This window comes from Bacillus sp. FSL R5-0593, from assembly GCF_038603755.1.
GTDB classification, from domain to species: domain Bacteria; phylum Bacillota; class Bacilli; order Bacillales; family Bacillaceae; genus Bacillus; species Bacillus velezensis.
In genome coordinates this window covers 1,939,578-1,994,924 of the sequence record NZ_CP152011.1, presented here as the reverse complement: position 1 = coordinate 1,994,924, position 55,347 = coordinate 1,939,578, and the positions used below count along the sequence as shown (strand labels likewise).

Sequence of the window (55,347 nt, the reverse complement as noted above, 5' to 3'; positions counted from 1 at the left end):
TCCCCCGTGCACATTTGCAAATTCATTAATTGCAAAGCTTACACGGTTCGAATCCATGATTTTAATGGCATAAGCAGATGTGGTATTTCCCCCTTTATTATTTGTAACTCTCACATCTTTTGAGTTTCGCACTTGAACTTGTATACAATCGCTGTTTTCAATATGATTATTCGAAATAAAAACATCTTCTGCTTCATGTGTTGCAATCGGACAAGCCGCGATGTTTTCAAGTATATTGTTCATTACATCAATCCCTTTACCTCTTACACAAATGCCTATTTCAAACCCTCTTACAGTGTTACCGCTGATTTGCACTCTATTTCCTGACTCCGTGCTTGAAACACCCACCGAGTCAATTCCATATTTCTTGGATTTTCCCTTATTAATAATCTTGTTGTCCTTAACACTGACATCAGTGCTGTATCCAAAAGAGATAACATTGTCACTAAAGTTTCCTTCTAAGTTTACTTCACCGCTTGTGTGAGCTGTAACGGATCCACGCCCATTATTTTTAAACCTGCAGTTTCGTACAGTTAATTTGTATGGGTGATCATACTTAATTCCGTTTTCTCCAAAACCCTCTAAATCAATTCCTAATTGTGGCCCAATGGTATCTCCCCCAGCTTCCTCTATATCACAGTCGTCTACAAGAAGACCTTCACAACCATTGGTAGCTAGATTATTTCTTCTCCCTCTTAAAAGAGTACACTTTCGAACGGTTACATTCTTTGAAGGCGTATACGCTCCTGAAGTGTTCATCATCCCATCGGCTGCTATCCAAATGTTATCTCCAATACAGTCAGAGACTTGCACATTTTCAATTAACACATTACTGCTGCCATGAATATGAATTCCGTATCCCCATTCATGTGTCCTTTTAATTGAAGTTACTTTTGAATAATCATGCTCGTATCGATCCCCTATAATTTGACCACCACGAATCGTTACATTGCTCGCTTGGCCAATATAAAAACAGGAGTAGCCTTGAGAATCATTAGGCAACACTTTAAAAACAGCCTCTGGATGAAGTATTAACTCAATATTCGAAGGAACATTAATACCTCCACCGAATTCAGGCAACCGCCTTGACGTATTCACTGCATCAATTAGGTAGATACCTTTTGGAACATGTACTTCATAGAATGATTTTGAGCTTGCGTATTCTAAAGCTCGGTTTAATCCTTCTGTTGTTTCTATTGCATTTGACCCTTTATCATCAATTCCCCAATCCAGAGCATCAACAAAATAGTATAAGGGCTGCTCCATGTTCATGTTGTCAAACCCTTCCCTTCTGCATTTTCATTGAGAAATCGTGACAGAGTGTCAATGAAGTTATAAAAGGTCTCATTTCTTGTTCCTGAACGCCCTTTGAGAGAAAAGGTGTTAAACATTGATTTTCGCAGTCCAGTACTCAATTCAAGTTGAATGCTCTTTCCTGTTTTATTTTTATTGGCAACATTGTTCGGGCTGCTACCAGATAGCCTCGTACCCTCATCAAGAAGCTCTGCAGAGTAACCGGCATTATTTAATGTGCTTGTTATCGCTTCAGCTTTGTCCCGATCTGTGCCTCCAACTAAAACATGTTGGTCATTACTTGCATAACCGTGAAGTGACAATGTGAACTCATGTTCCTTCAACATTTCAAGTGCTTGTGGTTCATCAAAATTCGTACTGGTTAAATGTAAATCAAATGCTCCTGGTGTCTTTAAAGCTTCAAAAAGATATGTAGAGTATGTTTCGCTTAATTCCTTTGCAAGCTCGCTTGTTCCTCCTTCTATGCCACCTCCATGGGGAGCAAGAATTAATACATCAGTGTCTTGCTCTTTTGAGAACACGCTAAAATTTAACGGTGATTCATTCCCTTTAAGCTCTTCAAAGTTCCGATACTTGTCCGCTGCTAAAATACTCACTGGATTCAGGAATGAAACCAGAGCTGTCACCAAGACTGGAAAAGTCTTCTTAACTGTGCTATACTTTAAAAGCTTCGTAGCGATACGGCGCATGCAGAGTTGGGGACGCGTCCCAATGCTAACCCACTCTGCCTCTTCTATCTTTTTTAACAAATCCTCTATTCTGTTTTTAATCTTCAATTAAATAAACACTCCTTTTAATTTTTATTCTTATAAACTTCAGATAACTGAAATAAATTACATCTCAATCACCTCCTTTTAAGTTAAAAATCACTTTTGACGTACGCTATCTCAAAAATTCGTTTTAAATTTATTGCATACTCCATCATAATATTTAAAATATTGCTGATGATTAGCTTTTTCCAATAAAGTTATAAACTCATCTCCATGTTGTTTTCTCGCTGAGGAATGTCTTAGGTCGGCAATGTTTATTTCTTGTGTTTTCACACTATGAATAAACTGTTTTACTTGATTGATCAATCTTTTGGGAACTGTTCCGTCCTCAATCATTAATTCAAGCTCTATCAAAGTACGATTTGTTCTATCTATATTGCTTCACTCCATTCCTCTGTAAAATATCGTTTTTATTTAGACTCCAAAAGCTCTGGATTTTGATAGACTGTTCCGAGAAATTCAGAATCTGCCCCGCAATCGCCAAGAGACTCATAATGACCGTTAGTATATTCTCCGTAAAATGCGGCTAAATCATTGTCGTAAACAACCTTAAATATTCTCCCCAAAGCGTCTTTTCGAATGTCTCCCTCCCAAATCTCCTGCCCGGCCTCACTTTTGTCCTTTAATCCGGTGTATTGCAAATAAATTAGATGGTGCAACGTTTTAAAATTAGGTTCGTCTTCTGTGATGTCTGTAGCAACAATACCGCTTCCACCAAACTCAAAAACAATGTCATCTTCTTCGCCTAAATAAAGCATTCTGTCTTTGACATCGTCCCATGCCCGAAACTTGATTTCCCTCATTCTTCCGCCTCCATTTTCAATTTAAATTCATTTTATAAAATCTCTGATTTTTTTATCTTCATCGAAGCTATCCGCTCGCCGATTACCACACACTTATTTTATTTTTATCGATTAAATTAATTATGTAAGTCTCATACATGTCATCCCAAAAAGGATCTGTTCTTGCTATGTATTTCTTTGCTCTTCCATTCTCCACAATCTTAAAGGTTTGCCCCTTTTCGATATCCGTGAACTTCTTCTTTGTCCATATCCCTCTGATCAACACTTCAACTTCTTTAACTTCAACTGTTTGCTGCTGCATCACATTCCTCCTTTTTGATTTTCATGCATCAAGCCTGTACAATATTCAAAAACCCTAAAGGATGATGAACATGTGTGGCAGGTTCACTTTATTTTCTGAGTTTGACGACATCATCGAACAGTTCAATATAGACCAATTTTTGTCTGAAGACGAATACAACCCAAGCTATAATGTCGCTCCATCACAAAACATCCTGGCAATCATTAATGATGGATCAAATAACCGTCTGGGTAAGCTAAGATGGGGTCTTATCCCTCCTTGGGCTAAAGATGAAAAGATTGGCTATAAAATGATTAATGCTCGTGCTGAAACATTGGCCGAGAAACCCAGCTTTCGAAAGCCACTCGTAAGCAAACGTTGTATCATCCCAGCTGACAGTTTTTATGAATGGAAGCGTCTTGATCCAAAGACTAAGATTCCTATGCGTATTAAGCTCAAATCCTCCAATCTCTTTGCTTTTGCCGGCTTATATGAAAAGTGGAACACGTCAGAAGGCAATCCGTTGTATACTTGCACAATCATCACAACAAAGCCTAATGAGCTTATGGAAGACATCCATGATCGGATGCCAGTTATCCTTACTGATGAGAACAAAAAGGAATGGCTTAACCCCAAAAACACCGATACTGATTATCTTCAAAGCTTGCTGCTGCCATATGACGCTGATGACATGGAGGCTTATCAAGTTTCATCTTTAGTGAATTCACCTAAAAACAACTCACCGGAACTGATTCAATCCCATTAAGTACCACAGTCATTTTGCTTTATATATCACCTTCGCTTAGCTATTATTTCTAAGTAGGAGGTGATATTTTGTTTGTATCGCCAATGCTTTTGCATTCAATCAAAGAGCCATTTGATGACGATGGTTATATTACCGAGCTGAAGTTTGATGGAATTAGACTGATCCTCTCCAAGTTTAATGATCAGATAAAGCTTTACACTCGTCACAACAATGAAGTAACAAGCAAGTTCCCAGAACTGTTGGATCTCGATATCCCCAACGGAACTGTTATAGATGGTGAAATCATTGTTGCTACCCCAGGAGGCGCTCCAGATTTCGAAGCTGTGATGGAACGCTTTATGTCTAAGAAATCAGCCCATAAGGTGGTTTACTGTGTATTCGATGTAATTTATATTGATGGGCATTCAATCGCTAATAAGCCTCTTACTGAACGTAAAAACATGCTTTTAAATCTTAACCTTGACCACGATAATGTATTTGTTATTGAAGGCCTACAAGGAAACGGATTAGCTTACTTTAATCTAGCCAAAGAAAAGCATCTTGAGGGAATCGTACTAAAGAAAGCTAACTCCCCTTATGAAATCAATAAACGTTCTCATAGCTGGCTGAAAGTGATTAACTACGATTACACAGATGTGCTTATCACCGGCTACACCAAGGAGGATATAAAGTTCCTTCTCTCTTATCCTGATGGTACTGCAGCTGGATTTATGGAATTCATGCCGAAAGCAGAACGAAGTAAGTTCCACTCTATGAAACATATAAAGTCTGAATCTGATGAATATGTATTTGTAGAACCGATATTATGTAAGGTTAAACACAGATTTAAGACTAAGCATGGCAAACTCCGCATACCTTCCTTTGAATCCTGGAGAGTCTAATCTCTCCGTTACATAATTTCTTAATGCAAAGCTAATTAATTTTGATGAAAATTTAGTACATGAATCAATTAGTTTTAACTTGCCCATTCATCAAAACTATAGGGGTAATCAACACTTTCAATGAAACCGATCTCCTTCGCCTTCTGACGGATTTTCATACATCCTTCATAGCTGTAAGCCCATATTTCTTTATAATCCCTCAGTTCACCGTATTTCCCTGTTATGATGAATTTTCTGAAGCTGTTGACCAGCTGCCACATGTTGCCCCCATGCGAAAAACCGTTTGGACTACCGTATCCCATTTCATATGGGTAAACGTCATCCCCTGTGTAATCATCAACGAAGAACAGTTTTTTCTTAAATCTGAAATACGCTATGCGATCCTTTGACTTGCGGTAGAATGTACGATGATCAATGCTTGCGATAAGCTTGATCAAATCGTTTATGTCGTTCATTCGTTTCAATTGCTCTTCTGATGCCATCTGCACTCTTCCCCTCTTTCTATAAAATAACTATTTTATGCAGTTTCTTTCTTTAAAGTCACCTTGTACTTTACAGCCATATCTTTAACAATCGCTAAGAAAATCTCTGTAAGCTTTGCATCTTCATCAATGATATCCATAAAGTTTGCTTTTTCTACTTTTGTTTTAGACGCTCCCTCTTTTTTCATGTTATTTCTTTTATTATCAAGTCTTCTTTGTAGATTACATTTCCCTCGGTTTTCTAAGGTTTTGTAACTCTCAGACCATATTACTGAGTGACTTAATCCACTTTCTTTTGCAATTAATCTAATAATTTTATTGATTTCTTTCCTCCAATTCGACGGATTCAATCCGATCAAATCAAAGATCCTCTTTTGCTCTTTTTCAATAACAGTTATTCGTTTTTCTTGTTGTACCATATTATTAACTGTTGCAGCTAAAACCTCTAACTCTGTTTTTGGTTGCGTTAATTCCTTTTCCATTCGATTAAACGCTTTTACATATTGAGCTGAAAAGATAATACCTTTCTCACCAATCATTTTATTGGCAACCATTTCACAGCCCATTTTGGTCAGAAAGTAATGAGACTTGCTTCTATTTAAAGGATCTTTGTATGTACTTTCAATAAAGAAATCGTTAAATCCAAGGTTGGATTTAACCAATGGTTCTTTATAATTTTTAATATCTCTCATAAGATGGAAATGTTCTCTTCCGATCATTACAGCAACTTCACGGCTATCCACTAAAAGTTGTCCATCCTGTTCGATTACAGTTAAATTATTGATCAAATAAAATCCCTCCATTTATATTACTTTCTTTAAAAACTATCTTTTATTTAGACTTGTTCAGCTCTCTCCAACATTTCTAAAAAGGATTGTGCCTCTTTTAGTTTGGTACTGTAGTCTTCAATCTCTTTCTTTGTATTGGCCAATTTATCAAAACCCACTTGCCATTCATCGTTACGAATTCTGATGAAAGATTTAATCTTAATACCATCAAACCAAACATCTAATATTAGTCTGTTGCCTGATGTGTCATTAATTTTGCTAAAGGCAACTTCTTTATTGACACCCGCGTAAAGCACCTTTTTAATTGGCTCATTGCTATAGTATTCTGTTTCCTTTGTTACTACATATGTATTCATTTTGCCACTCCTTGTAGATTGTAATGACTGTCTTTAATTGAATCCCAATCAAACGTTTCAAGTATGTTAAGTAACCGCTCAACTTTTGGCGCTCTCCAAGCTGTCATTGCGTAAGTATGAGCTTCTGAAGTGTAGTGATGCCTATTTAATTTTATATGAGTCTTCGCTTCTGCTTTGGTCAAAAACATTGTATCCGGCCGTACAATATGAACCTTTCGTTCTGGAATTAATTCTGCTTCTTCATCAATGTATTTTTGAATCCACTCAATAGGATCGTCAAAGTCGCCCTTTTTCAACTCAGCTAAAGCTTCCTTAGAGAGCTCACTATCTTCTTTTAAATCTTCTAAATAATCATCTAAAACATATGCTTCTGCAATATATGGCAGGTATACAGAATACCGTTCTGCGTTTTCTTCCCGAACTTCGACCCATTCATAATCGCCAACTGTCCAGAAACGTGGTGCAGCTTGACAGTCGCTGTCTTGATTTTTCAACTCTTGCTGAAGTTCTTTTAAAAACTGAATATCTTGATTCATTCGCTTCCTCCTATCTGTTTAAAATCACGATTTCATTTAGACTAAACCTTTTTCTTGCTGTCATGCGTTCACTTTTGGGTAAAATACTAATCTGTTAATATTAGTAACTCATCAACTTTATAATTGTATTCACCGTATTCACCCGAGCTCCATTTAACTCCCACAGAACTTCGATTTGTCGTCCACAATATAATTCCCATCTCTCCATCTTCATGCCACCTTACTTCCTTCCCTTTCTGATAACCAAGCATGTTTCCACCCCTTTCTTGAGAAAGCATTTTAATTTAACTTTAATGTGTATTGCCTTGAGAAAATCCCCTTTAATTGGTAAACTCATACCTAACTTACATACGAGTGGGTGATTCCTTGAATAAAACAATCGGTATTACTGGATTAATCATCAGCATAGTAGTACAATCATTTTCGGCCGATGATTCGCTATCCCACAAGATTGCTACGGGTTTTTTATTTGTATCAATAATGATTTATAATTTTGAACACGCTAAAGATTATTCTAAAAAGTCACTTGTAATTTTAGGAGTTTCCTTTATTATTTTTATGCTAGGGATTTATAAAATCCTCTCTATTACCAGCGATTACTTTGAAAAGCTTAATGTGAATTTTGGATACATCCTCTTATTTGAAATAGCATTGATTATTGCATTAGTGTCGATTGCAGTAAACGTAATGAAGTACATTGCGAACCGGTTAAGGAAAACACCTGATGGTAAAGAGCTTTGACTCTTTGCCTTTTTTAAGCTAAATACTTCTTCTTATGTGGTCTTCTATGTACAAAATCAAAGGCAATATCAACCTTTGCCTGTTCCTTCTCCTCAGCTACTCGTTCCGTAACAACAATCAGTTGTCCATTTTCCTGGTGTTCAATGCTATGGACTGAATATCCTTTAGCAGCGTAATATTCACCAATAATCTCATCAACGTGGTTGCTAAGCAGATTCCTCTTTATCACCCTTGTAACCTCCACTTATTTTATTTTTATTCTTTAAATATCTATATGTATTCCATCCGCAGCCGTCAAATACACTTATGTCCGCTCCAAGATGCCATCTAAACCAAACTAAATTAAACCAGGCTGTATCAATTACGTATTTGATGTAGCCTATCCTTTTGTCCTCCGTTCTGAATCTTGTCGTTCTGCTTTAAAACGATTTAGCCATTCTTTAATCTTTAGTAATCTTTCGGATGAGAAGTTTTTGTTTGATGAGTTGTACCACTCTTCAAATGCAAAGTCGTGCTTTGAGCTATTGCAAGATTTGCAAGCAGGTATGCAGTTGCTTATATCATTAGCCCCGTTGTGATCTACATGCTCTTTATGAAAATCACTTTGTATATAGGTTCCTTTGAATAATATCTTATGGTCTTCAATTTTCAGCCCGCAATAAGCACACTTGTTGTTAAAATAGTCTTTGCACTTTTGCCACTGTACATCTGTAATGTTATGTTTCTTGTAAGCATCTCTTTGTAAACGGTAGTTTTTTAATTTTAGCTTGTTCTTTTCTTGCCAGATTTGTTGTGTTTTTTTCTTTTTCAAACTTGAGTTGTATTTCTTTTTGGCCTTTTTCATCCCTGGAAGAAGATTTCTTTCCCTCATTCGTACAAGCTGTTTGTCATAATTCTTCAACATGCTTTCTTTAGCCTTTTTTAATACACAAGCTTTACAATATGAATGAAGTCCATCCTTATTTTTCTTCACAGAGTAAAAATTCTCTTCAGTTGCCGGTAACCAGCTTTTACAACTTATACAATTCTTGTGATAATATCCGTTTATTATTTTATGCTTTTTACTATCAATTAATTTTTCACCTATATTAATTGCCCCCTGCTCTTTAGTCTATCTGTTAAAAACATAATCATCAGTTAATTCCCTCTTGAACCGATAAAACTGTTTTATTTGATTTAGGTCAATTCCAACCCAGCAATTATCTACTATCCACCCTTTTGGTTCTAATTCACTTACGAAATGCTTCTTAGCTTCAATATCATCAGAATATATGTACAACCTTTCTTCATTCTTTATAAGTTCTTTCTTCTATTAGTTTCAGAAAAGCTCACCTCTCGTTTCCGTTAAAACAGTCTTTTTATCATTCTTTATCACTTAGATATTCTAAATACCTAAGATGTTCAAAGAGTTCTTCATCTCTATATGCTTGAATTGCATCTTCGAGTTTAAACGAGTGTTTTATTTTTCTGCTTGTGGCTTCAGTAAATAACCTAGTGATTTTACCTTCATCTAGATAACTATGATAGCCACCACCATTACAAAGAAATCGAAGTATATTCTTTAAATACCGATCAGATATCTGATCAACTGTGTAGGTATTATAATTTTTATCTATCCAGTCGTATTCATTTCTCATATTTTTGGTTATCCCAGTCCTCCTTGATTAAAACTTCAATTTTACCATCTCCTAAAATGGTTTTACACCACTCGTTTATATCTGTTGAAATCTGATCAATTTCAAACAACTTATCCTTTAGCATTTCTTCACCGTCTGCTCCATTAAAGCTTGCCAATCGTTCAAGTTCCTTTGAATAGTGCTTAATCTTTTCAATGCTTAATTCTAAATCCAAGGAACCCTTTTTAAATTCAACCTCACCCATGTACTCCATTGTTGAACGAGTCCCGCATATTCCACAAAACGCTCTCTGTCTCTTATAAAATTTATCAATAATAGTGGTATGGCCGCAGCCAGTTCTGCAAATGTACTTGTAATGTGTCAAAAAATCTCTTCCTTTCTATTCAATGAAATTTTACTTTTATCTAAACTGCTGTCTCCAAGGGACGTTACCCACAACACTGTGATCAAGCATTCCTTCGCAACTTTTACACAGAGTTGATTTAGTTATCGTCATATGGAACGAGTCCCACTTACCACAACAATGACACGTCTTTTCAAAGGCTGCTGTCTCCTTTTGTTTTCCTCTTTCAGAACCATTGCCAGTTAACAATAAGCTGCTACTACTATAAAGGTCGTTCTGTCTTACTTCTGCTTCTACACTCCATGGGTATATTCGCTTCTTTAAGTACCTTTGCAATAATGACTTGCTTTGGTTTCTTCCGATGTTCATGAACTCTCTATTTTCAGTAAGGTCAACTGTTCTTTTCATCACTTCGTCCTTTTGAACAGTTTTTTAAACCAATTTTTCTTTTCGTTAACCACTGCAAATCCGGGATTATTCATCCTAAACCCATTTGCTATCTTTTCCATGTTGTTTAACTGTATCTTCAATTGCTCAATATCTTGGGGTGTATTGATGGTCATCGCAATTTTGGATTCTTTTGCTTCCTGTACTTCGGAAATCATCTTATCTAAAGTGAGATCACAATATTCATCTTCCCAGTCGCCTATGAAATAAAAACGTTCAATCAGAGTACCGCTCGACTCATCTTGAAAAGTACCGAATAAAATTGGATCCTTATCTCTTCGTTCTTTTTCGATTTGCCTTTCAATCTTCCCCGTATAATCTGTAAACACCACGTAAAAACGATCCAATTTGTCTTTCACTTTGTTGAATTTAATGATTACTTCATCAGGGATTTCACGTTCGTAATTTTCAAGCTCAATAATTTTGACTGTATCTTTTGCAATGTTATCTATGTATTCTTCAATGTCGTCTCGATAAACAAATGTATCAATGCCAAGCTTTACAATCTCTCGTTCTTTTTCAATTGATTCTAAGTGGAATATCAGTTTCTTTGCAGCTTTAATTTGATTGGTTTGCTTATACTTATTGAGTAACACCAAGCAATTGTCGTAATATCTTTGAAGTTCTTTGTCTGTAACCTTATTTTTCTTTGATTTAATCATGTCAAAATATTGATTTGGTTGTAACACTTCCATATTTTCACTCCTTTACTTAATCTAATTCCCTCATGTCCTCCCGCTGCTCTATATAACTTTTAAAATGTTCCCAATCTCTATCAATTTCCTTAACATTTCTAGCAATATAGTGCTCTGCAATTTCTGGATCAACCAGCTTTTGAAGAGAAAGTTGGTACATAAGCTCAATTTTTGTTACTGTTTCTAAAAATGATCGAGAGCAACTTTTAGCACTATTTAATCGATATTGACTCATTCCATGTTTTGATTCCATGCTGCTCCTCCTTAATTTATACTTTTACAATGATCAGCATAAACAGTGGCTTTTTTACCATCACCATAGATTACATGGTAAGCACTATACGTATAAGGGTGCCAGTACGGACGTTCATATGCACCGACAACAGTTGCTTCCCCAATCATATCTTGTGAATATGCTCGATTTTCTCGACAAGAGTAAACTAATACTTTAAACGGTTTATCAACCGGCTTAATATTTTCGATAAACTCTCTCCTCTTTCTGTTTAAAATGCATCTTTTATCTAGACTGTAACCTCAAATCACTCCGCTTCTTCCTCTAAGTCTTTTACAATTTCTTTTAAAAACGGAAGGTGACTTCTGTTCAATGTGAAATCTGCCGTAATCATCTGAGAATTTGAATTCTCTTCAATGGTTATACAAAAACCACTTCTATATATCGCATCACCGTATTTATCTGTAATCAATCCATCTAACCTACTCACTCCACGTCCTCCTTCTGACAGTCAGGACATAAAGTTTCAAAACCGTTCCCCTTCTCCGTGAATGTGTAATCACGGTGCAAAGCCCCATTCATATGCCCCTCCCATGATAACGGCTCCCCTATGTTTAAAACCTTCTCTTTACCGCACTTATCGCAAATCACAACCGTTTTGTATATAGTCTCAACCACTTCTTTATGAAATGCCATCACTCCGCGCCCTCCTTATTCTCCTAACTGTATCTGCTCGTCGAATCCTTGTTTAACTTCAAAATACCTTGCGAATTCTTCTCCAATAGACAGGACAACAATATCATCTAGATCAAATTCAAGTAACTTCTTAATTAAATCACGGTTCTTCATTCCGCGCCCTCCTCACTCATATTTTTCTGAATAACTATCCCAACCGCAACGGCACTTTTGCGCGCACCATATTGAATGCCCTTCTTTATTCCGTTTCAACAGCTTCCCTGTTTTAACTGACGTTTCATACTCAACCGCCATTTCCCCATAATCAATAATCTGGTCGTTCCCGCATTCCGGGCATTCGGTGTATTCGTTCATTCCGCGTCCTCCAATAACTCAGGATTTTGATAAATGTTGCCGATTACTTCGATTTCTGGAACAAATGATTCGAGAAATTTCCCATCGAATAACAATGATTCTTTTTCATTCTCGAAATTATCTATCAATAACCCCGCCATGTAACCCCTTGCCCTAAACCCTTTTTCACTTTTCAAAAATTGCTGAATCCATATACCATTCCTTTGAACAACCTCGTAAATAGCATAACTTCCATGAATTTGTCGATTGATACTAACTGGCACTTTAAATACAGAACCGTCATAAACTAACTTTCCGTTCTTATCCTTCAACTCTGTGCCCCACATGAGAACAGATTTTCCGTCGTGACTGTCTGCAATCACTCCATAACCTTCTAACCATAGAGACCACCCGAAAACTTTTTCATCAGTGGAATCTAATTCACCGATGGAAAGCCATATCCCTTCATCATCCCAATGATGCATCTGCTCGCCGTCCCAAACTCTGTATGCTGTGTTCATCAATACCCCTCCTGCTGCCGCTGATGATTGACGGCGTTTTTCTCCATGTAAGCAGCTTCGATCTGTTCCCATTTAAAGCCGAAACCAATAGTTCCAATGCTCAAGAACAAGGACCAAGCCACGCTGAAACTGGTCTTTTTAGTGCTTGACATGTAAGAGTTTAACAACCACCATTTCATTTCTAGGAAAATACCTGTTAAACCGCCCTCGAATCCTTTTTTCTTCAATTCCTCAAATCCTTCTTCTTGTATATTCATAGCGTCTTCCCAGCCTTTTTTAATGGCTATTGAAAGAAAAAAGTGTACACAGTCCACGTATTCCTCAAGTAGTGGATTCGATTCACCCAGCTTTCCAGAGCCATTGCAGTCTTGGCATTTGGAATAAGGTTCAGTTGCATGTCCTTCTTCGAGATATTGCAAATTAATATCGTGATTTTCATCGCCAGTGCCATCACATGTTGGACAAAAATGCTCTATTTTCGTCCGTGGCTTTTGATTATTACTCCAATGTTTAAAGCCGCGCCATTCATTCGCACACTCGGCCAGTTCCACTTGTAGAGCAAGAATGAGATTCGGCAGCAAGTCCTGCCCCTCAAGCCCCTTTTCTTTGATGATCCGATCATCAAGCGCCTTTTGCATTTCAAACATTTTTTGTAGATTCAAGCTATTCCCTCCTAAAATATAAGTCTGAATAAAACTTACATTTTATTTTTATCCTCAATATATTCATGCTGATTCACAACATCACGAAGTATGTATTGTATTTCCTCTAAATTGTCTTTAACAAAATCCAAGTCTCCAATTGCCATTCTGATTTCACCATTATCTATGCTGCGTAAAGACCTTTCACATGATGCTAAGAGCTTTGCATATTTCCTTAAAACCATTGTTCTTATTTGATTATTAGTTGGTTCATTAATCAATGACTAAAGCTATCTCCTTTCCTTATTCTAATTCGATTATATAACCTCAACCAAATGTTGTAAATACTTATTTTATTTTTACTCTAAATAATTTTAAAAAAATCAGCTTTACTCATACTGTAAAGCTGCTGTCTTCATAAACGTCTTCATGCCGTCCAGTTTCCAAAGAGTTTCATTTATTTTGTCTCTAAATTCTAAAACTGAAGCATGATCCATTCTAATCCTCAAACAATCCCCATTGTTTTTAAAAATAATCTCTATGTAGTAATCTCCACTTTGTATGTTCTTAGAACCAACACTCATGGAAACTGATCTCATAATGTCTTTCAAGTCAATTTCAAGATTAAAATCCATTGTATGCTCCAGTCTGACTAAAAAGTCACCAATTTTTTATGTCTCATGATGACTGACAAGATGTGTATGTGCATTTATTTTATTGATAACAGCTGAGAAGATTTATAGCCTTCATTTTCAAACGAATCGTCTATTTCTTCGGCATAAGAGGTTGTTATTTCTGCATCCTCTGTACACATGATGTCTACATCAAATAGTGCCTCATATTTTTCTTGATCTTTTTGAAGAAACCCCATTTTCCCTGTTTTATTTCTTAATTTCTTTTTAATTGATTGATATGCGAACAAAAGTGCTTCCTCTTCATTCTTGGCTTTTATTCTGCCGAAAAAAGGTATGCACAGCTCCCCTTGAATGAAATAATCCTTTTCTGACATACGTTTCCCTCTCTCTGGTAGTAATTAACCGAACTTACGTTCCCTTTTTTGTTGACTTAATTATAACCTTTTACCTAGTTAGTGGCAAATCTTTTTTCTTTCATTTAAAAACTTGGAAAGAATTGATATAGTATGATAAGCAATACTATAACAGGAGGTTGTCCGATGCTTGAGGTTGAAATCGGACAATGTTTGATATCCATTCTCCTTGAAAGTAGAGGAATGTCCTTAGGAGAACTTTCAAAGCGAACAGGCATTAGTACGCAAAGATTAAGTGACTATGCAAACGGCTTTAGACCTTCCATGAATATAAAAACGGCTAAAATCATTGCTATTGCACTTAACTGTTCGATTGAAGATCTCTATGAATGGAAAATCAAACATTGACTTAAACGCTAGGGAGTTTGGCCTAGCGAACCTCCTTGTACCCTTTTCAGGGTATAGAACTATTTTACTGCATATGTACAAATTTGTCTCTGTCTAACTTTGTCGAATTCTGAAAAATATGAACAAAATCCTGATATTTTTCTAAAAATATCACGAGTTAATTCACATTGTTTTTATTTTTACTCTAAAAGTTATGTAAAGTTAATCCCTGTAACAGGGATTAAGAATTAGCCTCAATTACTTCAGACTTGATACAATATTTTTCTAAGTTCTCCATATTCACTACTTTCCTCAGTGATTGTGAATTAAACTCCGCGTCTTCATTCAGGAATCCATATTGTCGAGTTATTTTTTTATAATCAGGTACTTTTAATTCACCCTTCTCTTTATATATCTCATACGCCATGTTGAGCTTTCCTGAGTTGATAAGATTTTTAGGTGTAAAGAAAGGTTCTTCTAAAAATTTTTGAAATTGACTAAAAGAACGGTGAACTAAAAATTTGTCAGCTTTCATACTCTGATTAGAACTCTTATATTTTAGCCTAAAAATATTTTCGCTTTTAACTAATGTGGCAAATTTGTTTTTAAGGCCACTATCTGGAGAACCATTGCTAAGATGATATGTTCTTTGGTCATTAGCACGCTTAAGCAACTCATAACATTTATCACTTACAGTAATTATTCTTATACCATGTTTATCATCTACCAGCTTCACCTTGTTATCATCGAGTAAATCATCACCTGTTAAATTCAGTAACTCAGAATGCTGATAACCATCTATACCTTCATAAATAGCCTGTATCATGGCCTTATCCTGATAATTAACCATAAAATCAACATACTCTTCTACTTCTTTATTGGTGAATAGTGTTTTTTTGTTTTTGTCTATAAACTGCTTTAGGTCACCATCCTGTATCTGATACACTTTGTTAATATTACTGTTTGCCAAGCCATTTTCCATTGCCCATGTTGTGTATTGTCCAATTACAGCTCTTGCTCCTCTTAGTGAATCTATAGATTTGCTATCTAAATCTAAAAATAACGTACGCAGCTCTTCCAAAGAAAAATTAAATATGTCTTTTTGAAGTATTTTTTCTGTAGCTGAGAAATCCCTTAGCCTTAGCCAATAATGGTTTCTTGTTGCTTCACTTTCGTATTTCTCTAAAAACTTTTCCTTCAATTCAGCATTATACATTTCACTCATATTAAATTCTCCTTTAAGCTTTAAACAACAGCAATTTCATCATAAAATATTCTCTTTAGTTTCTTCTTCATAGCAGTCTTCAGTTGATTTTCATTATTTCGTCTTCCTAATTCTTCAAACACTCTTCCGCTCTTACTAAAGTCAATTGTATTAAGGATACTTTCAAGCTTGTTTAGTTCTACATTGTTTTCCTTCATCTTCTTGGCCAAATAAACATAACCGTAAAACATTACGTTATGATTAATGTATGATTGCTTTCTAATGGACGATAAATCATCTTCAAGAAATTCATCTGGGAAGGCATAAAAAAGGTTATCAAAAAAGTCGACCAGGTATTTCGCAATTTTCAACGCATCTTTTCGAGATTTCAACTCAAATGCATCGTCTATAGCTTCGGATAAAGTATAATATGTCACAAGGAAATTGCTATCGATACCAATTTCACTTTGTGGGCTTATTTTATTTTTAAGTTCACTTTTAAATTTCAGCTGCTCGACAACTGTTGAAGAATACCGTTTTTGCCCTAATTCTTCAATTCTGGATTTTTCAACTGGGTTTATTGTGTTCATTTGAGCAAAGTGAACCTTAGCCTTTTCTTCATCGTAATTGAGTACATTTAAAATGAATGGTTGATCCAATTCAGGGACTTCAGCAATGGCCTTAACAATACCTGAAATTCGATGGTATCCATCTAGAGCATCTAATAAGGTTCCGCGTGTTACAGTGAGGGTTTGAGTGCTTGGATCATATTCAACTTCTTCATCACCATCAGATGTTCCAAGACGAGCGTTAAAAGTTAACATTGATACAATTAAATCACCTTTGATAAACAATTCTTTGATCTCATCAACTGATTTAGGGTTTGTTTTAGGGACAGGAATAAGACTGCCTTTAATATACTTTCCTTCACGCTGAGTATTGTAATTGTACTGCAGGATGGAGCTATTATATAACTCACTAAGTTCTTTGGCAGTAATGGAAGTGACATAGTTATCCTCTTTGATTTTAATCACATTTTTAAACTTGTATGGGAGCTTAACTACTTCTTCACCGGCGAATACTCTCCCACCTTCAAGCTCTTTTGCCAATCTGGTTGGAAAATAATTTGACGGATCTAAAGCTGGCGCCCCGAGAATTGAATACATCTCTTTTGAAACAATGTACACTTCTTTTTCGTTTAAACGCTGCACGTTATTATCATTATTATTTAAAATTTCTTGGATATAACCAGGGAGGGCCTTGTATTTTTCCGCCATCGTAGCTTTTAATTCCTTCACCATATTGGAATCATCTTTAATATCAATAAGCCTTCCCTCTATTTCAGTTTTTAACTTATAAAGTTTATCCGTTGTCAACAAAACTTCAGACACATTATCACCTCACATAATCATATTAAATTTATCATTATTTTCATAAGCAAGTAAAGCTTTTATATGATTATTTGTATCACTTGTTCAAAAACATTTTAAGTTTACTCTGTATATACATGTCTGATTTTAAAAAGAATTCTTTATATTGCTCTAAGGTAACATCATCTAAAAAGGACATGTCTTCTTTTTGATCAACCAAAACCCCTGGATCTTGAGAATAATCCCTTTCATTGTTTAAATAATGATCATTCAAAACATTGATATTGCTGTGACCAGAGAACGCTGCAACTTTTTTAATATCACCATTAACGCTGTAAGAAAAGTTTGTTGCAGTATTGCGTAAACTATGCGGAGTTATCTTTCTTTCTTTTGGAATGCCCATAACTCTACATACGCGATTCCACATATCCTGTATTGAATCAACTGTTAACTTATGAAATAACAGTTCATGCTCCCCATACTCTTGCTTTAACAGCAACAACTCTTCATAAAAAGCTGTGGAAATTCCAACTGGCCTAGCCTTTTTTTGCTTGGTTTTTTTAAAGTTGACGAGATAGCATTGATGCTTTTCTGAATAAGTAATATCATCCCACCCAACTCTAAGCACCTCTGATTTACGCCCTCCAGTGCGTGCACTAAACAAAATAAACATCTTTTTCATTAATCTGTTCTGCCGCTCAGTAACATACGCTGCCTCAGCAAATTCATCAGCTTCAGATATTCCTTCAAAAGAGCCTGCTGGGTTCTTTTCTGTTGGAAGAGGCCTAAAATTAAATACAGATGCATCACACTCATGTTCAGATTCAAGATACTTAATCATACTTTTCAGTGCGGCAATCTTGTTGTTAATTGTTGAATTGGAGTTACTTTTATTTTTAGCCAAATGGCTTCGATAATCATACAGGTCACTCTTCTTGATCGCCAGGTCACTCTCAGTTAAATATTCAATATCCTTGGCAGCATAGTGGTTGAAAAACTCTCTTATATGCCTTTCATACGTGGCTCTAGTATTAGACTTTTCAATTTCTCCAGTTTTTTGATCCCTGTTTCTTAAATCTAATTCATCAAACCACCTATTTATGTTGTTGAATATTGAATAATCCCTTAGTGTTGACGCTTTCTTTTGAGCTTCCATAATGACACCTCATATCATTTTTTTCATTAAGTATTGATCAAATTCTTTCCACGCAACAATCCATTCATTTTCACCTTGAATATTACTCAGCAGCATTATATTGGCGTTACAGATTTCCATTTGCTTTAACATGTCGTATTCTTTAAGAGCGTTAATTAAGATGTCTGTATTCATTTTATCACACCTAATTTATTTTTATCCTATAATAAAATTCAGTTTAGGACATTTACCCTCTCGTCCTTACAGACGTTTATAATTGGCATCCCCGTCAATTCCTCATAAAGCTCCTCTTCGAACCCAACCCATTCATCACTTGTTGCTTCTCTTCGTAAGAACTCATTATAAGCAACTGCTATCTCAGGCTGCTCTAGAAATTTTAAAACGATCATATGCTTTTTCCAAACTTTAGCCTTGTTTTCTTCTGTGTAATATTTATTATTCATTTTAATTTTACTCCTTAAATGCATTTTATAGAATTCTTTTGTTCTTTAATGAGGTTATATTCTTTATGATTTTTTCTCATTGTAGTTACATTATTAGGTGTAAACACATCTGGATCCTCTAGGTGGAGATTTACTCGTGTGAAGTTCTTTAGTTGTTTTATGTATTGATATTGTCTTAATGATGTAATCTTCAACTCTTCCTTTTGAGTGGCACTGGTTGTTTCCATTGTTTCATCTCCCAACAACGTTCATCTTGTAACTTCATTATATATGTTGCTACAATAATATGCAATAATTTATTTTATTTTTATTCACGACAAATAACACATCCCCTATGTATGTGTTAAAATGTCTGCTGATTTGTCTTTAGTCCTCATTAGGATACCTTTGCTTTATATTTTGGTCTAATCATTTCTGCTTCATTTTCAAGATGATTATCTTCCTGGGAAATTTCTAAATTAATATCTCCCATTTCCATGTATCCCTTAGCCATTTCCTCATAAGAAAGTGCTTTCCCGAAATGCTTTTTCATTTTAATTCCCCCATGGTCTTATATTTGGTTTTATAAAATATAGGAACTTCCCCTTTAAATTAGAAAAGACGCCTGATCCTTTGGATCAAACGTCTAGCCGTTGACTATGTAAAAGCCTAGTTGTGTTATGCTCCTCTGCTAGCTGAAGCCACTGTGATATCTCCGTTAGCAGTTTGGACTGATTGTTGTCCACTTACAAATCCTACAGTTAAAGCTAGTAAAATGACAATCGCGCAATAAAATTTCTTCATTCTTTCACCTCCTTTCAAGTAAAGAAAACTAGAGCGCAATTAAATTTAATATTTCATCTGAATATCCACGCTTTTTCAATTCAAGCAAAGGTAGATTTAGACAGAGCCTATCGCCTGACTTTTTGAATTTCTTTATACTCTCGTGAAAATGGGACATATCATTATACAGCAAGCCCTTAACGTGATAAAGAAACCCTAAATCATCATCCAGAACATCATGTTCTTCAATTTTTTTAATTACATCTTCTGCTTTCTTAGTTTCTTTGATATTAGTCAAATAAAAAGCAGCTTCAATCATATCCGGTATTTCTTGAGACTCGAAATCTACCCATTTGTTTTCTCTCACCCAGACATTATCTAAAAAGCAAAGTGCGAGTCGCAATTTATAATGATGATGGTTATTGTCTTTTGCAAAGTTCAAGCCTTTTTCATAGCATAGTTTTGCTTTATCATAATCTTCAAAAATGTATGTATTCCCAAGTGTTAAATAACTAAATACAATCAATCTGTTATTATTGCATTCTTCAATTACAGCGCTACAATGTTTTCGGGTTTCTTCTAGTTCATAATCATTTAAGCTTATATTGGCCTTTAACAGTTCAATTCGACCACTGTACGAATCTTTTATAAATCCATCAGACAGTTCGTCAATCTCCAGAAACTGAGCTGTACTTTTCATTAAGCCAAATTCTCCAATTTTCAAGTATTCATACATAATCATAATATTCGAAAATGAATACATTTCAGGAGATTTAATTCTATATTTCCCAGTTTCCCGGATCGCTTCATTTATAGAAATTTTATTATTATTCAGTTTTCTATGTAGGGAATAAACCTGTCCCCATTCACGACTTATTGAATTAGATGATTCGCAAAGATTGCCTACGATCTTATCAGTTAACGCATTCCACTGATTTAAATCTGCATATTCAACAGATTGTCTAGCACATTTTTTGTTGGGATCCAATGATAAGAAGTAATCACTTAGAAGCTGCTCTTCATTATCAGGAAACAAGCTTTTAACAATATTAATTAAACCGCCTAAGTTGTCCATTTCTTTCTCTGGGGTGTTGATGAATTTGTAAAAGCCATTAACCTTTTCGTAACCTGCTATTTTTGAGAGTTTCGCTGCGAGCTGGTTGTCTTTTTCACATTCATTCTTAATCTTCTGCTTAAGATTCATTGGTTACTCCACCCCTTCCCAACTAATGTTCCCTTGTTTATAATATACATTAGAGTTGTCAGAATTACAAGTATTTATTTTATTTTTATTCTAATTATTTTTTGAAGGATCCTTATCTGATTAAAATTCGTATTTTATAAAGACACAATGAGAATTAACCCTCATTGTGCATAATTGGCCATATGCTTTTTTCAACTTTAATTTTCAGCTCAGCTTTAGATTCTTCATCTAACTTTTCATAAATCTCCTTCATTAGCTTTCTTTGATAATCAATATATTCTAGCAACTCAGCTTTAGTTTTCTTACTCATATTTGAGTCTGTTATTAACCACTCTCTTTCATAACCTATAAACTCGAGTAAAACGGACTTTAATGTTTCATACTCTTTTTCAAGTTTCTGATATCGTTCCCTTCTTAATTGCTCAGTACCGTTTACTGTAACCATTCTGATCTCTCCTTAAATTGGCGCGTGTGATTCAAAATTCAAACCTGCAATACTTTAATGCTTCTGGTACATATAAATCAAAAATGGGTTGTGTAATTGATAAGTCATCATTTCGTCTCCATAAGAATCGAAATTCTTTTTGTTCCGAATGTTTACTATCTTTAATTAATCCTGGATATAGACTAAAGTCTTGATCTTTTTGACTAAATTTGACCGCTCTAGAATCAACATATTGACATTTGTCCCAAGCACTTAAACTATTCCCCCGCTTCTCCATTTTTCTGTTTAACCAATATGAGAAGCCATAAAAATCCTCTATTATAAGGACTGCCCCGCCAAACTCTTTTCTAATTTTTTCACTGTAATCAAAAGTTAAACAATAGACATATTGATTAACATCAAAATGCCGGGATACAAATTCAAAATCGTTAATAAAGATATTTGACCCTGGCGAGGCAAGTGCAAGTGGTCTCAATTCTTTCTCGAGTCGTTTATTCTTTAAACTACCCAATGTGTAATCCTCTAATAAGATGTTCTTTGATGCATGACCTTCTAAGTCATCTCCAATGGCATTGCCATAAACCTCTTCTGGATAGTTATTAAGATGATTTATAAAAAACTTACTATCTCGTTTCAATTTCTCTAACCATTGAGGTTCCATAAATTTATATGCCTTCCGCGGTGGGTACTTAATTGAATCCAAAGAATCTATTGATCTCACCTCTTAGTTAATTTTAAAAAAGCATAATGCAATAATAATCTTTATAGTGGAGACTGCATTTGCAAATTTAAAGTCTCTTCCATTCAACATACTCAAATCGCTGCTGATAAAGGTCTTCCAGGATTGTTGCCCATTCAATCCATCCGTCCGCAACGATACTTTTCTTCTCCCCATCCTCAATCCATTCGATCCAGTACAACAAAACGCCCCCTACCTAGTAATAACTTCAATTTGTCTTATAGCAGAAGTGGCTTTAAACTCTGTATGTAGCTCGTTTGCGATCACTAAAGCTTCTGACATTGTAGTGAACTTAGAAGCGCCATGAAGCCCCTTAGATGTCTTATAACCACTTCCATCTAATTTAAATGACTTGAAGTAATCATCATTTTCAAATTGAATAACAAAAAAGTTATCGATAACCGGCATAGCTAACTCCTCTTCAGCAGACCAGCAATTTTTATGGCCAGTGGCAGCAATCCAATTAATATGTAAAACACCATGATATTTATTTTATTCTTAAAGAAAAGTTCAATCATATTCTGCTCCATACCTGGTGAAAATGAATCAATCAGTTCCTGCTTAAACTCTTCATCATAAACCTGATCAACAAATAAGGCCTTAAATCCCGTTAGAAAGCCAACACCAAGCCAGAGTATTAAGAAATATGCTATTCCAATCAAATTAAAACCCTCCTTATATACATCGTCTGGTATTATAGTAGTGTTAAATACTTTGTGTAGGTGAAATTTAATGGAAGAGAAAGATTTTGAGACTAATGGCTACGATGTAACAGTTGTATATGATTATAAGGAGTATCCCGATGTTAAATATGGACGCTGTGACAACTGTGATTACGCTTTATTCAAGAGTTCAGTGAAAAGTGGTGTGTTTTTGCGCGAGTGTCGTAGGTGTGGTATGAAGAAGAGCATTTAAATGCTCTTTTTTATTTCACTGGAATCATGTAGCTTACATATACTTCAATTCCGTCTTCAGTTTTATATTCCGCAATTTTGTCTGGATCCGATTCAATCTTTTCAATAAGCCGCTTTGCACTTTTATTGCCCTTTTCACTATTTGATGCAGCAATCCAAGACCAATAATTCCACTCAGTGATGCAGGACTTAATCTTTTCTGGTATCTCATGACCTATTGTGTAAACCTTTATCATGTATACTCCCCTCCCAAGCTCGCATTATTTAATCCAATTTGCTTGTGGAACGCTCAATACTCGATATTGTTCATCTAAGTAAGCATGTTTCCTTTCCCACGTACTCTTCTTCCATGCTTCTTGACTGGTGAATGACGGATCTAAAGGCTTTGGGTATTCTCCGTTCATCCATCCATCTTCAATATGATTCAGTTTGGCTTCGTTTCCTTTATCATCGTATTTGTACCATACAGTTATCATTTTGGCTGCCATATGTCCTCCCTCTCCCTTTAAAATCGTAGTTTTATTAGCGTTCACTTTGAAAATTATCCATTTCTAATTTCAGAATAAATTTATGTCCGGATTCGGAAAATTGAAATTTTATCTTAGTCCCTACCTTTAATTTTTCTACAAGTCCAAAATTCAGCAAAATAGGTGTTAATTTATAATGAATAAAAGAAGTAACTTTTCCTGTTTTAGAATTGTGTTCATAGCCAATTGAAAATATTTTTGCTGATTTAAGGAATAAATCCAGGGCTGAGATTTCGCCTACAGCTATGTTTATATCATCAGGAAGAGAAATTAATTCATTTTGTAAATATCCCTGCAGCTCTTCATAAGAATAGCCATTAAACTCTAAATCCTTTTTTATTTTCTCTTCTAATTGCACCACTTTTTCCTTGAGGCTCATGTTTTCTTTTAGTAATGTATGATTTTTTTCTTTTATTTCAATCAACCTTCCAACATCCCTACCAGAAACCCATCCGACTAAGTTTTCGTCTTTTTCAAATTCTTTAAGTGATTCATATATTGCCAGTTTAATATCTTTTATATCACTATAAAATTTAGATATTTTACTTAATACAGTATCTTTAAAATCTCGGTATTCTTTATGATGCTCTCTTTCTAAAACATCTTGTCCTTTTTCTTTTACTTTTTCATCAAGAGCGATATCATTAATTACGATTGAAAATCTGGGCTTCCCGGAAATTTCTGCATAATCATACTCCCAATGTGTATAGCTTTTACCTGATTCCTGATCAATTGTTCCGTATCTTCCTCCTAGAATTAACATATAAGCATCTGATTCATCAATCCATTTTTTTATTGTCTCTTTTTGAGATTTATCACCAGATTTGAACAGCTCCATGCCAGCAGGGATATGACCTGCATTAAGAACAGCCTCAACAGCTGCTTGTCTTTCTTCAATTAAATCTGTATATGTAGAGGATATAAATACTTGCAATCTTTTCTTCATATAGTATCTGACCTTTCCCTTAAAGACTGGTTTTTTGTAACTAAATCAATCCTTGAGAACAGCTCGTTCAGTACTCTGTCAGGATCAATACCATTACTATCTAGATTTTCACTTAGCTGTCCCAATAATAGGGCAATCTCATCTCGGTTAAACTTAAATTCTTCCTTGTCTAAGTCTAGTAACAGTTCTAATGACTTCATAACTTTAACAATTTGGACTGGTGAAAGATTTAGTTCGACTTCCTGTTCCCTGTCGATTGCAACTGGAACAGATAATAAAGAAGAAGGGACTTTTAAGCTTCTGCTTCCGAAAAGAATTCTAACCATTTGGCCTTTCAATTCGTAATACTTGTCTTCTAGTCTTCCTTGAGAACCTTTTTTTCTTATCAAGGAAGCTTTTTCTGACGACCCATTATAGTAATTATCATGCAGCAGAACTGCAGTACCGGCAGTCAAGCTTTGTTTTTCTTCTTCAGAAAGTTCGCTTATTTTAACCCATTCTTTATCACTAGCCAATTAAAACCCACCTTAATTATATTTTTCAATGATTCTTGAAGCAGCGTCATTAAAAGCTGTTTCTGGACACTCAGAATTAAAAATATTTAATAACTTTTCTTCTGTGAATTCCCTTTTCATATCCGCAATCATTTGGTTTTCACAGTCATAAGAATTAAAACTTAAATAGGCTAAATCACTGAGCGAAGATGATTCTCCTTCTGGGATTTGTAATTCGATTTGCTGGGGATCATACATATAAAAACTTCCGATGTACTTAAAGCTTTGGGATTCATCCATCCTTTGAATTGTCGAGTCGTCTAAATTCAATTCTGAAATGAATCTATACATTATGCACTCTCCTTTTTTAATCAAGATGAAAGAATGATTTTATAAAGAATCATCCTTAATTTATTCCCTTGCAACTAACTTACCAAGGTTCGTTTCGTAGTAAACTCTCCATCACTCATAGTCAATCAACATTTTATTCATATGTATCAATTATCAATGTTAGTGTTTTATCTTCAAAATTAACTTGATATGTGCTACAACGAACTTCTGCTGTTAAATGATTGTCAATTACAAATTCTTCACCTAGTTCGGCCTCAAAATCTTGCACCAACTTAATATAATCTCTTAGTACATCTTCACTACTTCTATGAATAGTAATACTTGTATTTAAATCTCCCAATTCTATACTCCCGCAGACAGAAGCTAAATCCTCATAGCTCGCGTCTAACTTTACGCCGTTAATGATTACAACCCCGTTACTAATACCTTCTATTTCATTTCCACCTATTAAATGAGCCACTATCATAGTGTCACTTCCCTTCTGATTAAAAGTACGATTTTATGTAGACCCAGAAAATTTGTAATTATTTACTGTTGTTGTAACTTTAGTATATCATGACCACTTTAAGTGATCAATATCTTTTTCATCTTTTTTATAAATCAACAGCTCATGTAGCTCAATATCTAAATAGGAACAGACTTTATCTAAGAGGTCTCTTGGATACCGCTCCATTTCATCATGATAAAGCTTTCTAACTGTGTTAAAACCATGGTCAATATCATTGGACAGCTTTCGAATACTGATATTCCTTTCGTCTAATATCGGCTTTAAATTTGATTTAATCAATTTAACTACCCCACATTCATTATGTATGATCACTTTAAATTATCATTATATCCATAAAAAAGGTCAAGGATATACCTTGACTATGTATTAAACTTACCAATCATCATCCGGCTCATCATGTTCGAATCCATAAAAGCCTTTAATCCAGACGTCACCGCAGCCGGTTCCTTTTGTGATACTTAAGTAATGATTCCTGTTTGCATCACCATTCACCTTATCCTCTGCGCTCAAGTTCAAATGATTTCCCGTGAAATTCTTTTCACTTAGAGTAAAATCATAACCTGCCAGTGTAATTCTTTGGAGTTTAAAATTTAATGTACAACCTTCAGCATTGTAAATGGTGAACCTGTATCCCAACTTAGTTGGCCAATACTCGAGATTGGTGTCATCAGCCATAAAAAAGCCCGTTTCATTCTCAGTCATTTTAAAGCTGACCTTATGTTCATCTTTTGTAATCTTGGCCAAAGTACTTCCGCTACTCAAACACCAAGTTAAAGACACAGCAGCAATGCTCAAACCTAACTTTTTCATTTCCCCACCCCCTTCTTCCAAATTATACTACATTTAAAAAAGGGGGTGGTCTATAATAGGATGTCATCACAGAGACTTTTTATTTTACTTCTTCTGCGCCATATTCAATAAAAGATTCGACATCTTCTTCGTACTCAGCAATGGCCTCTTCTTCTGTTAAACCTTCTTGTTGCATTCTTTCTTCAACACTTAATACTCTACAAATCACTTCGTAATCTTCAAACGCTTCAAAGGCTTGCTGCCTAGCAATATTAATAGCCTCGTCATAACTATCAAAATCAAAAGCTTCTTCATCTCTTGTGATATCGTTTATTGAACCGCCCACGCCATAGAAAAGTTTATATTTTGTCATGTTGACCTCTCCCATTCGATAATTTTATTTTCATCTTGTAAATTAAGTATACAACGACTACTTAAAATAGTCAATAATTTATTTTATATTTATTCTTATTTTTCAGCCATAAATTTAATAAGATCTCCTCCTGGGTAAAATTAAAATATTCACATCTCCAAACCTACCTCATAATTTTCTGTATTTTCCTTCCTGCTTCTTTTCCATGATTTATATCGGTACTTAGCCTAGGAAATGAAACTCCTTCTTTATCTGTGTTCACCGTGATACAGCAAGATATACATGTATCTATGAGTATCTATGTGTGTCTATATATATCAATATCATCATAAACCACACAAAAAATTATATAAAGAACAAAAATATTCATTTTAAAGAACATTTCTTCCATTTTTATGATATAATCATCACTGCTTATAGGCAGCCTTACTGCTTATTCGCCATACGGTATAGGAAAGAGGTTCTTTAAAATGAACGTAAAGCATTCTAACTGTTTCTTTGTTATCAGGCTGTTTGCTGCTCTATGTGTGTTAGTTGGTCATGCTACAAGAGATCTAAACATTTCTGTCTTTGGTTATACTCCAGAGAGTAAAGCAATGTTTCACACCGGTATATCAATCTTCTTTTTTCTAAGCGCATTTTTCCTTTTCACTTCTTATGAGAGATCCAAGCTTAAAGGAAACAATATAAACGATTTTTATTGGAGCCGAATTATCAGGATCGCACCCGCAATATACACCTATGCTATTACCTCCACGGTACTGTTAATTGTTCTAGGAGCTCTTTCATTAACAGTATTCACTACAAAAGATTACTGGATATGGCTTCTGAGCAATCTTGTGCTATACCCTCAATACTTCCCTGACATATTCCATCATATTGGCACAGGTCGCCTTAACGATTCACTTTGGACAATTCCTGTTCAAATTAGCTTTTACTTAGTGTTACCAGCTATTTATTGGTTATTTAAACGTTTCGGATTTAAGAAAATGATTCTTTGTTCTTTTGCTGTTTCCGCTTTAAGTGTTTTGGTTTCTTTCGTAACTTTAAAGTTCTTGCCTGGGAATCTTATCGGTAACCTATACTTACATTCTTTCCTGCCGCAAATGTTTTATTTCACGTTGGGAATCTTCTGGGCAAAGGCATGGAATAAGTCGCCGCAGCATATCGTTTTATTTTTTTCTTCTGTTACTTTATTTTTATTCTTTAAAATTGACCTTTTACATCTCAGTTCAATAAACAGTACACTATGGAGTTTTTTATGGTTTATCCCTTTGAGCTATGCGATCGTCTGGTTCGGATACAATGGGCCGAAGATATTGTGGCAGCTAAACAGGTTAGACGATATCAGCATGGGAATTTTCATATGGCATATGGTGATTATCAACATCTTCTTGTACACCGGAATTTATAAGTCACTATCAGATTACCCGCTGATTATAGTTCTAATTGTTGTCACTGCTGCAATCGCATTTCTTTCGTACAGAATAGTGGAAAAACCCGCTCTTAAATTACGTAATATCAAGAAAAACAAACCAGTCAAAACAAGGATTGCGAGCTAACTGCAAGGGCTGTTCTTATGTAGGCAGCCCGAATCCTGTTTAGCATGAAATGGTGTTTTTATTTAAAATAGGCTTTGGAATACTAACGTTTCATCCAATAACTTTGATATTTTCGCTTTCACATGATGGACAATCTCCATCAAAGTCATCGCCAATCCATTTATACCCACACTCTTCACACTTGATCAGTAGCTCATCCATTTTATCTCCCCTTTTCATTCTGTTTCGTAAACAACAGATGTCTTTTCATTTTCTTTTACCGTCTGTTCCACAACAAAGCCTGTATTATTAAAAATTTCTCTATAATCTTTAGGATTATGAATGACATAATGCTTAAACCCAAGTTTGTTTGCTCTCTCATTTGCCAGGCTTCAATTTGTATAAACTCTCCCAGTGGCTCAACACATGCTACTTCGTACATGCAGTCGTCATAAGTATTGAGTAGAACCTGTGTTTCCTCTGTTATTTGCCCTTTGTCCATCATCTCTTGCAATGAATCAATCAATTTTTTAACCTTCATGGTTATTATATTTCCCCTCTCTTTAGCTACTCAGTTGGCCTAATTAATCGTTCAATCCCTTTTACATAATCAAAAAAGTCGTCTTGATCGTCAAGAATGTCGAACATGTCATGGTCGCCTGTAAAAAGCCATTGTGGATTCTCACCATTTGTTTGAATCTCCATTATAAAGGTGGTATCGCCTTCTACAATATCTTCATCTTCTTCGATCTCATAATGATACTCAATCAATTTTTTTAAAGCTTGACTATCTTTTATTTCTTTTGAATAAAATGTTAACCCCTGATCTTCATACTCTTTTAATTTAAAGCCATTATCCAGTAAAAATTGAAGGACGTTTTCATTTAAAGTTGTCATAATTATTTCATCTCCCATTCAAGAATTTAAAAATACTAACAACCTCCTGCATAAGCAGGAACGCTCAGGGCTTAATGCGGTTTATTCTCCCCCTGAGGAGCTAGATAACACGGGCAAGTCTTTCACGGTATAGTTCGGTTGTAACTCGACTATCTTCTATATCGAACAAAATCGTTCTCTTATCTTTTCCCATTGCTTCTGCTAGAGTCTCTATTTCATTTTGAGAAAAACTATTTAAAGTGTCCTGTCTATTCTTTGTTATATACTCTGAAACTTCTATTAGAGTCCCTTCGAACATCACTTCGCCGAATTTAGATACTGTACAAATATTTTGGTTTCTTTTAAAGATTGTGTATCCGTTAATCTCTTCTTTTTGATTGTTGCTGATCTCTTTAATTTGATTGACTAATGTATTCATTTCTCGTTCCCTCATTTCAATTTTTTCTATACTTTTATTATACATTGACTACTTTAAATAGTCAACTGTTTTTGGCAGGTATTTGCTTATTTGGGATGGTATGAAACTGCTGTTTTATTCAGATTCCAAGGCACTATGTTCTATTCTTACTTGCTAATCTGAATGCTGAATGAGATCGCCGTCAAAAAAGATTAGTAACTCTACACGCTGCCCTCTGATGTATGTATCAATTTTAATAGTCCCATCTTCAATCATTTCTCTGATACTCTCTTTGACAACTTGTTTTACTTGTTCCTCAGTCACGTTTCTCCACTCTCCTATCTGTTAGAAATTGTTGTTTTATTCTATAATACAAATGTTTTTGACTCTTCATTCGCAACTAACAAGACAAATCCTTGCTCTTCATCTTCCTTTTTATGTGTTTCACAGTAATCTGAAATTCCCCAAAATCTGTTTGGGTATGTAGTGTTTTTTGAAGGTGAATAAATTTTGTATCTGTTAACCTTTCCGTTACATTCTTTTGAACTACAAGTACAAATCATTTCAATCTCTCCATTCTCTCTACTATTGTAAGTAAACTCCAAGTCATCTATATTCGATATACGAACTAAGTTTTTAATCCTCTAACGGTCTACATATATACTCTATAGATAGATAAACATCCATATCCTTTTTGCATTCTGGACACGTAACAGTATGCACGTCCATATTAGCGTTGCAAGCGTTACGACCATTGAATACATGACCACAATATACGCATTGGCAATTGTCAACAGTTACGGTTTCCTCACTAAATAGTTTATTTTTCCCCATCAATAATCTTCCTTTCTATAAAATCTTTCAGCCTTTTGCTTTTCAATATTGTACTCTGCACATATTCAGAATCATATGTATTATCTCGTTTTGCAAATCTATGAGGATATTTCAAATTTTTCAATAATATTCACTTTCGTTGTCATGTCTTCAATCTCTCCATTCTGTTTAAGTATTGTTTTTATTCGGCATCTTTTAGAGCTAAAGTCATCTGTTCGATTGCTCTTTCATAGGCTGTTAGCTTATTTAAGTACGAATCTAGGTATATTCCACTAGCCTGCAATCCACCTTGATCATAAAGCGTTTCATTATTCTCTATTTTTCTTTCAAGATTCGCAATTGTATTTTTAATTGTTTCAATTTGACTTACTAATCGTGATTTTGCTTGATCTCTTTCAGCTTCTAAGATCATCAGATTTGTATTTTTCAATTTTAACCTCTCCATTCTGTTTAAAATATGCATTTCATTTTGTTTTAGTTATTTTATTTTCATCTTTAAAATATGTATACTTCGCTGTTGTTTTAACTTGATTTAAGTATAGCATGACTATTTTAAATAATCAATGATTATTTTATTTTTATCCTTAAAAATGTGTATTTCAAGCTATTATGATGTAAGCATGAGAAGCTTCGATGTATCCAGGATATAATAAGAAGCGTTATTTACCGTTTCATTGTAAGATTGCGCACCCTCAAAATTATTGATTACGTCTTTTTCTTCTGCTGTCATATCCTGATATTTCACCTTACCATACGAAGGAGGAAGCCAGTTTTTCTTTTGGCTACCAAAGATATTAAATTTCTTTAGAATTTCCATATCTTTAAACTCGATGTGACATGTCCCTTTTTTATAAAAAGTTACATAGAAGTACTTTAACTCTATTTTTTTCGTCTCCCCATAATGCTCAGCTAATTTTAAAGTTTCAACAATATTTATGTCTTCTGTCAATCCATTGTCAAGATAATTGAAAACTTTTTCGATATCTTTCAACTTTTCTAAGACCTTATAATCTGTTGGATTATACCGACCATCTAGCCAGCTATACACGTTCAATGGAATAATTATTTTTTTATTAATTTTATATGATTTATTTGTTTTCCACCCATTATATAAATGCACATTTTTTGAGGATTCATCATAGTAATGCTTGTGGCTAAATTCTTCAAAAAGATTAAGTATTGTATCTTCTACGCCCTGCGTCATCTCTTTGCTCATCTGAATTCTTAATGTATAGATATTGAACAAAGAAAAGTCATAATCTTTTAATTCCTCAACGTGCTGCAAATACTTTTGTTTCAGATTGCTTGTGAAGAGCCCCATAAATTGATCATTGTTAAATAACGTATTCCAATACTTCGCCCTAATTTGTTTTATATATGCATTCTCTATGTCATTTTCTTCGGTATTCTTATCAATTAGCAGCTTCAATATTGGAGTACTGTCATCATTGAAACTATGCAGCATTAATGGTTTTAAACTGTTATATTCATTGATTAATTTTAAACCCGCTTTGATTTCATAATTGAACTGTTCTACAATTCCTTTTATAAAGTCTGCATTCACTAACTGTGTTGCTTTATAATCGGCACTAATTTTATGGGACTCATCTTTTTTCAATTCTTCTATTAGAACGCTGCTATATTCTTGTTTTTCAATGCTTATGTATATTAGCGCCGTTTCAACTTCTGTGCTTCGCTCTGAGTTCGAAAAAGCGTTTTGAATGTATTCAACTTCTGCATTTATCTCCTCTAGCTTACGTATCAGAAATTTCCTGTCATTTGAATACGGATTTTTTAATGTTTCGGCGTTTAACAAGCAAACAATTTGGCCGGATCTTTGTTGCTTCTCAATTAACTCAATGGCCTTTAATAAGTGTTTAGCACCGTCGCTAAAAGGTGGATTCATAAAAATCAAATCGTATTTCTTGTATGTTCTAAACGTCAGAAAATCATCAGCTATTACTCTGTACTCTTTTCCTTTAAGTATGTGTCTCAAGTTTTCATCTTGTTCAATTGTCTCAATGTCATATTTCGAATTCCTTCTATAGTTGCTGGTGTTTTTAAATTGATTGTGAATAGCTTCTACTAAATTCCCTTTGCCTGCTGACGGCTCCAGAACAGAGTTTATGTGCTTCCATTCCACTTTAGATGTCATTTTTCGGATTAACTGTGGTGGTGTCGGATAAAAATCCGGATTATCTTTAAACATTTTAATTTCCCCTTTGGTGAGGAAATGATATCTTCTCCCATCCCCTCATGAGTTTATAGATTAGGCTTATACGTGTTGATTATTGGTTTGAAGCTTTTATTATTTAAGTAATTTAAAACCTCGTCAAATTGTCTTTTGTCACACGAGTAGTACTTACTGTGAATTATTTTAGCCCCCTCTGGTTTAACCTCTACATTATTCAATACTGTTTCCTGCAGCGAGTGCCAGCCTTTGAACATCAGCATTTCTGAATAGAAGTGACGATAATATAATTTTCTTTTACTTTCAGGCCGGTATGTCAACTTGACTGCATTATCATATTGGGCATATTTAGTTGGCCGGTAACTGTCATATGTTATTCTTTCAGTAATTAAAGATCCAAGATCAGATATGTAAAACAGAGTATATTTTTCACCTTTTTCAAGATCAGCATTTTTAAATTGTTCTTGAATGCTGTCAACTTCATGGAGAATTCTGTATAAAGCAATTTTTAATTTTTCTGTATCTGCTTGTTGGATAACATTTTTACTCAAATTTAAATTATTCAATTTCAATTTTTCTTTGAGTGAAGTTTTATATTTGTCCCAGTCTTCATTATTCCAGGTTACAAATATATCTAATTCCTCAATAACTGCACTTGAAATGTCTTCTAACTTATCTGCCTGATGTTTTAACTCCTGTAATTCTTCTTCTTTTACTACTTGCTTATGAGTAATCGACTTTTCAATTTTTACATTATCCACTAGGCCAACATATCTTGCATAAGAATAGCCTTGAGCATCTACAATAAATTGCAATTTCCCATCGTAGTACACTCCTACGCCATATAAATTCCATTTGACTGTGTTCTTTTCTAAATCGTCCATATTGTAATAATCAATCATTGAGTTAATTCTGTTGTCTTCGGTAAAGCTTCCACCGGTTTCCGCAAGAAAATCAAAATCATTTAAAAGCATGTTAGAAAAGTTGTTTAAAGCTTCTTCAGTATTGAAATGTACTTCTTTTGTAATTTTCACATTTTCAAGTCTGTAGTCACATTTAGCAACCTCATCTTTATATTGATCAAGTGTTTGATTTTTGTTTAAGTTGGCAAACTGTGCATCAATAACAAAATACTCTTGATCTTCATTCAGTTGTTTTACTACAATGCTGCTATAGATATTTTTGGCTTGTTTCTTTTCTTCTTCTTGCCGTCTCTTATATTCAGCATTTTTAAGCTCTTCTTGCTCTTTTAAATATTCCTGAAGTTCTTTTTCTTTTCTCGCTTTCTCGGCTTCTTCGAATTCTTCCATCTTTGAATCAAACAGTGTCATATCTTCTTTAATTTCTTCTGTTTGTTCTGTCACTGTGTATTCCCAATCTAATGAAACACGACCATAGAAATTGTAACTACCTGCGTAATCAGTGTATGGATCTGCTGGGCTGTAGCAATGGCGATAATTGTTTAAAAGACTGTTGCAATAATCATAAATCGCAGTCAAATAAGCTGAGCCTTTTTCATAAGGACTTGATTTGATTGTGATGTTAATAGTGCTATGTAAATAGCTTCCCCCAGTAGTAACAGAGAATTTGCATTGTGGGAAACGTTGTCTTATATGCTTTCTTATTTCCTTTGCCATTTCTTTTACTTCTTGTTCCTTATTTACTTCTAATTCACTCCATTGTGTTGCATCCCACAGACTCATATTTACACCCTTAGCTTTCTTTTTGGTTTTTGTGATTGTTTTAGAAGATGAGATTTCTTGTTTAGTGACACCATTAGCGACCTGCATTGATTTTTCTGTCCGTTTGCTCCACCAACATTTTTTGAATCCAGAGTATCGAAAACCGTTTGATTTAAGATGAGTTAAAACCTCTTGTTCTGGTTTACTATCAAAATAAAGTTCAATTCCGTTTAACTCTTCGTTAATTCTTAAAACAGCTGTCATTTTCAACCTCTCCATTCTTTATAATAATTTTATTTTTATTCTAAATGTATGTAATCCTTTGACTTGATTTAATTTTAACATGATCACTTTAAATGTTCAATAATTATTTTATTTTTATTCTAAAAAAAGAAAAACATATTATCGAGGTTCAGCTTGCTGAAACGAGACGGCCGTAAAGGCACTTTCTTTACGGACGAATTTATTATTTTTTATTTAATTATTTTTCTGGTTCTCCTTAAGACTTAGGCTCTAAAACCCTTGATATGACTGGCTTATTTTTTAAGTTTAAGAGGTTTGTCCTCTTTATCAGGTATCTAGCCAGTTTGTGAGCAGCTTCCTCATTCTTAAAGAAGGTATGTACAAAGTTATTTCTTCTCCATCCCTAATAGCTGACCTCCATACCCATTGCACTAACTCAGACAATGCAAATGCGTCCTGGTCTATTGTAATACTGTACTTTTCTTTAAAATAATTATACAGAACAGTATTCGTATATCTGTTTATTGTATATGCTAAGTGTTTCTTATGCTTAAACTCGTTTGTAGCACGTGCATTACATGAGACAAACCCCTTTGTATACCCATTGCCCTTTATTCTGTTCTTATGGTCTGAATAAGTCGTCCACATAGCTTCATCACTTGACGACTTAACAATATTATTAAAGTAATTGAATACATTGTTCTTCACCTTTTTGATGGTGTATGGTGATTTATTTTTATACCAATTAGAAGACAGTGAAAACTCCAGTTGTCCTATTGTGTTTAGATTTCCTTCATATATTTTTATTTTGTTTCTTAACTCTTTCTTAAAGCTCCTTTCATAATCAGGACGGTGATCAATGAAGCCATACTGTCCATCCATGTAAGCTGAACTGTACTTTTGATACTTAATGTTGTTCAGATCGTAGTAATATTTTTGTATTTGAGCATCAAACATATATGTAAGTATGTAAACTTCCTTGAATAACTGGAATACGTCGGCAGGAAAGTTCCAAATCAATATATTGTCTTTGAAATACATTAGATTGTTATTTAACGCCATATCTCGAATATCATCGTATCGTGTTTCATAGTCTTTTTTTTCTTCATTCCATTTGACAAAACCGTTTTCAATATAAATCAGATTGGAATCAAACAGTGTGGTTAGATCATGTTTCTTTACCTGTAATTGTTCCACTACTTCCATGACTTCATCTAATATCAGTGTGTAATTGCCTGCAAGTATAAGTTCCTTTGTCTCGTCGTTTGCGTTTTTAAAAAGGTTGTGAGTTGCCACAATGTTTTTATTCTGTGATAAGAGTTCGTGAAAGGATTCAAACTTATATTGTGTTTTATCACCTTTCTTCTTTACTTTAGGTTCGAAAAATTGTTTGGACTTTATGCTTTTCTTTATGCGCTCAACTTCATTTAAATAAGGTGTGATGAATATAAAGGTTTCTTCTTTACTAGCAGAATTCATTTTGTTAATCGCTGCAGATGTTTTACCGCTCCCCATAACCGAATCAATTATTTTAATTTTATTCATAATAAATATAGACTTCCCCCTAAATATTAAAAATAAAGGAACGGATAAATGTTTTACCGCTCCTTCTCATGTATGAAATTCAATTGTTGATTCTTTCTTCAAGATCATGAATACGTCTTTCAAGCCCAGAGAATTTCTTATCATTGTATCGGTGGTCACTTTCAATATTCTTGTTAATAATCTTAAGCATGGATACAACCTCTTCAGGTTCATTTTCTTCGATTCGTTTAACCGTTTCTTTAATATCCTTAACGTCCTGCTTAATTGTGTTAACATCCCTGGAAAGTTGCTGTATCGCTTCAAGGATCTGATTTTCCATTCCGCTCACCTCTAATAAGCTTAGTATAGCATGATGTTACCTAGATTTGTTTACCTTCTTTTGGCGTATAACAAAGTAAGCGATCCATAGCAAAATGATGATGATACACGTTACTATGAAGATACCTGTAATAAGCGACTGTATTCCGCTGCTGAAGTAATCTTTGATGAAGAGGAACAATAAGAATAAAACAATAAATGTTATGTTCGTAAACCATAATGAGAATCGTTTCATGTTTACAATGTGCTTGTCCATGTTATAATATGGGTAGTAACTAAAGGGGAACTTAATCCCCTTTAGAGGTTTATCGGCGTATACGTTTGCGTTGTCTCTCTGGTCGGAGACGCTTGCGTGTACGCTTTTTCTTTTTGCTTTTCTTATTCTTCATCAGGTTTTGAATCTTCTCAGCTATCGTTAAACAGTTGATGATTAAAACCGTGATAGGAATAAGGAAAGCAATTGTTATACCCACCTTTTCAAGCACTATGTACACCTCCTTTCCTATAACTCTATTATAGCACATTTTTCCTACAAAGTCATTTTATTTTTACTCTTAAAATGGATTTTTTTAAATTATTTTGCGATTATTATTTATGGTGTTCACAGGCTGTATAAGGCGTGTGTGTGGATTGGATACCAAATGATACTATGATTAAAATAAAATCGATTCTAGGCACATTAAAATGCTTCTGATGATGCATGGTTATTGTGTTATGGGATGGATATATGATGTGCGGTGAAGGAAACGGATAGGATTAGGTAAGCTGAGGATAGATAATGGTGGATGTAATGAGATGAAGGAATATGATTAGAGTGAATATAAAATAGGTGTGTGGATTAGATGAAAATTGTATAGGATAGATAACACTTCGATTCATTCCCTTTCGTTATACACACGATTTATTTTAATGAATGGATATTCACTTTTAAATTGACCGCTTTATTATTTTTTCAAAAATAAATATTGTTTTTCATTTGGAATTGTGTTAGCTTTGCAAATTTATCAGACAAATCATAAAAACCCTACATAACGTATCTTATATAGGGAATTCAATACCAATATATAGGGGGTGTATTAACATCTAAAGGCCAAAAAACAGGAACAAATGTACCCCTAGCACTTCCATTTCCACACCAAGCTTATTTCTTCACTTTCACATTTTTCACCCTATTTCGCATCGTAATCGCTATCGTAAAAGCCTATAATATCAATGTTTTTCCACCCCTCATTCTCCCCTTTTTCATCAGACTTTTAACTCAACGACACCTTTCCCTCTCTCCTTCCTACGTTTTACGATCACAAAACACCTACTGTCCCCTTTGACAGCCCTAAAACATTGCTATTTCAACTAATTACCCCTTTCCGATCTTCATTTACGATAAGCACTTTTTTAGCTCACGATCACCAAGGGGGTCATTAAAAACCAAAATAAAAAAGCCACCTTAGTAGGCAGCCTCCTTTAAAATTAGCGCTTTAGTCTCTTCAGTGCCTCCATATACGAGGTCTTTTTCGATTCTCTGTTCTCCAGTTTCTTCGGTTTAAATAAATCCTCTCTACGTCGATTCTTAGCTTTATAAACAGTTGTTTCTTTAATCTCAGTGTTCCCATTTTCAATTAAATCATCTAACCGCTTCATCCGCTCATTGATCCAGTTTAATCCACTAAGGATCGTTATCGCCCTATTACCTTTATCATAATGTCCTTTAAATAAGTCTAGGGGCATCTTGTTATCAAAGACATTAAACAGCTCATTATACGAAATATGCTCTGTTAAGAATTCATGAACATCCAGAATAACTCCAGCTCTCATCACATTTGTAAACTCAACTGGAGTGAATATCGAATTGTTCCATGATTTCTGTATATCTTCATGCAGCTTATCAAAATACTTACCCTCATTTGTAAATTCAGTGAGGTCTGTTTGAGCAATAGTAATGATTCCTGGTGTATCAAAAAGCTGATTTAAATCCTTCCTGTCTAAAGTGCTGATTTTTGATCCTCTGTCTGTGTAATTGAGCAAAACTTCAATTAAATCAAGGAACCTCTTGTTTGTTTCCTTGTATAGTCTACTCTCAGAAATCTTTCCTTCGTATTTACTCAAAACCATTTGATTATCCAAAGGTAAAACACATGTCTCTGGCATAGATAAGTCATCAAGCAACTCCAGTGAATTCATCTGGTTAACCAATACTTCATTGTTGTCAGGAAGGATTGGTACAGCAACTATTGTTTTATGAGTAAGACATTCGTTTAACAATTCTAATAATATAGGAGCTACCCCTGAACCGGTTCCACCAGCTGCAGAGAAAACAACAAAAATAACTTGTACTGAAGGTTTTTCCATTGTATTCTTTATAAACTCAATTGAGGACTCCCAGTTATTTTTCATATGTTTCGCTGCTGCGCTTCTGTCTTTACCTACTCCTTCTGTCCCTACCAGATGAAGCTTATCTTGAATATTGACCAATGAATTAAGGTCTGAACGTGAATAATTTATTGCGACAGAATGAAATCCTCTCTTCATCGCTTCATCTGCTACACTTCCACCGGCCTGACCAACTCCAATAAATCCAAACATCAAACCCTCTCCCCTTCTAATTGATAACTCAAAGCTTCTTGACCATATTGAGTAATAAAAATTGTATGCTCTTTACTGTTTTTCACTATATTAATAAACTGCAAGGCTTCCAGACGATCAATGCTCTTTCTAAAAGTAGCATCAGTTAGTTGAGTTTTAGCTTGAATGGTTTTTTTCCTAATTGATTTAAACTTTAAATCAGCCCCTTCATCGCTTAATAAGCCTAGAATATACAAATCATTTCGAGTTAAGTTGTCAATGACTGAATCAAAATAAGTATCCATGTAACCCCTCCTTAATATCTGATGATTTTGAAATATCTTGGTTGATATACGATTATTATATTGTTTATTTGCATTTAAATGCAAATATTTTTGTATCTTAATGCAAATAATCACACTCTGCTTGTATGTAAACCAGTCATTTTATAAAATTTATTCAAACAGCAAAAGGATGATTTAAATGGAATATAGGGTTAAAAGTAGGTTGGATTCATTTCTAAGCAGCAAAGGTATCGAAAAAGGCTGGTTAGCAGAGCAAATAAAAGCTGAAAGAGCAAGTATATCTAGATGGTGTAAAAATGACAGCGAGGGATTTGCAACCGTCCTCCCTAGTACATACAATCTTTTATTGATGGCACATATTCTAAATTGTAAAGTTGACGATCTTTTTGAATTAATCGAAATTAAATCCAATTAACTTTGGATTTTTATGTTTACAAGAGTAAAAATAAAATATATAATAAAAACACAACCACATGAAGTGGTCTTTATTTTAATCATTTTAAGAATAAAAATAAAATAGCATGGAGGTGTAAGATGAAAAAGCAGTATTTATTTAGTCATTTAATGGGGTTTATTGAGGGAAAAGTAGTCGATGGGACAGCAACACCCGAAGAAGAATACCTTTATCAGGATTACAAATGGTACGGAAAGATTAATAAACAAAGCTTTACATATCGAAGTTTAGTAAATCAATATCTTAATAGCGAATATTAAGCACTTTTAGAGTAAAAATAAAATATAAGGAGGGGATTGGTTGAAAAGAAAAAAGGATGGATTGTCTAAGCAAGTTCACATATACAGTGTGGACACATCAGCATTTTATAATGACAAAGAAAATTCATTACATAATAGGATTTTGAAGTCTTATAGATACAGAGATTATCTTAAGACATTAGATAGTGTACATAATAGACATAAGAAATACATTTCGCAAAGAATTACATACCTTAAAGAATGCCTCTATTCCGCATTCGATGAACATAATGACATAAGAACACTTCGAACTGACAGTTTAAGAGACAACAAAGTGATTTCATTATTTGATTCAGTGTTAACTCGAACCCTCGGGATTAAAGAAAACACCCTTTCTGAAGAAATCATGGTTGTCCAGACTTATCATTTTGAGGTATTGAAAGACATTATTGACAAAGGATTTTTACATAACAATGAGAAATACGTTTATTTCACAAGCAGTGCGGGTCAAATTCGCACAAAGAAGTCATGTTTCATAAAAAAAAGCACTTACGATAAGTATCAGGATGCTTTGACCTGTGGCTTGAGCATTGAAAAGATTAATTCCCTTGGTGGGAGCAGCATTAACAAATGGAATAGCTATATGGCCTTATCTAACAGTGCCAGTAGCCCTTGGGAGATTGATATTGATAAAGCGATTGTTGTTAACGACTTAGAAACTGATGTGTCGAGTCTCGTTGACTACATTGATCGAGACACCTACGAGATCACACGAAAAACAATGAACATTCCCATTGAACATACAGATGGCTGCGGAATGATACTCCCCATTCTAAGTCGTAAAAGCTTCATGGTCAGACTCCCATGGGTAAAGGGTTTATTAGTCCCTTTTGATTTTCGTAAATTTGCTGAGGAAAACAAAGCTTTTAAAGTAACTGATATATACGGCAAGGAATGGGACATGGTGAAAGATGATGTTCAAATTATCTTCACTAAAAGTCAGTTTAAAATGTGGAAGTATTATTCATCGTGGGAAGAATATCAAGGCAATTATAAAAAATATGGATGCTTAGGGGCAAAACTCAACGCAGAAGATCCTTCTGTTGAAGGAAAGCTTACTTATCAAATGCTCCAGACACTTACAGATATCTCCGATGAAGAATTAATTCAAATGAGCTCAAAGACTGTAAAAGAGATAACCACATTGGGAACTGATAAAGAGACCATGTTAAGAGTTCTTGGAGCTACGGAGAAAAAGAAACATCGGACAGCTCTTCAGGACGCTTTACTTCTATATCCAGAACTTCTTAACGATGATCACACGAAAGAAATTATTAAAAATAAAAAGAAAAGCATGATTAAAGATGCCAAATCAGGAAAATTGCTTGTGGATGGTGCTCGTTATACATATTTATGTCCTGATCTGTATGCTTTCTGCGAAAAATTATTTCTGAATATCCAGAATCCAAAAGGACTACTTTCAGGAAATGATGTCCATTGTTCTTTATATGATGAAGGGTATATTGACATCCTCCGCTCCCCTCACCTATTCAGAGAGCATGGTGTTAGGTGGAACAAAAAAGATGAGGAATATGAAAAGTGGTTTATTACCCCAGGTGTTTACACAAGCATTCATGATCCGATATCTAAGTTGCTGCAGTTTGACAATGACGGGGATAAGGCCTTAATTATTTCTGATGAGTTAATCGTCAATATTGCCAAGCGTAATATGGAGAACATCGTTCCTTTGTATTATGAAATGTCAGTAGCACAGAAACAAGAGATTAATAGCAGGAACATATATGAAGCACTAACTCTTGCTTATGGGATCAATATCGGGGAATACAGCAACAACATCACTAAGATATGGAACAGCGACAATATAAATCTGGATGTGATCAAATGGTTATGCATGGAAAATAACTTTACTATTGATTTTGCAAAAACCTTATTCATGCCTACCCGTCCCGATCATGTTGATGAAAAAATTAAAGATTACATAAAAAATAAAGTCCCTCACTTCTTTATCAATGCAAAGGATAAAGAAGAACATAGCGTTGAGTTAATTAATGAAAGCACAGTAAATAAGTTAGACTGCATTATCCCTTCTGACCGAATTAATTTCGCAGCTGTTGCAGGAAAGTTCGATTATCGCTTCCTACTCAAGAACAAGGAGATTAAGTTGGACGAGGCGATTATTAGTGAGTACAAACGATTAGACCAAAACAAGAAATGGCTCATGAATGATGAAGACATTAAGCCGGGACAAAAACTTTATGTCTATAAGGTCATTAAAGACAGATTACTGAAGATACATGAAGACGAGCAATATGTCGCTGATGTTTTGGTTAAGTATCTATATAAAAAGAAAAGCAAATTTAAATCAACATTATGGGAGTGCTTTGGGGAGACTTTATTAGAGAATCTAAGACATAACTTAAAGACTTATAGAGGGTGCTGTAGTTGCGGAAAGATGTTTAAATCGACTTCACACAAGGCGAAATATTGTCCAACCTGTGCAAAGAAAATAGCACAAAAGCAAAAAAACAAGTGGAAAAGGGATAAGTGGAGGAAGGAAGAAAAATAGAAAGTGCTCTGAGCCTTACTCCCCCAAGGGATACAGCGATTTTACCGAAAAAAGTTTAACGAAAAAACCGCCTTGAACCCTTGATATGACTGGTCTTAAAGCCCCTTTTGAGATAATCGCCATAAGGGAGAAAGAAAGCTAATTTCCACATATAAGGGTGAGTACGTCTCCCATTTTTCAAAAGAAACACAAACGTTACCGTAATTATATCTTAACACAAAAATAAACAAAATCACTAGGAGGAATTAAAACATGAACAAAACTGAATTTGTAGGAGCAGTTGCAGAAAAATTAGGAGTTTCTAAGAAAGAAGCAACACCTAAAGTAGAAGCAGTATTTAATGTGGTCGTTGAAACACTAACAAAAGGTGAATCAATCAAGATTCCTGGAGTGGGAACATTTGAAGTTCGTGAACGCGCAGCTCGCAAAGGGAGAAATCCACAATCGGGTGAGGAAATTGATATTCCGGCTACAAAGTCACCTGCCTTCAAGGCTGCTAAAGCTCTAAAAGACGCAGTGAAAGCTTAATAAAAATTAATGAGGACGACAGGAAAGGATTCCTGCACGCTTTGTCACATAGAGCTTATGCTCCTAAAAGTGGCAGAGTTAGATGTTATGGAGGAAATTGTCGCCCTCCCCCTCTTTTCGCATGTGTTCATCTCCAGTTTAATTAATTAGAGTTCTTTTATTGATGGCATTGGGGTGTCGTCAATAATAAGCTGTTTACTGATATGTGGGATATCAGTTCTCCGCTAATATTCATTTGTTTGAGGACTTGGAATGCCAGGGTTTCGGATAAGTGGATATTAGCGGGGTATTGCCCCATCGTGGATGAAGCCTTTTGTTTATTCTCACTTTCATACGAACAAAATCATTAAATTCGACTTTACAACTACAACTGGTCATTTATGAGGGTTCGAGGTTAACTCGGATGTCTTTATCTTAAAGAGACAGGTAAATGGCTATTATCAGGCTAAACATGTCGGTAAGACCTTTGCTACACAAGCTGAAAAATGCTGTTTATGTAGGGTGAATCCCATCACAGTCTTATTATGGGTGACATGTAGCCTGAAAATTAATTGCGGTGTATAGCTTCGGCTTATACTTAGGTAAGGCAGACGCGTCTCCCTTCCCTTTAAATAATGCCCTTGTAAGCTTTGATGCTTATTATGCGGTAATCAAAACTTTTCCGGTTAGCGAGTCTTCTATACTCGTAAAATAAGTGAAATGGTTTTTGGGCGCTTGATCACCGCTCCCATTTTGCAGGAAAGGATTATTTTCGGTCTTGCCTTTTCAATTTCACTTAGCAACACGTTCACTTTATTTCACTTTATCTCCTTCAATGTTCTGATTGGAGCCTTACCTTTCCCATGCACATACCTCCTTACACGGGTCAGAGAAAACTGTGCAAAATAAACGGCGAGCGTTTGGGACGCTTTGTTTCTCAATAAGGCGTGTAACCTGACAAGAGAGACTGAAAATGCCATTGAGAAGGCTTATAATGGGTCTTTCCTTCTCAAATTTTTTTCCTTGGCTCTCAGACTCTAAGGGCTGAGCAGTTGGCAAGCAACATAAAAACTTGATATATAAGATGTAAAGGTAATAGGAACTTTTTACACATTCCAGAAAGCGTGTATTATTTGTTGTCATAGCTCATCTGCCATGTGTAGAAGGAGCCAGCTGGATTTCGCACAGCGATAACCAGCCTTTTATGCTCATGTACCATGATGTACAAGGAGTTCCTGAAGGCGTCATAATGGCGTCTTTTGTTTTTTCGCCTTACTTATAGTTTGTCGACTACAAAGGTTTCAATCGCTGAACCCGTAATCAGCGTATTCCCTGTCGATCCGAAGGCTTGCGTTCCCTACGTGAGCTACTGACGTAGGTGAAACGGGGTTAGAATGTAATCAGAACAAGGCCATCTAAATCGTTAGAAGGTCTTTTTGTGCTTGCGTTTTACTTTACCGATCAGCCGGAATGTGCTTCCGAGCCTTCCGGTACGCAAGTTATCAATAAACTCCTTCGGGCGTTTCCCCAACGCCTATCCGACTTATCTTTTCATCTCCTTTATATCCCCTTTTCGGTCGTTACCGATGCTTCGGATCATCGGGCTTCCGAAGGAGCTTATTGTACGTAAATAAAACACATATTGGAGGAATTAAATTTGGCTAAAGGTAAGAAAGAATATTCTTTTAAAAAATGCACTGTAAATGTTGATGAAGATCAAATTATTGAGCATAAAGGTGATGGCATACAAATTCACTCACTATCTAAGTATCTAAGAGAGATGGAAAGCAAAACGGAACCAATTGATTTCACATTAAAAAGTGATAGCGATGTTGCTCCTCAAGAAACTGAAGGACTTCTTGAGTAGGTGGTGACTGAATGACAGCTATTTTAGATACTGTATTACAGCGAGAAAAAGACGAATCGTTCACTGATTATCATATTAGACTTTTCAAAAACAAAGATACTTATCACATTGACACAAAAACAATTGCTACCCTTTTAAATAAGGATCAAGGAACCAACTATGATGAAAGCAAATGGCGTAAAGACTTTAAACAATTTGAGCGCTGGCACGATTATTTTATCTCAAAGAACGTTGATAAAGAAATCCTTGATAAATATGAAACTATTCGTATTGAATCTGAGAAAGAAAAAATCAGAAAACAAGACCAAAACAGAGAGTTCAAAAAGAAGATTTCAAATCAAGCACGATTTGAAAAAATTAGAGATGATGTTGTTCAAGCTATTGCATCTCTAGAGTCAAAAAGACCCCTTCGCTTCACCTTCCCATCCCCCGCTATTGCTGAAAAACATGGACTTGCTCTATTCAGTGATTGGCACTTCGGAATGGAAATCGACAACCGCATTAATAAATTCAATAAAGAAATTTTTAATGAGCGTGTAGAGCATCTCACCAACAAAGTAATTGAGTATGGTAAGCAGAATCATATTTCCACACTACATGTAGCAAACCTCGGTGATTTAATCGGAGGTCTTATTCATGTGTCTACAAGAGTTCAAGCTAATGAAGATGCTGTAGAACAAATTAAATATGTATCAGAAACGCTTGCTGAGGTTTTAGCGATGTTGGCAAGTGAGTTTCAAGAGGTTAAGTTCTACAACGTGGCAGGAAATCACGGTCGTCTCTCCCCTTCTAAGAATGATGTGGGGATCAAAGAAAACTTTGAATACCTCATTAATTGGTATCTTGAAGCCAGATTGAAGAATATAAAGAACATCTCAATTGAACCTGAGCAAGACGGATTCATCCCCGCTAAAATCAACAATCAGGAAGTCGTGTTTGTGCACGGCCACTACGATCGTGTTGATCAGTGTGTAACACGATTGCCCCAATTACTTGGTTACATCCCTTCTTACATATTCGGCGGTCATATTCATCACAATTATGAAAAAGAGTATGGCAGCACAACAGTTGTAGTAAATGGAGCGCTTGTCGGTGCGGATGATTATGCTGTGCAAGGTCGGTTTGGCACAAAACCTTCTCAAAAATTTATGGTTTTTGATGATGCAGGTATTGAGGCTACATACATAATTCGCTTTAAGAATGATACACACAACAGAGCCTAATCGAAGTATTAGGACATTATTTTTTCAACTAAGGGAGTCTCGATGCAGGCTCCTCTTATTTTGTTAAAACTTTAATTTTATCCAAACCAAAGGGAGATTTTTATGAGTATAATTATGCCTTCAGTTGCACGTTCGGAAAAAATCAAATACAGAGAAATTGACTTTGACAAAGTTAAAACAGTTGAGGATGTAAAGCTTTTGCTCAGTAAATTCAACTTTAATATTCGTGAAAAAGATTGGGACAAATTTAGTCACTTAACTAAAGATGAAGTTAAAGAGACTGTTTTGACAAACTATTAAAAATAAATAATGCGATGAGGATTGATGAGAATGAAGAAAATAGGGTTTGATTACCTTAATAGACATTTAGCAACATTGATAAGACTTAGAGAAGCTGGCCACAAGTGTGATCAGGAAATCAGTCAGGTTTTACGCTGCTTGCATAAAAATCTATTTGAAAGAGAATTATTTTTTCCATCAGATAGAAAATGGACAATGATAGAGAACGTTGATAAAGATTTACAAAGTAGATTTCACAAAAAAGCCCCAAAACTTGTTTTCGTAGACACTGCTGACCGCGGTAAAGGAAAAATAACTTTCCTTATGACTTTATCACAGCAAAACAATATTCCTGTAATTGTAGGTACGAATACTGAAGAAAATATTTATAAACAACTTGGAGAAGAAAAAGGTATAGGTTGCGTTGTTATTCCGGCCAATCGTATATTAGGCAGACGCTTAGCGAATGGTGTATATATTGATAGCACTGTTACCAAAGAGCAACTAAAAACGATTAAAGAGCTGGACGTTGAAATTAAGGGGGGATTTTATCATGACGATGTCCTCTCTTCTTTAGTTTAAGCGCCTTTTTAGAACGCCCAGTGATGATTGAGGTAATCCCCTTCCTCTTTATTGCTGGGCGTTTTATAAAATGTGTTTTGGACAATAACATGGAGGTGAATGAATGCCTAGAAAAGCCAAAGAAAAGGAAAAATTGATCTGTGCTGCTTGTCAAAAAGAAAAGGACAAAGAGTCAGGGTTCTACAATTCACGAAGTAGCCTGTATGAGAAGACAGGAAAAGTCCCTATTTGCAAGACTTGCTTGAAGAAAAACATTGATTATAACAATATTGAATCAATATATACAGTCTTACAACAGATTGATGTTAAATTTGATCCGTTGTATTGGGATCAAGCTGAAAAGAGAAAAACTGATACATTTAGCGCTTATATGACTATGGCTAATTCATTAAAGCAATTTAACGGGACTGGTTGGAAAGACAGTATATTTGTAAAAGAAGAAATTAAAAACGTTACAACAAATGAAGAAGAGAAACAAACCACGCAAAATATTGATTCAGATTATCTAGAGAAACTTAAAGAAAATTACGGATATGGTTACCCCGATGACGACTATCTCCTTTTCGAAAAGAAATTCCTTCAACTCAAACCCTCTTTTCAGTTACTTACCACAATGCATGAAGAGTGCTTGCGAGAATACTGTGTAAATAAAGTATACGAGACACTTGCAAAAGCAAAAGGAGATTTCAAACAGGCTAAAGACTGGGCTGCAATGGCAAAAGATACAGCTGAAGCAGGTAAATTAAAACCTTCTCAAATGAGTAAAGCTGATTTATCGCAAGGTCTAGATGGATTTGGTCAATTGGCCAGAATGGTTGAAGAGAAAGTTGACATTATCCCTATCTTACCGAAGTTTGTTTCTCAACCAAAAGATAAACCAGATGTTGTTCTATGGTGTTATTTGAATTATGTTCGGGACTTAAAAGGTCTTCCTGCGGCTGATTATAAAGATATCTACAACTTTTATGAAGAACGGAGAGCTGATTATGAGAAACAAGAATTAGATAATGATCCTTCCATGAGGGAGTTATAAATATGGCTTCGAGAAAGAACTTTCAAAGAGATAATTTTAAATACACCAAACAAAGTTCAAGATTAGACAGCGACCCTGAATTCAACTCCCCTGTTCAAGCAAATCAAAATAAGGTTGATACTTTTGAGCGAAATTTAGACAAATGGATTGAATTTGTTCAATGGGCAAGGTGGTTTCCTGATTTATGGTACGACTTAATTAAGCCAGAAAAAGGCGGCATGAGGCTAGACTTAGATCAAAGGGTTTTCCTAAGATGTATGAGTCGTTTTGTAAGTACGTATGGAGTTTTCCCTCGTGGGTTTGGTAAAACGATGCTTGAGTTAATGTCAATTTACCATACTGCTATTTGGTTTCCTGATATCACAATAGCCATGTCAGCACAAACCAGAGAAAACGCTGCTTCAATTAGTGAAGAGAAACACAATGAAATTATGAAGTGGTTTCCTTTAATGAAAAATGAATTAGCTGGGAGACCTTCTTTTACTAAAGACTCTGTTGAGGTTAAGTTTTCTTCAGGAGGAGTTTATTCTGTACTGGCAAATGCACAGTCTACAAAAGGCCAGCGTAGAAGAAGGCTAAATGTTGAAGAATCAGCTCTTTTAAATAACGAGCTATTTAAAGATGTGCTTGAACCAGTAGTAAACGTACCCAGAAGAACAATTGGTAAGCTTGCTACAGTAAACCCTTTTGAATTGAACGGAATGATTAATTACCTAACAACGTCAGGCTATCGAGGATCGGATGAATTCAACAGGATTTTAAACATGCTTGATGAAATGGCTGATTTAAAAGGGAAAATTGTTCTAGGAGCAAGCTGGGAGTTACCTTGTCACTTTGGCAGAGGTGAAACACGGACTCAAATACTTGCAAAGAAAAACGATCCTACAACCTCATCAACTGCTTTTGCAATGAACTATGAGTCTAAATGGGTTGGTGCGAGTGATGGAGCACTTATCAACATTAGCAAATTGATCAAAGCAAGGACAATTACAAACCCAGAACTGACCTGCCCTAGAGATAAGAATAAGAATTTCTTATTAAATGAATATGTGATTGGGGTCGATGTTGCCCGCTCAAGTGAAAAGTCAAACAACAAAACAGCCATCATTGTTCTGAAGATTATTCGCAACTCCAATAATGCAATTAGACAAGTCCAGGTTGTAAATATAATCGAGCCACCAAATGGATTGAATTTTAAAGAGCAATCGATCATGGTTAAAAGGGTTTTCAAAAACTATGGAGGTAATGAAGATCTATCTATATCAAGAGTTAGAGCTGTGATTGTGGATGGAAACGGAGTCGGAAGTGGACTAGTGGATAGACTTCTAGAAGATGTTACAGATCCAGAAACGAATGAAGAATTAGGATGCTGGGCAACAATCAATACTGATCAGAAGCCAGATGTTCCAAACTCCCCTGCTATTGTTTACAACCTCAAATCTCAAGGGATTAATGACAAGATTATTACCACTTTCTTAGATTATGTTGAATCTGGAAAGTTGAAATTATTGAGACCATATGAAGAAATAAAAAGCAAAAAAGTCATCAGCGACGATATAATGGTTGAGGCCACATGTATTCAAACACAATTATTAATTGATGAAGTAGCCAACTTAAGGCTAAAGAAAACACAGAACTCAATTAGCGTTGAACAAGTAGTTAAACGTATTGATAAAGATAGGTACAGTGCATTGAGTTACGCTCTTTACTACATAGCTTTATTTTTAGAAAAGGAAGAATCCGATGATGAGTATTCATTTGGATTCTTTTTTAATTAGAAATTGAGGAGGTGAATAATGACTACACCTGAACCACAGCCATCATATGAGTTTAATACAAATTTAACACCGCTTGATTCATTGTTCTTTAATGATTTATTTAACGGCATTTCTTACGACAAAGTTAAATCATGGCTGAAAGACCACAACGCCTATAATAAACAGATTAGAGATGCCTCTAAATTGCTTTATAACGCAAATGGCGTGTATAGAAACGTTATTGACTACATGGTTGCCCTTCCTACTTTAGACAGAGTTATTTTGGGATCAAGTAAAGTGGTTAGTTTCAAATCGAACAAACAAAGATTCAACCTGGCTTTAAGAAAAATCGGCGACAAAAGTGCTGTCAGGGATGCATTAGGAAAACTCAGCAAATATGGCACTGGTTTTTATTATTTTGATTCTGTGGTAAATGATTCCTTCCCCACTACTCTAAGTGACAATGAGATCGGATCAATAACTGAATCAAATGCTATTGACGACTTTAATTGTTCTGTCCTCCCCCTTCCCCTCGATTATTGCAAAATTATAGGCAGGAAAAACTCCTCTTATCAGTTAGCTTTTGATGTCTCCTATTTTGACAAGTTCACAAGTAACGGAAGATCGCTCAAGCTTAGACGATGGCCAGAAGAAATTAGACAAGGCTATAGGGCTTATAAGAAAGATCAAAATCGAAAATGGCTAGTTCTTGATAACAATAAGACCATTGCTGTTAAAGGAAGCAGCGACATTGAAGATCAATGGGGACGGCCAATCGGTTTATCTGCATTTATTGATATGGTTTATGATGAATACTTTGTTGACACTAAACGGAACATTTTAGATGAGCTCAACAGCACTTTAATTTATCAGACTTTCCCTGAAGGTGATCAAAAAGGTAAATCTGCATTATCTCAGAAGCAACAGGAACAGCAGCATGAGAATATAAAAAAAGCATTAGTTGCTAAAGGAAGCGTTAAAGGTGTTAAGTTCTTCTCCTTGGCTTCGGGAACAAAATTAGACAAGTTAGAAACCAATGTGGATTTCTTGAAGGTTAAAGGTGAAGACGAGCTCATTAAGCGAATTACTACAAATTTAGGATTTGCCGGTTCTGCTCTCAACGGGCAAGATGGTAACTACTCTTCTCAACAAACCAATATCGAGATGGTTTCTTCCCAAATATTCTCCTGGTTAGAACAAATTCAAAGTGAGTTTAACAAGGTAATAAACGCCAATATCATCAAAGATCCTCGCTCTTATATTGAGGTTTATTACCTCCCTCTTACTCACGTTAACAGGAAAGAAAAAGTCCAAAACATGAAAGATCTTTATACAAGTGGTCGAGGTAGCCTTATTGCTTGGATAGCCGCGACTGGATGGAATCCTGATGCTTACTTATCCCTAATGGAATATGAAAAAGACGAAGGTTTTGATGAAAAGTTCCCTGTTCATGCGACCTCTTTCACAATGAGTAAGAATAACGATAAGTCAGCCGGCGCACCTGAGATGGATAATCCGAAAAATGAAAACACGATTAAATCGAAGACAAATAACAGTAACGGAACGCCTTCTGGCTCTTGAGAGGAGGTGATAAGTATTTGAAAAGCACGATTTTAGAAATTAACAATCAGAAGAAAACCAGTGGTCAGACATACATCAAGTGGGTCGTTCTTGAAATTCACGAAAACAATACTCAATTTAACAAGAATGGCATTACCTGGCTGGAGAAATACATAAACGCTAACCTTGAATCAATCAAGTTAATGCCAATTTGCGCAGAGTTCTTGGATGATGAAAACAGTGAGCCATTCGGACACGGGTTAACAGAAGTCAAGGACGGTACCCCGCTCTTTGAAAACAGCGCTGTGGTTGGTACGACCACCAATGCTTACATTGATACTATAGATGTTAATGGTGAGCCAAAAAGAGTGTTAATAGCTGAAGGCTTCCTATACAACCAGCGCTACCCTAAATTTGTTCAATGGTTAAAATCAAAAATGTTTGATGGTGATTTCCCTGAAACCTCGGTTGAGATAGCAGCTGTGGAAGGTTCAGATGCAATTGAATATGAAGGTGGCTGGAAAGAACAAGGACGTATACCTATGAAATTTGACTTTACAGGTGATGCAATTTTAGGTATTGACCCTGCAGATGACGCTGCCATTTTACTTGAATTAAACAGTAACAAAAAGGAGGATAATTTAATGTCAAAATCTCAAGAAGAAGTAGTCCTTGAGTTAAACAACAAACTTGATAATAAGAATAAAGAAATTGGAGAGTTAAATCAAAAAGTTGAGAAACTTACTGAGGACTTAAAGCAAAAAACTGAAGAACTGAATGCTGCTGTTAAAGCTGCAAAGGATGAAAAAGCTAAGGCTGAAGCAAAAGAAAAAGAAGCGCAAAAAGCCAAGGATGAAAAAGCCAAGGCAGATGAAGAGCTTAATTCCCTAAAGGAATTCAAAAACAAGGCGGTAGCCGAAAAGATGCAAGGAGAGCTTAACCAAGCTTTAAAGGAATATTCTCCTGAAGAAAAGGATGTCGCAAAAGAGAAAATTGAAATGTTCTCTAAGTCCCCTTCTATCGAGCTTAAAAACGAAATTATTTCTGAAATCAACTCAGCAATCGCTCGATCCTTCATCGCTGAACGCTCAAAGAAACAAGCCTCTGAGACTAATAGCAAAAATTTCGATATTTATTCAGACGTTCGTGATTCTGGGCAACAAGGTTCAGTGACAATTGATGATCTTTATTAAGATAAAATAACACTTTTATAAAATTTAGGAGGAATACTCAATGTTCAAATTCGGAACAATTGGTGCTTATAAACAAGTACGAAATAATCCACGTTGCAAGGCTAGTGTCGATTTAGTCCCTGGTCTAGTCGTAATTCCTAACGATTCATCTGGTAATGCATTCCCTCCAGGCGCATCTTCAACTGCAAAAGGTGATGTGTATGTGGTTGGAAACATTATTGATAAACCTGAAATCCGTGATAAAGCCGACTTCAAAGTTTTAAAAGGTGAATATGTCCTTGCTTTTAATTTAGCAGACTTAAAAGGACTGCCCATTGAACTCAGCTCAGACGTGGTAGTTGATTATGATGCGCTTGTTAAAGATGACGTATTGGTTCCTGCTGCGGACAAAACAGGTAAATGGGTTAAAGCTGGAGATGACGTTGCAGAGTTTAAAGTATCTCTAAAAGTCTTAGAGAAAAATACATTTGGCGGAAAAGGTTTGTACCTAACAGTACAGGCTTAATTAATATTCTGGAGGTAATTATTAATGTTTACAGTTGAATTAAACAATGTTCAAAAAGACTCAAACCATTATGCAAATGCTAAATTGAATGCTAAATCCCCTCTTGTGGAAATCTTTTCTGCAGCTGCAACGGGTCAAGATCTTTCCAAATTTGGTGCAAAAGCCGATGCCGCTATGACCCATGTGAAGGAACTAGCCTCCAAAGCTCTAATGGGCAACCCTGTAGCTAAAGCTGAGATCAACACAATTGTGCGTTATGCTATTGAGCCTAAACTTATTTCAGCAATTAAGCTATTTGATTTTATGGGCACGTTTAGAAATATTGGCTATGATCAGCAACCAATGATGACAACATACGCACATGAATCCATCCGAAGCCAATTCCAAGCATCCCGTGGTGACGTACCATTTGCTACTACAACTTGGAGCGAATACCCAATTGGAACACAAACCATTTCTTCTGGTTATGCTGTTAACTATCGGGAGATTCAAAGTGGAAACCTCGATAAAGTAGCTGAAGGCATGGAGCAAGTTCAAACAGATATGATGAACAAAGCAATGTACTATGTAGTAAATGAAATGTTCAATGCAATTAAAAATGCAACAGGCGTTAAATACTTTGCTGAAACTGAAAACATCACCAAATCATCTGTAGACGATATAATCACAAAGATTCGCCGATTTGGACAACCTTCTATTGTTGGTGACTTTTCTGTTGTTTCTCAGTTAAATGACTTTGCAGGATTCCAGGCTGTAGCCGGAGATGCTTCAAGCACTAAGCTCCCTCAATCTGTAATGGATGAAATCCGAAGAACCGGATTGCTTAACACTTATAAAGGTTCTTCTGTTGTAGAATTGCCTAACTCTTATAATCTTACTGAATTAAACAAAGCCGGCGATAACTTCAAAACATATCTTCCTGAAGGTCTTCTCTTCTTCATTCCTCAAGGCAAAAAGTCTCCTCTTCAAGTATTCCAAAAAGGCGGACTTACTTCAATGAATGGTAACGACATCATCACTGGAACTGAGATCACTCGTTTTGATATGGAAATTGGAGCTGGTGTAGCCAAAGGGCAAGAGCATCAAATTGGTCTCATCAGAGACACCAAATATGAATTGCCACAAATTTAAACAATTTAAAATCTAGGAGGGCTGTGTCCCTCCTTTTATTTTTGGAGGGATTACATGTCTTTTAATTTAGATAAAAAGATCACAATTAAAAATTTATGTCCATGGGACTTATATTTCCGAAAGATTGACACTCACGGTGACTTCAGATTGCCGGCCAATGGAATCAGACAGATTACAGCTGGAGAAGTGCAATCCCAAGTTTATGACAATACCTCACTGTTTACTGGAACTGACGGTCAAGGTACCCATGCCAAAATCTATATCGATGACAAAGAAACCCGGGTACACTTAGGTTTCGAGACTGATGATAAAGACGACAAGCAAGAAGTTGTTACTGTAGAACGGATTAAGCAAATCTTGGGGTATAAAACACAAAAAGCCTTCGAAGAAAACGTTCAAAAGGAAATCTTACTTGAGTCTGAAAAAGCTCAACTGTTTGATGTAGCTAAAAAAGAAAAGATTAATGATTACGCCAAGATTAAGTTCATTGAAGAGTACACTGGATTTAAATTTGATACTCAATCATAAGGGGGTTAAATCTTGACTCCTTATGAGAAAGTAATTAACGTTTTCCACTCAATGTTTCAATCAAATGAAGTTCTCCCCGATGGACTTGAGCAGCAATTTTTCACTAACGCCGTGGGTGAATATGAAACTGAACTAACGGAACTTGGCTTTGATGAAGAGTCCAATACATTTAAAGATCCCCTCACATCTCCTCAAATTCAGATTTTAGGAATGCTCATGTATAAAGGTTATCTTGGAAGATACCGGGACAGAGCCCTAAAATTAAATAATGTTGTGGGGCGAGATATTCAATTGACGGGGTTAGCAAATACAAAAGCTCAAGTTAACAGGGCGTACGAAGACCTAATCGATGATATCGAAAAAAAATTGAGCAAATTAAAAATGAATAACTTTGATTGAGGTGATTAGATGTCTATAGATTGGTATCTAACCTCTTCTTCAAATTATTTGAGTGGCTGGGAAAACGAAGAGTTTAATTCAAACAAGTATGAAGTTTTCAAAGAAATCTTAGCAAATTCACCTGAAACT

Annotated in this window: 80 protein-coding genes and 1 pseudogene (2 of these 81 running past the window's edge); 23 read left to right on the top strand and 58 right to left on the bottom strand. The window is 35.2% G+C overall.

The window, feature by feature from the left end; translation table 11 throughout:
• The 4 genes from NYE36_RS09835 to NYE36_RS09820 all read right to left on the bottom strand — a co-directional run.
• On the bottom strand, positions 1-1,272 hold the 5' portion of the coding sequence (locus NYE36_RS09835) for a right-handed parallel beta-helix repeat-containing protein (protein ID WP_327942685.1). Its footprint begins 471 nt before the window's first position; only the first 1,272 of its 1,743 coding nucleotides appear in the window; its start codon is at positions 1,270-1,272; the stop codon falls past the left edge of the window.
• A complete protein-coding gene (locus NYE36_RS09830) occupies positions 1,269-2,090 on the bottom strand; it encodes a poly-gamma-glutamate hydrolase family protein (protein WP_327942686.1) in 822 nt (273 codons plus the stop codon). The genes NYE36_RS09835 and NYE36_RS09830 overlap by 4 nt, the downstream gene beginning before the upstream one ends.
• Before the next feature lie 404 nt (positions 2,091-2,494).
• Positions 2,495-2,887 carry a YopX family protein gene (locus NYE36_RS09825; RefSeq protein ID WP_326252542.1) on the bottom strand — a complete coding sequence of 131 codons (393 nt, stop codon included), beginning with the start codon at positions 2,885-2,887 and terminating at the stop codon, positions 2,495-2,497.
• 82 nt (positions 2,888-2,969) lie between these two features.
• Positions 2,970-3,188, bottom strand: coding sequence for a hypothetical protein (locus NYE36_RS09820; protein ID WP_342496903.1), 219 nt, complete (start codon positions 3,186-3,188; stop codon positions 2,970-2,972).
• Positions 3,189-3,258: 70 nt separating this feature from the next.
• Between NYE36_RS09820 and NYE36_RS09815 the strand changes: the two genes are divergently transcribed.
• The gene (locus NYE36_RS09815; protein WP_326252538.1) at positions 3,259-3,933 is read left to right on the top strand and encodes an SOS response-associated peptidase; all 675 of its coding nucleotides are present in this window, start codon (positions 3,259-3,261) and stop codon (positions 3,931-3,933) included.
• 68 nt (positions 3,934-4,001) lie between these two features.
• Positions 4,002-4,814: an ATP-dependent DNA ligase gene (locus NYE36_RS09810; protein WP_326252537.1), complete on the top strand. Its 813-nt coding sequence runs from the start codon at positions 4,002-4,004 to the stop codon at positions 4,812-4,814.
• 74 nt (positions 4,815-4,888) lie between these two features.
• Here the strand turns inward: NYE36_RS09810 and NYE36_RS09805 are convergent, their stop codons facing one another.
• Genes NYE36_RS09805 through NYE36_RS09790 form a run of 4 tightly spaced genes read right to left on the bottom strand, consistent with a single transcriptional unit; the run spans position 4,889 to position 6,976 of the window.
• Positions 4,889-5,296: a hypothetical protein gene (locus NYE36_RS09805; RefSeq protein WP_342496902.1), complete on the bottom strand. Its 408-nt coding sequence runs from the start codon at positions 5,294-5,296 to the stop codon at positions 4,889-4,891.
• 35 nt (positions 5,297-5,331) lie between these two features.
• Positions 5,332-6,084 carry a Rha family transcriptional regulator gene (locus NYE36_RS09800; protein ID WP_257008676.1) on the bottom strand — a complete coding sequence of 251 codons (753 nt, stop codon included), beginning with the start codon at positions 6,082-6,084 and terminating at the stop codon, positions 5,332-5,334.
• Positions 6,085-6,131: 47 nt separating this feature from the next.
• On the bottom strand, positions 6,132-6,440 hold the full coding sequence (locus NYE36_RS09795) for a hypothetical protein (protein WP_327942693.1): 309 nt from the start codon (positions 6,438-6,440) through the stop codon (positions 6,132-6,134).
• Positions 6,437-6,976: a hypothetical protein gene (locus NYE36_RS09790; protein ID WP_327942694.1), complete on the bottom strand. Its 540-nt coding sequence runs from the start codon at positions 6,974-6,976 to the stop codon at positions 6,437-6,439. The genes NYE36_RS09795 and NYE36_RS09790 overlap by 4 nt, the downstream gene beginning before the upstream one ends.
• Positions 6,977-7,342: 366 nt before the next feature.
• Here NYE36_RS09790 and NYE36_RS09785 point away from each other — a divergent pair, with 366 nt between their 5' ends.
• A complete protein-coding gene (locus tag NYE36_RS09785) occupies positions 7,343-7,717 on the top strand; it encodes a YoqO family protein (RefSeq protein ID WP_113766173.1) in 375 nt (124 codons plus the stop codon).
• A 13-nt stretch (positions 7,718-7,730) separates the two neighbouring features.
• Here the strand turns inward: NYE36_RS09785 and NYE36_RS09780 are convergent, their stop codons facing one another.
• The 16 genes and pseudogenes from NYE36_RS09780 to NYE36_RS09705 all read right to left on the bottom strand — a co-directional run bounded on the left by NYE36_RS09780 (position 7,731) and on the right by NYE36_RS09705 (position 14,271).
• On the bottom strand, positions 7,731-7,946 hold the full coding sequence (locus tag NYE36_RS09780; protein ID WP_053574306.1) for a hypothetical protein: 216 nt from the start codon (positions 7,944-7,946) through the stop codon (positions 7,731-7,733).
• A 150-nt stretch (positions 7,947-8,096) separates the two neighbouring features.
• Complete coding sequence (locus tag NYE36_RS09775; RefSeq protein WP_342496920.1) at positions 8,097-8,789, bottom strand: HNH endonuclease signature motif containing protein; 693 nt, start codon at positions 8,787-8,789, stop codon at positions 8,097-8,099.
• A gap of 39 nt (positions 8,790-8,828) precedes the next feature.
• Positions 8,829-9,039: pseudogene (locus NYE36_RS09770) on the bottom strand (hypothetical protein).
• Positions 9,040-9,078: 39 nt separating this feature from the next.
• Complete coding sequence (locus NYE36_RS09765) at positions 9,079-9,354, bottom strand: hypothetical protein (protein WP_062623445.1); 276 nt, start codon at positions 9,352-9,354, stop codon at positions 9,079-9,081.
• Entirely contained in the window at positions 9,344-9,718 is a 375-nt protein-coding gene (locus tag NYE36_RS09760; protein WP_342496901.1) for a hypothetical protein, read from the bottom strand. The genes NYE36_RS09765 and NYE36_RS09760 overlap by 11 nt, the downstream gene beginning before the upstream one ends.
• A gap of 386 nt (positions 9,719-10,104) precedes the next feature.
• Entirely contained in the window at positions 10,105-10,839 is a 735-nt protein-coding gene (locus tag NYE36_RS09755) for a hypothetical protein (RefSeq protein WP_342496900.1), read from the bottom strand.
• 16 nt (positions 10,840-10,855) lie between these two features.
• Entirely contained in the window at positions 10,856-11,092 is a 237-nt protein-coding gene (locus NYE36_RS09750) for a hypothetical protein (RefSeq protein WP_342496899.1), read from the bottom strand.
• A 286-nt stretch (positions 11,093-11,378) separates the two neighbouring features.
• On the bottom strand, positions 11,379-11,561 hold the full coding sequence (locus NYE36_RS09745) for a hypothetical protein (protein ID WP_094032747.1): 183 nt from the start codon (positions 11,559-11,561) through the stop codon (positions 11,379-11,381).
• Positions 11,558-11,770 carry a hypothetical protein gene (locus NYE36_RS09740; protein WP_217898731.1) on the bottom strand — a complete coding sequence of 71 codons (213 nt, stop codon included), beginning with the start codon at positions 11,768-11,770 and terminating at the stop codon, positions 11,558-11,560. Before NYE36_RS09740 ends, NYE36_RS09745 begins: the two co-directional genes overlap by 4 nt.
• A 12-nt stretch (positions 11,771-11,782) precedes the next feature.
• On the bottom strand, positions 11,783-11,920 hold the full coding sequence (locus tag NYE36_RS09735; protein ID WP_176428396.1) for a hypothetical protein: 138 nt from the start codon (positions 11,918-11,920) through the stop codon (positions 11,783-11,785).
• 12 nt (positions 11,921-11,932) lie between these two features.
• Entirely contained in the window at positions 11,933-12,121 is a 189-nt protein-coding gene (locus NYE36_RS09730) for a hypothetical protein (RefSeq protein ID WP_069007369.1), read from the bottom strand.
• On the bottom strand, positions 12,118-12,621 hold the full coding sequence (locus NYE36_RS09725; protein ID WP_094032749.1) for a YopX family protein: 504 nt from the start codon (positions 12,619-12,621) through the stop codon (positions 12,118-12,120). Before NYE36_RS09725 ends, NYE36_RS09730 begins: the two co-directional genes overlap by 4 nt.
• Positions 12,621-13,283 carry a dUTP diphosphatase gene (locus NYE36_RS09720; RefSeq protein WP_094032750.1) on the bottom strand — a complete coding sequence of 221 codons (663 nt, stop codon included), beginning with the start codon at positions 13,281-13,283 and terminating at the stop codon, positions 12,621-12,623. The genes NYE36_RS09725 and NYE36_RS09720 overlap by 1 nt, the downstream gene beginning before the upstream one ends.
• 35 nt (positions 13,284-13,318) lie before the next feature.
• Complete coding sequence (locus NYE36_RS09715; RefSeq protein WP_069007467.1) at positions 13,319-13,543, bottom strand: hypothetical protein; 225 nt, start codon at positions 13,541-13,543, stop codon at positions 13,319-13,321.
• Between the two features lie 108 nt (positions 13,544-13,651).
• Entirely contained in the window at positions 13,652-13,897 is a 246-nt protein-coding gene (locus NYE36_RS09710; RefSeq protein WP_045207902.1) for a hypothetical protein, read from the bottom strand.
• A gap of 74 nt (positions 13,898-13,971) precedes the next feature.
• Complete coding sequence (locus NYE36_RS09705) at positions 13,972-14,271, bottom strand: hypothetical protein (protein WP_045207904.1); 300 nt, start codon at positions 14,269-14,271, stop codon at positions 13,972-13,974.
• A gap of 165 nt (positions 14,272-14,436) precedes the next feature.
• On the opposite strand from NYE36_RS09705, the gene NYE36_RS09700 reads away from it, so the two are divergent.
• Entirely contained in the window at positions 14,437-14,658 is a 222-nt protein-coding gene (locus tag NYE36_RS09700) for a helix-turn-helix transcriptional regulator (protein WP_045207905.1), read from the top strand.
• A gap of 220 nt (positions 14,659-14,878) precedes the next feature.
• On the opposite strand, the gene NYE36_RS09695 is transcribed toward NYE36_RS09700, so the two are convergent.
• The 14 genes from NYE36_RS09695 to NYE36_RS09630 form a co-directional block, all read right to left on the bottom strand.
• Positions 14,879-15,862, bottom strand: coding sequence for an integrase (locus tag NYE36_RS09695; protein WP_094032751.1), 984 nt, complete (start codon positions 15,860-15,862; stop codon positions 14,879-14,881).
• A gap of 20 nt (positions 15,863-15,882) precedes the next feature.
• A complete protein-coding gene (locus NYE36_RS09690; protein WP_045207908.1) occupies positions 15,883-17,232 on the bottom strand; it encodes a DNA sulfur modification protein DndB in 1,350 nt (449 codons plus the stop codon).
• A 76-nt stretch (positions 17,233-17,308) separates the two neighbouring features.
• Complete coding sequence (locus NYE36_RS09685) at positions 17,309-18,367, bottom strand: tyrosine-type recombinase/integrase (RefSeq protein ID WP_113766181.1); 1,059 nt, start codon at positions 18,365-18,367, stop codon at positions 17,309-17,311.
• Between the two features lie 9 nt (positions 18,368-18,376).
• Positions 18,377-18,541: a hypothetical protein gene (locus NYE36_RS09680; RefSeq protein WP_021493556.1), complete on the bottom strand. Its 165-nt coding sequence runs from the start codon at positions 18,539-18,541 to the stop codon at positions 18,377-18,379.
• A 38-nt stretch (positions 18,542-18,579) separates the two neighbouring features.
• Positions 18,580-18,810, bottom strand: a complete 231-nt coding sequence (locus NYE36_RS09675) for a hypothetical protein (protein WP_014471999.1) — start codon at positions 18,808-18,810, stop codon at positions 18,580-18,582.
• Between the two features lie 14 nt (positions 18,811-18,824).
• A complete protein-coding gene (locus NYE36_RS09670) occupies positions 18,825-19,037 on the bottom strand; it encodes a hypothetical protein (RefSeq protein ID WP_014472000.1) in 213 nt (70 codons plus the stop codon).
• Between the two features lie 149 nt (positions 19,038-19,186).
• A complete protein-coding gene (locus tag NYE36_RS09665) occupies positions 19,187-19,342 on the bottom strand; it encodes a hypothetical protein (RefSeq protein ID WP_181461935.1) in 156 nt (51 codons plus the stop codon).
• Positions 19,343-19,467: 125 nt separating this feature from the next.
• The gene (locus tag NYE36_RS09660) at positions 19,468-19,593 is read right to left on the bottom strand and encodes a lysogeny pheromone AimP family peptide (RefSeq protein ID WP_142671704.1); all 126 of its coding nucleotides are present in this window, start codon (positions 19,591-19,593) and stop codon (positions 19,468-19,470) included.
• A gap of 28 nt (positions 19,594-19,621) precedes the next feature.
• Positions 19,622-20,776, bottom strand: coding sequence for an AimR family lysis-lysogeny pheromone receptor (locus tag NYE36_RS09655; RefSeq protein ID WP_113766182.1), 1,155 nt, complete (start codon positions 20,774-20,776; stop codon positions 19,622-19,624).
• A 154-nt stretch (positions 20,777-20,930) separates the two neighbouring features.
• On the bottom strand, positions 20,931-21,221 hold the full coding sequence (locus tag NYE36_RS09650; protein ID WP_327973131.1) for a hypothetical protein: 291 nt from the start codon (positions 21,219-21,221) through the stop codon (positions 20,931-20,933).
• Positions 21,222-21,252: 31 nt separating this feature from the next.
• On the bottom strand, positions 21,253-21,882 hold the full coding sequence (locus NYE36_RS09645) for a hypothetical protein (protein WP_327973130.1): 630 nt from the start codon (positions 21,880-21,882) through the stop codon (positions 21,253-21,255).
• Positions 21,883-22,009: 127 nt separating this feature from the next.
• Positions 22,010-22,141: a hypothetical protein gene (locus NYE36_RS09640; protein WP_226565875.1), complete on the bottom strand. Its 132-nt coding sequence runs from the start codon at positions 22,139-22,141 to the stop codon at positions 22,010-22,012.
• Between the two features lie 11 nt (positions 22,142-22,152).
• A complete protein-coding gene (locus tag NYE36_RS09635) occupies positions 22,153-22,368 on the bottom strand; it encodes a hypothetical protein (protein ID WP_053574292.1) in 216 nt (71 codons plus the stop codon).
• Between the two features lie 2 nt (positions 22,369-22,370).
• Positions 22,371-22,622 carry a hypothetical protein gene (locus NYE36_RS09630; protein ID WP_014470146.1) on the bottom strand — a complete coding sequence of 84 codons (252 nt, stop codon included), beginning with the start codon at positions 22,620-22,622 and terminating at the stop codon, positions 22,371-22,373.
• A 70-nt stretch (positions 22,623-22,692) separates the two neighbouring features.
• Here NYE36_RS09630 and NYE36_RS09625 point away from each other — a divergent pair, with 70 nt between their 5' ends.
• Positions 22,693-22,875: a hypothetical protein gene (locus NYE36_RS09625; RefSeq protein WP_014417903.1), complete on the top strand. Its 183-nt coding sequence runs from the start codon at positions 22,693-22,695 to the stop codon at positions 22,873-22,875.
• A 10-nt stretch (positions 22,876-22,885) separates the two neighbouring features.
• On the opposite strand, the gene NYE36_RS09620 is transcribed toward NYE36_RS09625, so the two are convergent.
• The 9 genes from NYE36_RS09620 to NYE36_RS09580 all read right to left on the bottom strand — a co-directional run bounded on the left by NYE36_RS09620 (position 22,886) and on the right by NYE36_RS09580 (position 26,862).
• A complete protein-coding gene (locus tag NYE36_RS09620; protein ID WP_327973126.1) occupies positions 22,886-23,110 on the bottom strand; it encodes a hypothetical protein in 225 nt (74 codons plus the stop codon).
• A gap of 24 nt (positions 23,111-23,134) precedes the next feature.
• Positions 23,135-23,362 carry a hypothetical protein gene (locus NYE36_RS09615; RefSeq protein ID WP_327973125.1) on the bottom strand — a complete coding sequence of 76 codons (228 nt, stop codon included), beginning with the start codon at positions 23,360-23,362 and terminating at the stop codon, positions 23,135-23,137.
• Positions 23,363-23,396: 34 nt separating this feature from the next.
• A complete protein-coding gene (locus NYE36_RS09610) occupies positions 23,397-24,347 on the bottom strand; it encodes a DUF4062 domain-containing protein (RefSeq protein WP_327973123.1) in 951 nt (316 codons plus the stop codon).
• Positions 24,344-24,862, bottom strand: a complete 519-nt coding sequence (locus NYE36_RS09605; RefSeq protein WP_327973121.1) for a hypothetical protein — start codon at positions 24,860-24,862, stop codon at positions 24,344-24,346. Before NYE36_RS09605 ends, NYE36_RS09610 begins: the two co-directional genes overlap by 4 nt.
• A 12-nt stretch (positions 24,863-24,874) precedes the next feature.
• Positions 24,875-25,192 carry a hypothetical protein gene (locus NYE36_RS09600; RefSeq protein WP_327973119.1) on the bottom strand — a complete coding sequence of 106 codons (318 nt, stop codon included), beginning with the start codon at positions 25,190-25,192 and terminating at the stop codon, positions 24,875-24,877.
• Positions 25,193-25,325: 133 nt separating this feature from the next.
• Positions 25,326-25,658, bottom strand: coding sequence for a hypothetical protein (locus NYE36_RS09595; RefSeq protein ID WP_342496898.1), 333 nt, complete (start codon positions 25,656-25,658; stop codon positions 25,326-25,328).
• Between the two features lie 87 nt (positions 25,659-25,745).
• Complete coding sequence (locus tag NYE36_RS09590) at positions 25,746-25,979, bottom strand: helix-turn-helix transcriptional regulator (RefSeq protein ID WP_205164311.1); 234 nt, start codon at positions 25,977-25,979, stop codon at positions 25,746-25,748.
• A gap of 93 nt (positions 25,980-26,072) precedes the next feature.
• On the bottom strand, positions 26,073-26,510 hold the full coding sequence (locus tag NYE36_RS09585) for a hypothetical protein (RefSeq protein ID WP_095353117.1): 438 nt from the start codon (positions 26,508-26,510) through the stop codon (positions 26,073-26,075).
• A 79-nt stretch (positions 26,511-26,589) separates the two neighbouring features.
• Entirely contained in the window at positions 26,590-26,862 is a 273-nt protein-coding gene (locus NYE36_RS09580; RefSeq protein ID WP_113766192.1) for a hypothetical protein, read from the bottom strand.
• Between the two features lie 470 nt (positions 26,863-27,332).
• Between NYE36_RS09580 and NYE36_RS09575 the strand changes: the two genes are divergently transcribed.
• Positions 27,333-28,424 carry an acyltransferase gene (locus tag NYE36_RS09575; protein WP_342496897.1) on the top strand — a complete coding sequence of 364 codons (1,092 nt, stop codon included), beginning with the start codon at positions 27,333-27,335 and terminating at the stop codon, positions 28,422-28,424.
• A gap of 546 nt (positions 28,425-28,970) precedes the next feature.
• On the opposite strand, the gene NYE36_RS09570 is transcribed toward NYE36_RS09575, so the two are convergent.
• The 11 genes from NYE36_RS09570 to NYE36_RS09520 all read right to left on the bottom strand — a co-directional run bounded on the left by NYE36_RS09570 (position 28,971) and on the right by NYE36_RS09520 (position 39,374).
• Complete coding sequence (locus NYE36_RS09570) at positions 28,971-29,300, bottom strand: hypothetical protein (protein WP_215532388.1); 330 nt, start codon at positions 29,298-29,300, stop codon at positions 28,971-28,973.
• Between the two features lie 100 nt (positions 29,301-29,400).
• The gene (locus NYE36_RS09565) at positions 29,401-29,718 is read right to left on the bottom strand and encodes a hypothetical protein (protein WP_215532389.1); all 318 of its coding nucleotides are present in this window, start codon (positions 29,716-29,718) and stop codon (positions 29,401-29,403) included.
• Positions 29,719-29,871: 153 nt separating this feature from the next.
• The gene (locus tag NYE36_RS09560) at positions 29,872-30,021 is read right to left on the bottom strand and encodes a hypothetical protein (RefSeq protein WP_327973106.1); all 150 of its coding nucleotides are present in this window, start codon (positions 30,019-30,021) and stop codon (positions 29,872-29,874) included.
• Positions 30,022-30,712: 691 nt separating this feature from the next.
• On the bottom strand, positions 30,713-30,961 hold the full coding sequence (locus NYE36_RS09555) for a hypothetical protein (RefSeq protein ID WP_327973105.1): 249 nt from the start codon (positions 30,959-30,961) through the stop codon (positions 30,713-30,715).
• 177 nt (positions 30,962-31,138) lie between these two features.
• Positions 31,139-32,740 carry a DUF4942 domain-containing protein gene (locus NYE36_RS09550; RefSeq protein ID WP_197200331.1) on the bottom strand — a complete coding sequence of 534 codons (1,602 nt, stop codon included), beginning with the start codon at positions 32,738-32,740 and terminating at the stop codon, positions 31,139-31,141.
• A gap of 53 nt (positions 32,741-32,793) precedes the next feature.
• Complete coding sequence (locus NYE36_RS09545; protein WP_174747226.1) at positions 32,794-34,668, bottom strand: LPD29 domain-containing protein; 1,875 nt, start codon at positions 34,666-34,668, stop codon at positions 32,794-32,796.
• A gap of 306 nt (positions 34,669-34,974) precedes the next feature.
• Positions 34,975-36,192, bottom strand: a complete 1,218-nt coding sequence (locus NYE36_RS09540) for a hypothetical protein (RefSeq protein ID WP_342496896.1) — start codon at positions 36,190-36,192, stop codon at positions 34,975-34,977.
• Between the two features lie 79 nt (positions 36,193-36,271).
• The gene (locus NYE36_RS09535) at positions 36,272-36,511 is read right to left on the bottom strand and encodes a hypothetical protein (protein WP_327973102.1); all 240 of its coding nucleotides are present in this window, start codon (positions 36,509-36,511) and stop codon (positions 36,272-36,274) included.
• Between the two features lie 304 nt (positions 36,512-36,815).
• Complete coding sequence (locus tag NYE36_RS09530) at positions 36,816-36,995, bottom strand: hypothetical protein (RefSeq protein WP_053574273.1); 180 nt, start codon at positions 36,993-36,995, stop codon at positions 36,816-36,818.
• A 982-nt stretch (positions 36,996-37,977) separates the two neighbouring features.
• Entirely contained in the window at positions 37,978-39,090 is a 1,113-nt protein-coding gene (locus tag NYE36_RS09525; RefSeq protein WP_205164303.1) for a tubulin-like doman-containing protein, read from the bottom strand.
• Entirely contained in the window at positions 39,090-39,374 is a 285-nt protein-coding gene (locus NYE36_RS09520; RefSeq protein WP_124692900.1) for a hypothetical protein, read from the bottom strand. The genes NYE36_RS09525 and NYE36_RS09520 overlap by 1 nt, the downstream gene beginning before the upstream one ends.
• Positions 39,375-39,552: 178 nt before the next feature.
• Here NYE36_RS09520 and NYE36_RS09515 point away from each other — a divergent pair, with 178 nt between their 5' ends.
• The 17 genes from NYE36_RS09515 to NYE36_RS09435 all read left to right on the top strand — a co-directional run.
• The gene (locus NYE36_RS09515; protein ID WP_327973100.1) at positions 39,553-39,789 is read left to right on the top strand and encodes a helix-turn-helix domain-containing protein; all 237 of its coding nucleotides are present in this window, start codon (positions 39,553-39,555) and stop codon (positions 39,787-39,789) included.
• Positions 39,790-39,908: 119 nt separating this feature from the next.
• Complete coding sequence (locus tag NYE36_RS09510) at positions 39,909-40,088, top strand: hypothetical protein (RefSeq protein WP_014417885.1); 180 nt, start codon at positions 39,909-39,911, stop codon at positions 40,086-40,088.
• Positions 40,089-40,128: 40 nt separating this feature from the next.
• Positions 40,129-42,654, top strand: coding sequence for a hypothetical protein (locus NYE36_RS09505; protein WP_327973098.1), 2,526 nt, complete (start codon positions 40,129-40,131; stop codon positions 42,652-42,654).
• A 252-nt stretch (positions 42,655-42,906) separates the two neighbouring features.
• Positions 42,907-43,182 carry an HU family DNA-binding protein gene (locus NYE36_RS09500; RefSeq protein ID WP_327973096.1) on the top strand — a complete coding sequence of 92 codons (276 nt, stop codon included), beginning with the start codon at positions 42,907-42,909 and terminating at the stop codon, positions 43,180-43,182.
• A 1,636-nt stretch (positions 43,183-44,818) separates the two neighbouring features.
• Positions 44,819-45,028: a YonK family protein gene (locus NYE36_RS09495; RefSeq protein WP_225045999.1), complete on the top strand. Its 210-nt coding sequence runs from the start codon at positions 44,819-44,821 to the stop codon at positions 45,026-45,028.
• Between the two features lie 11 nt (positions 45,029-45,039).
• Complete coding sequence (locus tag NYE36_RS09490) at positions 45,040-46,251, top strand: metallophosphoesterase family protein (protein ID WP_327973092.1); 1,212 nt, start codon at positions 45,040-45,042, stop codon at positions 46,249-46,251.
• A gap of 102 nt (positions 46,252-46,353) precedes the next feature.
• Positions 46,354-46,551, top strand: coding sequence for a hypothetical protein (locus tag NYE36_RS09485; protein ID WP_160182811.1), 198 nt, complete (start codon positions 46,354-46,356; stop codon positions 46,549-46,551).
• Positions 46,552-46,581: 30 nt separating this feature from the next.
• Positions 46,582-47,112, top strand: a complete 531-nt coding sequence (locus tag NYE36_RS09480) for a hypothetical protein (protein WP_342496895.1) — start codon at positions 46,582-46,584, stop codon at positions 47,110-47,112.
• Between the two features lie 103 nt (positions 47,113-47,215).
• The gene (locus NYE36_RS09475) at positions 47,216-48,145 is read left to right on the top strand and encodes a hypothetical protein (RefSeq protein ID WP_201741784.1); all 930 of its coding nucleotides are present in this window, start codon (positions 47,216-47,218) and stop codon (positions 48,143-48,145) included.
• Positions 48,146-48,147: 2 nt separating this feature from the next.
• Positions 48,148-49,923 (top strand): hypothetical protein, encoded by a 1,776-nt coding sequence (locus NYE36_RS09470; RefSeq protein WP_201741785.1) that lies wholly within the window; start codon positions 48,148-48,150, stop codon positions 49,921-49,923.
• 18 nt (positions 49,924-49,941) lie between these two features.
• A complete protein-coding gene (locus NYE36_RS09465) occupies positions 49,942-51,483 on the top strand; it encodes a hypothetical protein (protein WP_342496894.1) in 1,542 nt (513 codons plus the stop codon).
• Positions 51,484-51,500: 17 nt separating this feature from the next.
• Positions 51,501-52,655, top strand: coding sequence for a hypothetical protein (locus NYE36_RS09460; RefSeq protein WP_038458738.1), 1,155 nt, complete (start codon positions 51,501-51,503; stop codon positions 52,653-52,655).
• Between the two features lie 40 nt (positions 52,656-52,695).
• Positions 52,696-53,160, top strand: a complete 465-nt coding sequence (locus NYE36_RS09455) for a hypothetical protein (RefSeq protein WP_014470107.1) — start codon at positions 52,696-52,698, stop codon at positions 53,158-53,160.
• A gap of 24 nt (positions 53,161-53,184) precedes the next feature.
• The gene (locus tag NYE36_RS09450) at positions 53,185-54,291 is read left to right on the top strand and encodes a hypothetical protein (protein WP_014470106.1); all 1,107 of its coding nucleotides are present in this window, start codon (positions 53,185-53,187) and stop codon (positions 54,289-54,291) included.
• A gap of 54 nt (positions 54,292-54,345) precedes the next feature.
• Complete coding sequence (locus tag NYE36_RS09445) at positions 54,346-54,819, top strand: hypothetical protein (RefSeq protein ID WP_020954176.1); 474 nt, start codon at positions 54,346-54,348, stop codon at positions 54,817-54,819.
• Positions 54,820-54,831: 12 nt separating this feature from the next.
• Positions 54,832-55,218, top strand: coding sequence for a hypothetical protein (locus NYE36_RS09440; protein ID WP_014470104.1), 387 nt, complete (start codon positions 54,832-54,834; stop codon positions 55,216-55,218).
• A 9-nt stretch (positions 55,219-55,227) separates the two neighbouring features.
• Positions 55,228-55,347: the beginning of a hypothetical protein gene (locus NYE36_RS09435; RefSeq protein ID WP_342496893.1), read on the top strand. It continues 546 nt past the right edge of the window; the window shows 120 of its 666 coding nt (coding positions 1-120); the start codon lies at positions 55,228-55,230; its stop codon lies beyond the right edge, outside the window.

Bases quoted from the DNA above. Each gene is read 5' to 3' on its own strand.
- NYE36_RS09825 (WP_326252542.1), bottom strand. From the start codon at position 2,887: ATGAGGGAAATCAAGTTTCGGGCATGGGACGATGTCAAAGACAGAATG.
- NYE36_RS09820 (WP_342496903.1), bottom strand. From the start codon at position 3,188: ATGCAGCAGCAAACAGTTGAAGTTAAAGAAGTTGAAGTGTTGATCAGA.
- NYE36_RS09815 (WP_326252538.1), top strand. From the start codon at position 3,259: ATGTGTGGCAGGTTCACTTTATTTTCTGAGTTTGACGACATCATCGAA.
- NYE36_RS09805 (WP_342496902.1), bottom strand. From the start codon at position 5,296: ATGGCATCAGAAGAGCAATTGAAACGAATGAACGACATAAACGATTTG.
- NYE36_RS09795 (WP_327942693.1), bottom strand. From the start codon at position 6,440: ATGAATACATATGTAGTAACAAAGGAAACAGAATACTATAGCAATGAG.
- NYE36_RS09790 (WP_327942694.1), bottom strand. From the start codon at position 6,976: ATGAATCAAGATATTCAGTTTTTAAAAGAACTTCAGCAAGAGTTGAAA.
- NYE36_RS09765 (WP_062623445.1), bottom strand. From the start codon at position 9,354: ATGAGAAATGAATACGACTGGATAGATAAAAATTATAATACCTACACA.
- NYE36_RS09755 (WP_342496900.1), bottom strand. From the start codon at position 10,839: ATGGAAGTGTTACAACCAAATCAATATTTTGACATGATTAAATCAAAG.
- NYE36_RS09750 (WP_342496899.1), bottom strand. From the start codon at position 11,092: ATGGAATCAAAACATGGAATGAGTCAATATCGATTAAATAGTGCTAAA.
- NYE36_RS09735 (WP_176428396.1), bottom strand. From the start codon at position 11,920: ATGAAGAACCGTGATTTAATTAAGAAGTTACTTGAATTTGATCTAGAT.
- NYE36_RS09730 (WP_069007369.1), bottom strand. From the start codon at position 12,121: ATGAACGAATACACCGAATGCCCGGAATGCGGGAACGACCAGATTATT.
- NYE36_RS09725 (WP_094032749.1), bottom strand. From the start codon at position 12,621: ATGAACACAGCATACAGAGTTTGGGACGGCGAGCAGATGCATCATTGG.
- NYE36_RS09710 (WP_045207902.1), bottom strand. From the start codon at position 13,897: ATGGATTTTAATCTTGAAATTGACTTGAAAGACATTATGAGATCAGTT.
- NYE36_RS09705 (WP_045207904.1), bottom strand. From the start codon at position 14,271: ATGTCAGAAAAGGATTATTTCATTCAAGGGGAGCTGTGCATACCTTTT.
- NYE36_RS09700 (WP_045207905.1), top strand. From the start codon at position 14,437: ATGCTTGAGGTTGAAATCGGACAATGTTTGATATCCATTCTCCTTGAA.
- NYE36_RS09695 (WP_094032751.1), bottom strand. From the start codon at position 15,862: ATGAGTGAAATGTATAATGCTGAATTGAAGGAAAAGTTTTTAGAGAAA.
- NYE36_RS09685 (WP_113766181.1), bottom strand. From the start codon at position 18,367: ATGGAAGCTCAAAAGAAAGCGTCAACACTAAGGGATTATTCAATATTC.
- NYE36_RS09680 (WP_021493556.1), bottom strand. From the start codon at position 18,541: ATGAATACAGACATCTTAATTAACGCTCTTAAAGAATACGACATGTTA.
- NYE36_RS09675 (WP_014471999.1), bottom strand. From the start codon at position 18,810: ATGAATAATAAATATTACACAGAAGAAAACAAGGCTAAAGTTTGGAAA.
- NYE36_RS09670 (WP_014472000.1), bottom strand. From the start codon at position 19,037: ATGGAAACAACCAGTGCCACTCAAAAGGAAGAGTTGAAGATTACATCA.
- NYE36_RS09665 (WP_181461935.1), bottom strand. From the start codon at position 19,342: ATGAAAAAGCATTTCGGGAAAGCACTTTCTTATGAGGAAATGGCTAAG.
- NYE36_RS09660 (WP_142671704.1), bottom strand. From the start codon at position 19,593: ATGAAGAAATTTTATTGCGCGATTGTCATTTTACTAGCTTTAACTGTA.
- NYE36_RS09655 (WP_113766182.1), bottom strand. From the start codon at position 20,776: ATGAATCTTAAGCAGAAGATTAAGAATGAATGTGAAAAAGACAACCAG.
- NYE36_RS09650 (WP_327973131.1), bottom strand. From the start codon at position 21,221: ATGGTTACAGTAAACGGTACTGAGCAATTAAGAAGGGAACGATATCAG.
- NYE36_RS09645 (WP_327973130.1), bottom strand. From the start codon at position 21,882: ATGGAACCTCAATGGTTAGAGAAATTGAAACGAGATAGTAAGTTTTTT.
- NYE36_RS09635 (WP_053574292.1), bottom strand. From the start codon at position 22,368: ATGCCGGTTATCGATAACTTTTTTGTTATTCAATTTGAAAATGATGAT.
- NYE36_RS09625 (WP_014417903.1), top strand. From the start codon at position 22,693: ATGGAAGAGAAAGATTTTGAGACTAATGGCTACGATGTAACAGTTGTA.
- NYE36_RS09620 (WP_327973126.1), bottom strand. From the start codon at position 23,110: ATGATAAAGGTTTACACAATAGGTCATGAGATACCAGAAAAGATTAAG.
- NYE36_RS09615 (WP_327973125.1), bottom strand. From the start codon at position 23,362: ATGGCAGCCAAAATGATAACTGTATGGTACAAATACGATGATAAAGGA.
- NYE36_RS09610 (WP_327973123.1), bottom strand. From the start codon at position 24,347: ATGAAGAAAAGATTGCAAGTATTTATATCCTCTACATATACAGATTTA.
- NYE36_RS09600 (WP_327973119.1), bottom strand. From the start codon at position 25,192: ATGTATAGATTCATTTCAGAATTGAATTTAGACGACTCGACAATTCAA.
- NYE36_RS09595 (WP_342496898.1), bottom strand. From the start codon at position 25,658: ATGATAGTGGCTCATTTAATAGGTGGAAATGAAATAGAAGGTATTAGT.
- NYE36_RS09585 (WP_095353117.1), bottom strand. From the start codon at position 26,510: ATGAAAAAGTTAGGTTTGAGCATTGCTGCTGTGTCTTTAACTTGGTGT.
- NYE36_RS09580 (WP_113766192.1), bottom strand. From the start codon at position 26,862: ATGACAAAATATAAACTTTTCTATGGCGTGGGCGGTTCAATAAACGAT.
- NYE36_RS09575 (WP_342496897.1), top strand. From the start codon at position 27,333: ATGAACGTAAAGCATTCTAACTGTTTCTTTGTTATCAGGCTGTTTGCT.
- NYE36_RS09570 (WP_215532388.1), bottom strand. From the start codon at position 29,300: ATGACAACTTTAAATGAAAACGTCCTTCAATTTTTACTGGATAATGGC.
- NYE36_RS09565 (WP_215532389.1), bottom strand. From the start codon at position 29,718: ATGAATACATTAGTCAATCAAATTAAAGAGATCAGCAACAATCAAAAA.
- NYE36_RS09550 (WP_197200331.1), bottom strand. From the start codon at position 32,740: ATGTTTAAAGATAATCCGGATTTTTATCCGACACCACCACAGTTAATC.
- NYE36_RS09545 (WP_174747226.1), bottom strand. From the start codon at position 34,668: ATGACAGCTGTTTTAAGAATTAACGAAGAGTTAAACGGAATTGAACTT.
- NYE36_RS09540 (WP_342496896.1), bottom strand. From the start codon at position 36,192: ATGAATAAAATTAAAATAATTGATTCGGTTATGGGGAGCGGTAAAACA.
- NYE36_RS09535 (WP_327973102.1), bottom strand. From the start codon at position 36,511: ATGGAAAATCAGATCCTTGAAGCGATACAGCAACTTTCCAGGGATGTT.
- NYE36_RS09525 (WP_205164303.1), bottom strand. From the start codon at position 39,090: ATGTTTGGATTTATTGGAGTTGGTCAGGCCGGTGGAAGTGTAGCAGAT.
- NYE36_RS09520 (WP_124692900.1), bottom strand. From the start codon at position 39,374: ATGGATACTTATTTTGATTCAGTCATTGACAACTTAACTCGAAATGAT.
- NYE36_RS09515 (WP_327973100.1), top strand. From the start codon at position 39,553: ATGGAATATAGGGTTAAAAGTAGGTTGGATTCATTTCTAAGCAGCAAA.
- NYE36_RS09510 (WP_014417885.1), top strand. From the start codon at position 39,909: ATGAAAAAGCAGTATTTATTTAGTCATTTAATGGGGTTTATTGAGGGA.
- NYE36_RS09500 (WP_327973096.1), top strand. From the start codon at position 42,907: ATGAACAAAACTGAATTTGTAGGAGCAGTTGCAGAAAAATTAGGAGTT.
- NYE36_RS09490 (WP_327973092.1), top strand. From the start codon at position 45,040: ATGACAGCTATTTTAGATACTGTATTACAGCGAGAAAAAGACGAATCG.
- NYE36_RS09485 (WP_160182811.1), top strand. From the start codon at position 46,354: ATGAGTATAATTATGCCTTCAGTTGCACGTTCGGAAAAAATCAAATAC.
- NYE36_RS09480 (WP_342496895.1), top strand. From the start codon at position 46,582: ATGAAGAAAATAGGGTTTGATTACCTTAATAGACATTTAGCAACATTG.
- NYE36_RS09475 (WP_201741784.1), top strand. From the start codon at position 47,216: ATGCCTAGAAAAGCCAAAGAAAAGGAAAAATTGATCTGTGCTGCTTGT.
- NYE36_RS09470 (WP_201741785.1), top strand. From the start codon at position 48,148: ATGGCTTCGAGAAAGAACTTTCAAAGAGATAATTTTAAATACACCAAA.
- NYE36_RS09465 (WP_342496894.1), top strand. From the start codon at position 49,942: ATGACTACACCTGAACCACAGCCATCATATGAGTTTAATACAAATTTA.
- NYE36_RS09455 (WP_014470107.1), top strand. From the start codon at position 52,696: ATGTTCAAATTCGGAACAATTGGTGCTTATAAACAAGTACGAAATAAT.
- NYE36_RS09450 (WP_014470106.1), top strand. From the start codon at position 53,185: ATGTTTACAGTTGAATTAAACAATGTTCAAAAAGACTCAAACCATTAT.
- NYE36_RS09445 (WP_020954176.1), top strand. From the start codon at position 54,346: ATGTCTTTTAATTTAGATAAAAAGATCACAATTAAAAATTTATGTCCA.